This window comes from Chromobacterium sp. CV08 (genome assembly GCF_051129845.1).
Lineage (GTDB): Bacteria > Pseudomonadota > Gammaproteobacteria > Burkholderiales > Chromobacteriaceae > Chromobacterium.
Genome location: NZ_CP150453.1, coordinates 1 through 57,671 on the forward strand (window position 1 = coordinate 1; position 57,671 = coordinate 57,671).

45 protein-coding genes (1 of these 45 running past the window's edge) are annotated in these 57,671 nt (G+C 62.4%); 33 read left to right on the forward strand and 12 right to left on the reverse strand.

Features of this window, described 5'->3' with window-relative positions; genetic code table 11:
• From dnaA to WNM05_RS00100, 20 genes are all read left to right on the forward strand, one after another.
• Entirely contained in the window at positions 1 to 1,407 is a 1,407-nt protein-coding gene (gene dnaA, locus WNM05_RS00005) for a chromosomal replication initiator protein DnaA (RefSeq protein WP_434631268.1), read from the forward strand.
• Between the two features lie 42 nt (positions 1,408 to 1,449).
• Positions 1,450 to 2,559, forward strand: coding sequence for a DNA polymerase III subunit beta (gene dnaN, locus WNM05_RS00010; RefSeq protein WP_101709988.1), 1,110 nt, complete (start codon positions 1,450 to 1,452; stop codon positions 2,557 to 2,559).
• A gap of 133 nt (positions 2,560 to 2,692) precedes the next feature.
• Complete coding sequence (gyrB, locus tag WNM05_RS00015) at positions 2,693 to 5,083, forward strand: DNA topoisomerase (ATP-hydrolyzing) subunit B (protein WP_434631271.1); 2,391 nt, start codon at positions 2,693 to 2,695, stop codon at positions 5,081 to 5,083.
• A gap of 80 nt (positions 5,084 to 5,163) precedes the next feature.
• Positions 5,164 to 5,985 carry a DUF3800 domain-containing protein gene (locus WNM05_RS00020; protein ID WP_434631273.1) on the forward strand — a complete coding sequence of 274 codons (822 nt, stop codon included), beginning with the start codon at positions 5,164 to 5,166 and terminating at the stop codon, positions 5,983 to 5,985.
• A gap of 234 nt (positions 5,986 to 6,219) precedes the next feature.
• Positions 6,220 to 8,565, forward strand: a complete 2,346-nt coding sequence (locus WNM05_RS00025; protein ID WP_434631276.1) for a type I restriction-modification system subunit M — start codon at positions 6,220 to 6,222, stop codon at positions 8,563 to 8,565.
• Positions 8,562 to 9,878 carry a hypothetical protein gene (locus tag WNM05_RS00030; RefSeq protein ID WP_434631279.1) on the forward strand — a complete coding sequence of 439 codons (1,317 nt, stop codon included), beginning with the start codon at positions 8,562 to 8,564 and terminating at the stop codon, positions 9,876 to 9,878. The genes WNM05_RS00025 and WNM05_RS00030 overlap by 4 nt, the downstream gene beginning before the upstream one ends.
• Positions 9,879 to 9,969: 91 nt before the next feature.
• Complete coding sequence (locus WNM05_RS00035) at positions 9,970 to 13,209, forward strand: type I restriction endonuclease subunit R (RefSeq protein WP_434631281.1); 3,240 nt, start codon at positions 9,970 to 9,972, stop codon at positions 13,207 to 13,209.
• A 72-nt stretch (positions 13,210 to 13,281) separates the two neighbouring features.
• A complete protein-coding gene (locus tag WNM05_RS00040) occupies positions 13,282 to 14,208 on the forward strand; it encodes a COG2958 family protein (RefSeq protein WP_434631284.1) in 927 nt (308 codons plus the stop codon).
• Positions 14,209 to 14,483: 275 nt separating this feature from the next.
• The gene (locus WNM05_RS00045) at positions 14,484 to 14,897 is read left to right on the forward strand and encodes a DUF1484 family protein (RefSeq protein WP_434631286.1); all 414 of its coding nucleotides are present in this window, start codon (positions 14,484 to 14,486) and stop codon (positions 14,895 to 14,897) included.
• 74 nt (positions 14,898 to 14,971) lie between these two features.
• Positions 14,972 to 15,346 (forward strand): DUF1484 family protein, encoded by a 375-nt coding sequence (locus WNM05_RS00050; protein ID WP_434631289.1) that lies wholly within the window; start codon positions 14,972 to 14,974, stop codon positions 15,344 to 15,346.
• A 217-nt stretch (positions 15,347 to 15,563) separates the two neighbouring features.
• Positions 15,564 to 18,239: a type VI secretion system Vgr family protein gene (locus WNM05_RS00055; RefSeq protein ID WP_434631292.1), complete on the forward strand. Its 2,676-nt coding sequence runs from the start codon at positions 15,564 to 15,566 to the stop codon at positions 18,237 to 18,239.
• Between the two features lie 15 nt (positions 18,240 to 18,254).
• Complete coding sequence (locus WNM05_RS00060) at positions 18,255 to 19,121, forward strand: hypothetical protein (protein ID WP_434631295.1); 867 nt, start codon at positions 18,255 to 18,257, stop codon at positions 19,119 to 19,121.
• 21 nt (positions 19,122 to 19,142) lie between these two features.
• The gene (locus tag WNM05_RS00065; RefSeq protein WP_434631298.1) at positions 19,143 to 21,620 is read left to right on the forward strand and encodes a T6SS effector BTH_I2691 family protein; all 2,478 of its coding nucleotides are present in this window, start codon (positions 19,143 to 19,145) and stop codon (positions 21,618 to 21,620) included.
• The gene (locus tag WNM05_RS00070; protein ID WP_434631301.1) at positions 21,598 to 22,521 is read left to right on the forward strand and encodes a DUF6708 domain-containing protein; all 924 of its coding nucleotides are present in this window, start codon (positions 21,598 to 21,600) and stop codon (positions 22,519 to 22,521) included. The genes WNM05_RS00065 and WNM05_RS00070 overlap by 23 nt, the downstream gene beginning before the upstream one ends.
• 255 nt (positions 22,522 to 22,776) lie before the next feature.
• Entirely contained in the window at positions 22,777 to 23,514 is a 738-nt protein-coding gene (locus tag WNM05_RS00075; RefSeq protein WP_434631304.1) for a hypothetical protein, read from the forward strand.
• A 273-nt stretch (positions 23,515 to 23,787) separates the two neighbouring features.
• Positions 23,788 to 24,246 (forward strand): helix-turn-helix domain-containing protein, encoded by a 459-nt coding sequence (locus WNM05_RS00080; protein WP_434631307.1) that lies wholly within the window; start codon positions 23,788 to 23,790, stop codon positions 24,244 to 24,246.
• 639 nt (positions 24,247 to 24,885) lie between these two features.
• A complete protein-coding gene (locus WNM05_RS00085; RefSeq protein WP_424646183.1) occupies positions 24,886 to 26,097 on the forward strand; it encodes an aminotransferase class I/II-fold pyridoxal phosphate-dependent enzyme in 1,212 nt (403 codons plus the stop codon).
• Complete coding sequence (locus WNM05_RS00090; protein ID WP_434631309.1) at positions 26,090 to 27,307, forward strand: MFS transporter; 1,218 nt, start codon at positions 26,090 to 26,092, stop codon at positions 27,305 to 27,307. Before WNM05_RS00085 ends, WNM05_RS00090 begins: the two co-directional genes overlap by 8 nt.
• Positions 27,308 to 27,322: 15 nt before the next feature.
• Positions 27,323 to 28,927, forward strand: a complete 1,605-nt coding sequence (locus WNM05_RS00095) for a carboxyl transferase domain-containing protein (protein ID WP_434631311.1) — start codon at positions 27,323 to 27,325, stop codon at positions 28,925 to 28,927.
• A gap of 3 nt (positions 28,928 to 28,930) precedes the next feature.
• Complete coding sequence (locus WNM05_RS00100; RefSeq protein WP_434631313.1) at positions 28,931 to 30,895, forward strand: acetyl/propionyl/methylcrotonyl-CoA carboxylase subunit alpha; 1,965 nt, start codon at positions 28,931 to 28,933, stop codon at positions 30,893 to 30,895.
• A gap of 63 nt (positions 30,896 to 30,958) precedes the next feature.
• On the opposite strand, the gene WNM05_RS00105 is transcribed toward WNM05_RS00100, so the two are convergent.
• Positions 30,959 to 31,828: an MBL fold metallo-hydrolase gene (locus tag WNM05_RS00105; RefSeq protein ID WP_434631316.1), complete on the reverse strand. Its 870-nt coding sequence runs from the start codon at positions 31,826 to 31,828 to the stop codon at positions 30,959 to 30,961.
• Between the two features lie 132 nt (positions 31,829 to 31,960).
• Between WNM05_RS00105 and WNM05_RS00110 the strand changes: the two genes are divergently transcribed.
• Together WNM05_RS00110 and WNM05_RS00115 are read left to right on the forward strand one after the other, a co-directional pair.
• Positions 31,961 to 32,866, forward strand: a complete 906-nt coding sequence (locus WNM05_RS00110) for a LysR family transcriptional regulator (protein ID WP_434631319.1) — start codon at positions 31,961 to 31,963, stop codon at positions 32,864 to 32,866.
• Positions 32,867 to 32,977: 111 nt separating this feature from the next.
• Entirely contained in the window at positions 32,978 to 33,346 is a 369-nt protein-coding gene (locus tag WNM05_RS00115; RefSeq protein ID WP_434631322.1) for a hypothetical protein, read from the forward strand.
• On the opposite strand, the gene WNM05_RS00120 is transcribed toward WNM05_RS00115, so the two are convergent.
• Together WNM05_RS00120 and WNM05_RS00125 are read right to left on the reverse strand one after the other, a co-directional pair.
• Positions 33,336 to 35,318, reverse strand: coding sequence for a methyl-accepting chemotaxis protein (locus WNM05_RS00120; RefSeq protein WP_434631325.1), 1,983 nt, complete (start codon positions 35,316 to 35,318; stop codon positions 33,336 to 33,338). The genes WNM05_RS00115 and WNM05_RS00120 overlap by 11 nt on opposite strands.
• 285 nt (positions 35,319 to 35,603) lie before the next feature.
• Complete coding sequence (locus tag WNM05_RS00125; RefSeq protein ID WP_434631328.1) at positions 35,604 to 36,302, reverse strand: NUDIX hydrolase; 699 nt, start codon at positions 36,300 to 36,302, stop codon at positions 35,604 to 35,606.
• Between the two features lie 135 nt (positions 36,303 to 36,437).
• Here WNM05_RS00125 and WNM05_RS00130 point away from each other — a divergent pair, with 135 nt between their 5' ends.
• The 4 genes from WNM05_RS00130 to WNM05_RS00145 all read left to right on the forward strand — a co-directional run bounded on the left by WNM05_RS00130 (position 36,438) and on the right by WNM05_RS00145 (position 39,986).
• The gene (locus WNM05_RS00130) at positions 36,438 to 37,268 is read left to right on the forward strand and encodes a ribose-phosphate pyrophosphokinase-like domain-containing protein (RefSeq protein WP_434631331.1); all 831 of its coding nucleotides are present in this window, start codon (positions 36,438 to 36,440) and stop codon (positions 37,266 to 37,268) included.
• A gap of 45 nt (positions 37,269 to 37,313) precedes the next feature.
• Complete coding sequence (locus WNM05_RS00135) at positions 37,314 to 38,999, forward strand: nicotinate phosphoribosyltransferase (RefSeq protein WP_434631333.1); 1,686 nt, start codon at positions 37,314 to 37,316, stop codon at positions 38,997 to 38,999.
• A gap of 82 nt (positions 39,000 to 39,081) precedes the next feature.
• On the forward strand, positions 39,082 to 39,546 hold the full coding sequence (locus WNM05_RS00140; protein WP_434631336.1) for an antitoxin Xre/MbcA/ParS toxin-binding domain-containing protein: 465 nt from the start codon (positions 39,082 to 39,084) through the stop codon (positions 39,544 to 39,546).
• Positions 39,543 to 39,986 carry an RES family NAD+ phosphorylase gene (locus tag WNM05_RS00145; RefSeq protein WP_434631339.1) on the forward strand — a complete coding sequence of 148 codons (444 nt, stop codon included), beginning with the start codon at positions 39,543 to 39,545 and terminating at the stop codon, positions 39,984 to 39,986. Before WNM05_RS00140 ends, WNM05_RS00145 begins: the two co-directional genes overlap by 4 nt.
• A 58-nt stretch (positions 39,987 to 40,044) precedes the next feature.
• Here the strand turns inward: WNM05_RS00145 and WNM05_RS00150 are convergent, their stop codons facing one another.
• The 4 genes from WNM05_RS00150 to WNM05_RS00165 all read right to left on the reverse strand — a co-directional run bounded on the left by WNM05_RS00150 (position 40,045) and on the right by WNM05_RS00165 (position 46,809).
• On the reverse strand, positions 40,045 to 41,490 hold the full coding sequence (locus tag WNM05_RS00150) for a S8 family peptidase (RefSeq protein ID WP_434631342.1): 1,446 nt from the start codon (positions 41,488 to 41,490) through the stop codon (positions 40,045 to 40,047).
• Positions 41,491 to 41,519: 29 nt separating this feature from the next.
• Positions 41,520 to 43,181, reverse strand: coding sequence for a hypothetical protein (locus tag WNM05_RS00155; protein ID WP_434631344.1), 1,662 nt, complete (start codon positions 43,179 to 43,181; stop codon positions 41,520 to 41,522).
• A gap of 219 nt (positions 43,182 to 43,400) precedes the next feature.
• Entirely contained in the window at positions 43,401 to 45,557 is a 2,157-nt protein-coding gene (locus WNM05_RS00160) for a peptidase domain-containing ABC transporter (RefSeq protein ID WP_434631346.1), read from the reverse strand.
• Between the two features lies 1 nt (position 45,558).
• Positions 45,559 to 46,809, reverse strand: a complete 1,251-nt coding sequence (locus WNM05_RS00165; RefSeq protein ID WP_434631349.1) for an HlyD family secretion protein — start codon at positions 46,807 to 46,809, stop codon at positions 45,559 to 45,561.
• A 501-nt stretch (positions 46,810 to 47,310) separates the two neighbouring features.
• On the opposite strand from WNM05_RS00165, the gene WNM05_RS00170 reads away from it, so the two are divergent.
• The 7 genes from WNM05_RS00170 to WNM05_RS00200 all read left to right on the forward strand — a co-directional run bounded on the left by WNM05_RS00170 (position 47,311) and on the right by WNM05_RS00200 (position 53,614).
• Positions 47,311 to 47,472 (forward strand): hypothetical protein, encoded by a 162-nt coding sequence (locus WNM05_RS00170; protein WP_434631352.1) that lies wholly within the window; start codon positions 47,311 to 47,313, stop codon positions 47,470 to 47,472.
• A 72-nt stretch (positions 47,473 to 47,544) separates the two neighbouring features.
• Positions 47,545 to 48,822, forward strand: a complete 1,278-nt coding sequence (locus tag WNM05_RS00175; protein WP_434631354.1) for a hypothetical protein — start codon at positions 47,545 to 47,547, stop codon at positions 48,820 to 48,822.
• 28 nt (positions 48,823 to 48,850) lie between these two features.
• Positions 48,851 to 50,161, forward strand: coding sequence for a hypothetical protein (locus WNM05_RS00180; RefSeq protein ID WP_434631357.1), 1,311 nt, complete (start codon positions 48,851 to 48,853; stop codon positions 50,159 to 50,161).
• A gap of 85 nt (positions 50,162 to 50,246) precedes the next feature.
• On the forward strand, positions 50,247 to 50,420 hold the full coding sequence (locus WNM05_RS00185) for a hypothetical protein (protein ID WP_434631360.1): 174 nt from the start codon (positions 50,247 to 50,249) through the stop codon (positions 50,418 to 50,420).
• A gap of 69 nt (positions 50,421 to 50,489) precedes the next feature.
• Entirely contained in the window at positions 50,490 to 51,872 is a 1,383-nt protein-coding gene (locus WNM05_RS00190) for a radical SAM protein (protein ID WP_434631363.1), read from the forward strand.
• 866 nt (positions 51,873 to 52,738) lie between these two features.
• Positions 52,739 to 53,011 (forward strand): hypothetical protein, encoded by a 273-nt coding sequence (locus WNM05_RS00195; RefSeq protein ID WP_434631366.1) that lies wholly within the window; start codon positions 52,739 to 52,741, stop codon positions 53,009 to 53,011.
• 240 nt (positions 53,012 to 53,251) lie between these two features.
• Positions 53,252 to 53,614, forward strand: a complete 363-nt coding sequence (locus WNM05_RS00200; RefSeq protein ID WP_434631369.1) for a hypothetical protein — start codon at positions 53,252 to 53,254, stop codon at positions 53,612 to 53,614.
• 62 nt (positions 53,615 to 53,676) lie between these two features.
• Here WNM05_RS00200 and WNM05_RS00205 read toward each other — a convergent pair whose 3' ends face one another.
• The 5 genes from WNM05_RS00205 to WNM05_RS00225 form a co-directional block, all read right to left on the reverse strand.
• Positions 53,677 to 54,459: a hypothetical protein gene (locus tag WNM05_RS00205; protein WP_434631372.1), complete on the reverse strand. Its 783-nt coding sequence runs from the start codon at positions 54,457 to 54,459 to the stop codon at positions 53,677 to 53,679.
• A gap of 66 nt (positions 54,460 to 54,525) precedes the next feature.
• Positions 54,526 to 55,665, reverse strand: a complete 1,140-nt coding sequence (locus tag WNM05_RS00210) for a radical SAM protein (protein ID WP_434631374.1) — start codon at positions 55,663 to 55,665, stop codon at positions 54,526 to 54,528.
• A gap of 100 nt (positions 55,666 to 55,765) precedes the next feature.
• Positions 55,766 to 55,924, reverse strand: a complete 159-nt coding sequence (locus tag WNM05_RS00215) for a hypothetical protein (protein ID WP_434631377.1) — start codon at positions 55,922 to 55,924, stop codon at positions 55,766 to 55,768.
• Positions 55,925 to 56,130: 206 nt separating this feature from the next.
• The gene (locus WNM05_RS00220) at positions 56,131 to 57,450 is read right to left on the reverse strand and encodes a sigma-54-dependent transcriptional regulator (protein ID WP_434631380.1); all 1,320 of its coding nucleotides are present in this window, start codon (positions 57,448 to 57,450) and stop codon (positions 56,131 to 56,133) included.
• Positions 57,443 to 57,671, reverse strand: partial view of a two-component system sensor histidine kinase NtrB gene (locus WNM05_RS00225; RefSeq protein ID WP_434635188.1) — the final stretch only. It continues 1,328 nt past the right edge of the window; the window shows 229 of its 1,557 coding nt (coding positions 1,329-1,557); its start codon lies beyond the right edge, outside the window — the gene reads right to left on this strand; its stop codon occupies positions 57,443 to 57,445. The genes WNM05_RS00220 and WNM05_RS00225 overlap by 8 nt, the downstream gene beginning before the upstream one ends.

Here is a 57,671-nt window from a genome sequence, read left to right on the forward strand (position 1 = left end):
ATGACTGAACTGGATCAATTCTGGCCTGCTTGCCTCGCTCGCCTGGAGGCCGAACTGTCTTCGCAACAGTTCAACACCTGGATCAAGCCGCTCACAGCCGAAGCCGGCGACGAAGGCATTGCGCTTTTCGCGCCGAACCGCTTCATCATGCAGTTCATCAAGGACCGCTTCCTTGGCCGCATAGAAGAGCTGGCGGTGGAACTGGTGGGCGAGTGTCTGGTGGAGCTGCGTCTGGGCGCGCCGTCGACGAAGCCGCTGCAGCCGGCCGCCCCCGGCGGCCAGCCCAAGGCCCGCGAACCGGCCAAGGCCGCCGCCAGCAGCGCGCCGGCCGCGCCGTCCCCGGCCAAGCAGGCCGCGGTGAAGGCCATAGGCGGCAGCCACGAGAGCACGCGGCTGAACCCGTCGTTCACCTTCGACACCCTGGTGACCGGCAAGGGCAACCAGCTGGCGCGCGCCGCGGCGATGCAGATCGCCGAGAATCCGGGCGACCAGGCCTACAACCCGCTGTTCGTCTACGGCGGCGTGGGCCTCGGTAAGACCCACTTGATCCAGGCCATCGGCAACCACGTGTTCCAGAAGAACCCGCAGGCCAAGATCCGCTACATCCACGCCGAACGCTACGTGGCCGACATCATGCGCGCCTACCAGCACAAGGCCTTCGACGAGTTCAAGCGCTACTACCACTCGCTGGACCTGTTGCTGATTGACGACATCCAGTTCTTCGCCGGCAAGAACCGCACCCAGGAAGAATTCTTCTACGCCTTCAACGCGCTGATCGAGGGCGGCAAGCAGGTCATCATGACCTGCGACAGCTACCCCAAGCAGATAGAAGGCATGGAAGAGCGGCTGATCTCGCGCTTCTCCTGGGGCCTGACCGTGGAAATCCAGCCGCCGGAGCTGGAGATGCGCGTGGCCATTCTGATGAAGAAGGCCGAGGCCGACAGCATCAAGCTGGAGCACAACGTCGCCTTCTTCATCGCCCAGAACGTGCGCTCCAACGTGCGCGAACTGGAAGGCGCGCTGAAGCGCGTGGTGGCCTACGCCCGCTTCACCAACCAGAACATCACGCTGGAACTGGTGAAGGAGGCGCTGAAGGACATCCTGGCCGCCGGCAACCGCCAGGTGACGGTGGACGCCATCCAGAAGACGGTGGCCGAGTACTACAAGATCAAGCTGTCCGACATGCACAGCAAGAAGCGTTCGCGCGACATCGCCCGCCCCCGCCAGGTGGCGATGGCCCTGGCCAAGGAGCTGACGCAGCTGTCGCTGCCGAATATCGGCGACGCCTTCGGCGGCCGCGACCACACCACGGTGCTGCACGCCTGCAAGACCATCTCCGAGATGCGCGAGAACGATGCCGACATCGCTCACGATTACGAAGCGCTGCTTTCCATGCTGCGCAACTAACACCATGATCCGACTCTTCACCATTCATTGGGAGCCCGCCACATGCTGATCCTGCAAGCCGAACGCGATGCCCTGCTCAAGCCCCTGCTGGCAGTCACCGGCATTGTCGAGCGTCGTCACACCCTGCCCATCCTGTCCAACGTCCTGATCGAGAAGAAGGGCGGACAAGTGGGCTTCCTGGCCACCGACCTGGAAATCCAGATCACCACGGCCAGCAGCGACGAACTGCCGGGCGAGGATTTCCGCCTGACCACCTCGGCCAAGAAGCTGCAGGACATCCTGCGCGCCATCCCCGGCAACACCGCCGTCACGCTGGAACAGCTGGACGGCGGCCGCCTGGTCCTGAAGGCCGGCAAGAGCCGCTTCAACCTGCAGACGCTGCCGGCAGAAGATTTCCCGCTGCTGTCCGTCGGCAGCGCCGGCGAATCCAGCTTCACGCTGTCGCAGCGCGAGCTGAAGCGCCTGATCTCCCAGGTGCAGTACGCGATGGCCGTGCAGGACATCCGCTACTACCTGAACGGCCTGCTGATGCAGACCGACGGCAACCAGGTGCGCCTGGTGGCCACCGACGGCCACCGCCTGGCCTTCGCCAGCGCCGACGTCACCGCCACCCTGCCGAAGGCCGAGGTGATCCTGCCGCGCAAGACCATCATCGAGCTGTACAAGCTGCTGCAGGACAGCGACGACGAGATCAAGATCGAAGTGCTGGCCAACCAGGTGCGCTTCAGCTTCGGCGCCACCGTCATCATCAGCAAGGTGGTGGACGGCAAGTTCCCCGACTACAACCGCGTGATCCCGCTGGACAACGACAAGCTGTTCCTGATCGAGCGGCTGGAATTCCTGCACGCGCTGCAACGCGCCGCCATCCTGGCCAACGAGAAATTCCGCGGCGTGCGCCTGGTGCTGGCGCCGGGCAAGATGTCCATCCTGTGCACCAACAGCGAACAGGAAGAGGCCGAGGAAGAACTGGAAATCGCCTTCCAGGGCGGCACGCTGGAAATCGGTTTCAACATCAACTACCTGCTGGACGTGCTGACCAATCTGCCGGCCGACACGCTGCAACTGGCGTTTGGCGACTCCAACCGCAGCGCGCTGTTCACCATTCCGGACGTCAGCAACTTCAAGTACATCGTGATGCCGATGCGCATCTGACGCGGCAACGGAGCGGGCGGCCCCACCGTCGCCCACCGGGTAAAGAGCCGCCGCCCACCGGACGGGCGGCTCTCAAGAATGACCGGCGCGGCGCGCCTCGCGGCGCAGCCGCCGCCATTTGGAAGGTTTGAGTATGAGCGAACAAGAATACGGCGCGGACAGCATCAAGGTTCTCAAAGGCCTGGATGCCGTGCGCAAGCGCCCCGGCATGTACATTGGCGACACCCAGGACGGCACCGGCTTGCACCACATGGTGTTCGAGGTGCTGGACAACGCCATTGACGAGGCGCTGGCCGGCCATGCCGACACCATCAAGGTCACCATCAATCCGGACAACTCCGTCTCCGTCGAAGACAACGGCCGCGGCATCCCCACCGACATCCACCCGGAAGAAGGCCGGTCGGCTGCCGAAGTGATCATGACCATCCTGCACGCCGGCGGCAAATTCGACAGCAACAGCTACAAGATCTCCGGCGGCCTGCACGGCGTGGGCGTATCGGTGGTCAACGCGCTGTCCGACTGGCTGAAGCTGAAGATCTGGCGCGACGGCAAGGTCCATGAAATGGAATTCCGCCGCGGCGACGCCGTGGCCCCGCTGACCGTCACCGGCCATACCAGCCACCGCGGCACCGAAGTGACCTTCTTCGCCAGCGTGGAAACCTTCGGCCATATCGAATACCACTTCGACATCCTGGCCAAGCGCATCCGCGAACTGTCCTTCCTGAACCAGGGCGTGGGCATCCAGCTGATAGACAAGCGCAGCGGCAAGGAAGAAAACTTCGCCTTCTCCGGCGGCGTGTCCGGCTTCGTCGAATACATGAACCGCAACAAGACCGTGCTGCACCCGAAAGTCTTTTACGGCATCGGCGAAAAGGACGGCATGAGCGTGGAAGTGGCGATGCAGTGGAACGACTCCTACCAGGAGAGCGTCCAGTGCTTCACCAACAACATCCCGCAACGCGACGGCGGCACCCACATGACCGCGCTGCGCCAGGTGATGACCCGCACGCTGAACCAGTTCATCGAAGAATCCGAAGTGGCCAAGAAGGCCAAGGTGGACACCACCGGCGACGACATGCGCGAAGGCCTGACCTGCGTGCTGTCCGTCAAGCTGCCGGACCCCAAGTTCTCCAGCCAAACGAAAGATAAACTGGTCTCCAGCGAAATCGGCCCGGTGGTCAATGAAGTGATCAGCGAGGCGCTGAAGACCTATCTGCTGGAAAACCCCAACGACGCCAAGATCATCTGCGGCAAGATCGTCGAAGCCGCCCGCGCCCGCGAAGCCGCGCGCAAGGCCCGCGAAATCACCCGCCGCAAAGGCGTGATGGACGGCCTGGGCCTGCCGGGCAAGCTGGCCGACTGCCAGGAAAAAGACCCGTCGCTGTGCGAACTCTACCTGGTGGAGGGCGACTCCGCCGGCGGTTCCGCCAAGCAAGGCCGCGACCGCAAATTCCAGGCCATCCTGCCGCTGAAGGGCAAGATCCTCAACGTGGAACGCGCCCGCTTCGACAAGATGCTGCAAAGCCAGGAAGTGGCCACGCTGATCACCGCGATGGGCTGCGGCATCGGCAAGGACGAGTACAACCCGGACAAGCTGCGCTACCACCGCATCATCATCATGACCGATGCCGACGTGGACGGCGCCCACATCCGCACGCTGCTGCTGACCTTCTTCTACCGCCAGATGAGCGAGCTGGTGGAACGCGGCCACATCTACATCGCCCAGCCGCCGCTGTACAAGGCCAAGCACGGCAAACAGGAACGCTACCTGAAGGACGACTACGAGCTGAACCAGTACCTGCTGCAACTGGCGCTGGAAAAAGCCGAGCTGATCCCGGCCGAAGGCGCGGCCCCGCTGGCCGGCGACACGCTGGACGAAATCGCCCGCCAGTTCCTGCTGACCCGCGCCGTCATCGAACGCGAAAGCCGCGTCATCGACCCGCTGGTGCTGGAAGCGATGCTGAAGGCCCCGGCGCTGTCGCTGGAAAGCCAGCAGCAATCGGAACAGACCATCGCCAGCCTGTCCGCGCTGCTGCCGGCCGAAACCATAGAGCTGCAACTGCTGCGCGACGAAAAGAACGACGGCCACCTGGTGAAGATCATCCGCAAGCTGCACGGCAATGTGCTGGTGACAGTGCTGGACCAGAACTTCCTGGACAGCGGCGACTACGCCGAGCTGAAGAAGACCGGCAGCCTGCTGGGCGGCCTGCTGCGCGAAGGTGCCCACGTGAAGCGCGGCGAAACCGTGCGCCCGGTGGCGGAGTTCGGCGAGGCGCTGGACTGGCTGTTGGCCGAAGTGAAGAAGGGCATGAACATCCAGCGCTACAAAGGCCTGGGCGAGATGAACCCTGAACAGCTGTGGGAAACCACGATGGACCCGGCCGTGCGCCGCCTGCTGAAGGTGCGCATCGAAGACGTGATGGGCGCCGACGACGTGTTCACCACGCTGATGGGCGACGAGGTGGAGCCGAGACGTCAGTTCATTGAAGGCAATGCGCTGATTGCGCGGAATATCGACGTGTAACATGCAACAACCGGTCAGCCTCCCGCAAAGCGCTGACCGGTTTTTCCATCCCACTCTGTAAACTTACAGAAGGATTGATCATGAAACACGCCAAGGAAGCACCGCAACAATCCCCAGACTCAGCAGCACCCCTCCCCGCCCAAACCGAAAAATTCAGCAAATACATTGTCTACGTGGACGAAAGCGGCGACCACGGCATGCAAGCGCTGGATACACACTACCCCGTCTTTGTCCTGGCCTTCTGCGTTTTCCACAAGCAGTGTTACAACCGCTCTGTCATTCCGGCGCTCAACGAATTCAAGTTCAAACACTTCGGCCACAACCTGGTGGTGCTGCACGAACACGAAATCCGTAAAGAAAAAGGCGAATTCCGCTTCGCCAACCGCCCTCACAAACAGGCCTTCCTGGATGAGCTGACCACTATCATCGCAGACAGCCGCTTTATGCTGATCAGCTGCGTGATCGACAAAGCCAAGCTGAGGGACAAAGTCGCGGAAACCAGCAATCCCTACCACCTGGCGCTGGGCTTCTGCCTGGAAACCCTCTACGAGCTCTTGCAGGAAAAGAACCAGCATGAACTGCAGACGCACATCGTGGTGGAGTGTCGCGGCAAGAAAGAAGATCAGGACCTTGAGCTGGAATTCCGCCGCATCTGCGCCGGCAACAACCGACTACAGCACGGACTTCCATTCGAGATCATCTTTGCCGACAAGAAGAGCAACTCGGTTGGCTTGCAACTGGCAGACCTGGTTGCCAGGCCCATCGGCACCCACATCCTGAGGCCAGGGCAGCCAAACCGTGCCTTCGAGGTGCTGCGCCACAAATTCTATTGCAGCGGCGGCCGTAGCCAAACAGGGCAAGGCTACGAAGACTGGGGCCTGAAAGTGTATCCACGCCCCTGAAAAGCGAAAGGCCCCGATGAAACTCACCGAGGCCATGACGCCGACCGGGCACTCCCAGTCCACTTGCACCGAAATATACTCGAGTCGATCGCACTTGACAAGATGGAAAACTGTCAGAACATACACGCCACGTTAAGCTCGCACTCCTCCCTTACAACCCCAGACACCCCGCGCCCCGATGGTGAAATCCATTAAAATGGCGGCAGCCAGAATTTAGACAAGATTGCAGAACCCATGTCCCAAGCCAATAACAACAACCTCGCCGCTGACATCTGGTCGCTAGCCGACCTGCTGCGTGGCGACTTCAAGCAAAGCCAGTACGGCCGCATCATCCTGCCCTTCGCCCTGCTCAGACGGCTGGAGTGTGTATTAGCCGATACCAAGCAAGCCGTGCTGGCGGAACTACCCAAAGTGGAGGCGAAGAAGCTGCCGGAAGACGCCCAGGAACAACTGCTGCTGCGCGCGACCCGCACCGCAACCAATCCCAAAGGCCTGAGCTTCTGCAATACCTCGCCGATGGACCTGTCCCTGCTGGGCGAGAACAATATCAAGGCCAACCTGGAGCGCTACATCCTGTGCTTCAGCCGCGATGCGCGCGGGATTTTCGACTACTTCAAATTCAGCGACTTCATCGGCCTGCTGGACGATGCCAACCTGCTGTACAAGATCGTGCAAAAAGTGGCCACCATGGACCTCAGCCTAACCAGCGTGTCCAACCACGATATGGGTAAGGTGTTCGAGGAGCTGATCCGCAAGTTTGCCGAAAGCTCCAACGAAACCGCCGGTGAACACTTCACCCCGCGCGACATCGTCACCCTCACCACCGCCCTGCTGTTCTGCGAAGACGACGACGCACTGAGCAAGCCCGGCATCATCCGCACCATTTACGACCCCACCGCCGGCACCGGCGGCTTTCTGTCCGAAGGCATGGAATACCTGTACAAGCACAACCCGCAAGCGGTGATGCGCGCCTACGGCCAGGAACTGAACCCGGAAAGCTACGCCATCTGCAAGGGCGACATGCTGATCAAGGGCCAGGACATCAGCAATATCAAGCTGGGCAACACCCTCTCCAACGACCAGCTGCAAGACGAATCCTTCGACTACATGCTGTCCAACCCGCCGTTTGGCGTGGACTGGAAAAAGATAGAAGGCGAGATCAAGGCCGAACACGAAGTCAAAGGCCATGCTGGCCGTTTCGGCCCCGGCTTGCCACGCGTATCGGACGGCTCGCTGCTATTCCTGCTGCACCTGATCAGCAAGATGCGCCCAGTGGAACAAGGCGGAGCCCGCATCGGCATCATCCTCAACGGTTCGCCGCTGTTTACCGGCGGTGCCGGCTCCGGCGAATCGGAAATCCGCCGCCACATCCTGCAGAACGATCTGCTGGAAGCCATCGTCGCGTTGCCCACCGACATGTTCTACAACACCGGCATTGCTACCTATATCTGGCTGTTGACCAATCACAAGCCAGCCGAGCGCACCGGCCTGGTACAGCTGATAGACGCCAGTAATCTGTACGGCAAGATGCGTAAATCGTTGGGCAGCAAGCGCAACGAAATCAGCGATGAAGACATCGCCCGCATCGTTCGTACCTTTGGCGGCTTTGAAGTGGTGGAAACCCAGCTGCTGGACAAGACCGCCGACGTCAAAAGCAACCGCGGCCGTCCCGCCGCCAGCGCCAAGGCCGACACGCCCAAAACCTTTGCCAGCAAGATTTTCCCCACCCATGCCTTTGGCTACCGCCGCGTCACCATAGAACGGCCGCTGCGCCTGTCCTGGCAATTCAGCCAAGAGCGCCTGTCCACGCTGCGCTTTGACAGCGGTACGCTGAACAGCGCCATGCAATGGATCTATGCCGACTACGGCGCTGCATACTGGCAAGACAACCTAAGCTGCCCGGACTACGGCCAGCTGCATGATTACGAAGCCGAAATCCGCCGCCACCTGAAAAAGCACTTTGCCGACCTCAAGGAAAAGCAGATCAAGGACCTGCTGGACGCCAAGCTATGGCGCAGCCAGCTGGCCCTGCTGCTCAAGGCCCGTGCGCTGCAGCCGCATATCGGCGATGCCCAGCACGACGACTTCAACCGTTACGATGCTCAACTCAAGGCCGCCTGCAAAACCGCCGGCCTGACGCTGGACACCCGCGAGAAAAAACAACTGGCCGACGCCGTCAGCTGGAAAAACCCGCAAGCCGCCAAAGTCATCAAAAAGGTCCACAAAACCGCCGCCCGCCCGCTATACGGCCTGTTCGCCGAAGGTGGCGAGGTACGCGAATACCAGCCGGACACCGAGCTGCGCGACTACGAAAACATCGCGCTCGATCCCAGCCGCAGCGTCAACGAAGTCAACGAAGCCTATTTCCTGCGCGAAGTGCAGCCACATGTGCCGGAAGCCTGGATGGATGACAGCAAGCGCGATGCTCAGGATGGAGAAATCGGCATCGTCGGCTACGAAATCCCGTTCAATCGCCACTTCTACCAATACCAACCGCCACGGCCGTTGGAAGAGATCGATGCCGAGCTGGATGCGGTCAGCGCCGAAATTATGGCCTTACTGCAGGAGGTACATTCGTGAGTCGATACAAGACTTATCCCGAGTACAAAGACTCTGGAGTGGAATGGCTAGGGTATATTCCTCTCCATTGGGATGTAAAACGTTTTGGACAGTTCTTTGACGAAAGACGAGAAAAGGTCAGCGATGAAGACCACCCTGCATTGTCTGTCACAATGCAGGGCATTGTTCCTCAGTTAGAAACTGTCGCAAAAACTGACGCTGGCGACAATCGAAAACGTGTTTGCCAAAATGATTTTGTTATAAATAGTAGATCTGACAGGAAGGGCTCTGCAGGAATTTCCGTTCACGAAGGGTCGGTATCCTTAATCAGTATCGTAATGGCACCACGAGGAATCTATCCATTATATGCCCATCATCTATTGCGAAGCTATCCATTCCAAGAGGAATTCTATCGCAATGGCAAGGGAATTGTTGCCGACTTATGGAGCACAAACGCTTCGGAATTAAAGAATATTTTACTTCCGAGTCTTCCATTTGCAGAGCAAGAGGCAGTTGCTAACTTTCTTGACTATGAAACTTCAAAAATAAATGTGCTAATCGAGAAACAGCAAATTCTGATCGCCTTACTCAAAGAAAAGCGCCAGGCAGTCATCAGCCATGCCGTAACTAAGGGTTTGAATCCTGATGTCCCGATGAAGGATTCGGGTGTAGAGTGGTTGGGGATGGTGCCGGCGCATTGGATTGTACGACGCTTGAAGCATACAGCTGCGCTCCAATCCGGCATGCCAAAAGGTAAAGACTTGGCAGATCGACACACTATTTCCGTTCCCATGTTGAGAGTAGCAAATGTACAAGATGGTTACGTTGATCTATCAGATGTCCACCAAATCAAGATAGAACCCACAGATTTAGACCGATACACCTTGAAAAACGGTGATGTGCTAATGAATGAGGGCGGAGATAACGATAAACTAGGCCGTGGTGCAGTTTGGGATGGCAGCATCCAACCGTGCATTCACCAAAACCATGTTTTTGCCATTCGCCCTCAGGAAATTGAGCCTGAATGGCTAGATTTAGTAACGCGGGCGGACTATGCCAAGTTTCACTTTTTCCGTGTAGCCAAACAAAGCACTAATCTTGCATCAATTTCCTCAAGCAACATCAAGGAAACCCCTTTGCTCATTCCACCAGAGGTGGAACGCAGAAACATCATGAAATTTGTTGAAAGTAAACTTTCAAAATTTGATTTACTGGAAATGCAGGCCAATAAGCAAATTGAACTATTCCAAGAACGCCGCACCGCCCTGATCTCCGCCGCAGTCACCGGCAAGATAGACGTACGCGACTGGCAGCCACCTGAGGCAGTCGCATGACAGTGGGCAGTTCTGAGGCATAATAGAGGGCCGCATCCTATGCGGCCCTGTTCACGTTTGCACCGCCGCCGGGCGGCCCCAGGTATAGCGCATGAGCGATCTCGCCGCAGAAAAGCAGTTTCAAAACGACATCATTCAAGACTTGCTGGCCAGCGGCTGGAAGCTGGGTCAGCCCCAGCATTACCGCCGTGACCTGGCGCTATACGTGCCGGACCTGTTGGGTTTTGTGCAGGATACCCAGCCAGAGGAATGGCGGAAGTTCTGCGCCAATCACCCCAGCCATACCGAAGAGAAACTCCTGGAACGCGTGGCAGCACAGCTGGCCAAGGCCGATCCGCAGGCCACCGGCAAAGCGGCGCGCACCTTTGGCACGCTGGGGGTGCTGCGCCACCCACTGCGCGACCGCAACACCCGCTTCTTCCTGTGCCAGTTCCGCCCGGACCACGCGCTGAACCCGGACACCCTGGCCCACTACCAGAAAAACCGCCTCACCCTGGTGCCGGAGCTGGTTTACAGCCCCTGGGTCGGCACCTCGGTAGACCAGGCGCAGACCAAGGCCTGGCGCATCGACTTGGTGCTATTCGTCAACGGCTTGCCGGTAGCCACGCTGGAACTGAAGTCCGAGTTCAAGCAGGCGGTGGAACGCGCCGTACATCAATATAAAACCACCCGCCTGCCAGTAGACCCTGTGGCAAAAAAGCCGGAGCCGCTGCTCAGCTTCAAGCGCGGCGCGCTGGTTCACTTTGCCGTGAGCCAGTACGAAGTGCAGATGACGACCAAGCTGGCCGGCAACGACACCTTCTTCCTGCCATTCAACAAGGGTACTGCCGATGGCGGCGCCGGCAACGAGGTGCCGGCCGATATCCAGCGCTACGCCACCGACTATCTGTGGCGTGAGGTATTGCAGCCGGACAACCTGCTCACCATCCTGGGCCGCTATGTCCACCTGAAGATTGAAGAGAAAGAAGATTGGGAAGGCCGCAAGGTACGCAAGGAAAGCATGATCTTCCCGCGTTACCACCAATGGGACGTGGTCTGCCGGCTGCTAGAGGCCGCACAGCGTGAAGGCGTGGGACAAAAATATCTGGTACAGCACAGCGCCGGCTCCGGCAAATCCAACTCCATCGCCTGGAGCGCGCATCAGCTGTCCTCGCTATACCGGGCCGAGGGCAGCAAGCTGTTTCACTCGGTGATCGTGGTCACCGACCGTACCCTGCTGGATGCCCAGCTGCAGGACACCATTTACCAGTTTGAACATACCGATGGCGTGGTGGGCCGCATCAACCGCAAGGAAGGCGAAGGCAGCAAGGCGGAAAAACTGGCGGCTGCGCTGGAAATGGCGCAGCCCATCATCATCGTCACCATCCAGACCTTCCCCCATGTGTTGAAGGCGATAGAAAACAGTGCCGCGCTCAAGCAGCGCCGCTACGCCATCATTGCCGACGAGGCGCACTCCTCGCAAACCGGTGATACCGCCAAAGATTTGAAAAACGTGCTGCAAGGCGACGTGGCAGAGCAAGATAACGAGGACCAGGTCAGCGAAGCCGCCGCTGCCAGCCAGAGCAATAAGAACCTGAGCTTTTTCGCCTTTACCGCCACCCCTAAGCCGAAAACGCTGGAAACCTTTGGCCGACGCCCCAATCCGACCGAACCGCCCTCCAAAACCAATAAGCCGCAACCCTTCCACGTTTACAGCATGCGCCAGGCGATTGAAGAGGGCTTCATTCTGGATGTACTGAAGAACTACACCAGTTATCAAGTGGCCTACAAACTGGCGCTAAGGCTGCAAGAAGCGGACGACCAAGTAGACAGCAAACGCGCCAAAGTGCGGCTGAACCAGTGGGTTAAGCTGCACGATTACAATGTGGCGCAAAAAGTGCAGGTGATTGTCGAGCACTTCCGCACCCATGTGATGGGCCTGTTGGGCGGCCAAGCCAAAGCCATGGTGGTGACCGGCTCTCGCAAGGAGGCGGTACGGCTGAAAAAGAGCTTTGACGCTTACATTAGCGACTACGGCTACCAGAAACTGCGCGCCATGGTGGCTTTCTCCGGCGAAGTGGCCTTCAGCCAGCAAGACCCGAATCCGGAAGGCTTGCTGGGTGAAAAGTTTACCGAAAGTAATATGAACCCCGGCCTGAAAGGGCGGGACATGCGCAAGGCCTTTGATACCGACGATTACCAGATCATGATCGTCGCCAACAAATATCAAACCGGCTTTGACCAACCCAAGCTCTGCGCCATGTACGTGGACAAGAAGCTGGCTAGTGTGGAATGCGTTCAGACGCTGTCCAGGCTCAACCGCACCTATCCGGGCAAGGCGGAAAGCGGCACCTTTGTGCTGGACTTCTTCAACAAGCCGGAAGAAATCCTGGAAGCTTTCCAGCCCTATTACCAAACCGCCGAGCTGGCCGATGTCTCCGACCCCAACAAGGTGTTTGAGCTATCGGAAAAACTGAGGGCGGCGGATATCTTCCTGTGGCAAGAGGTGGAACAATTTGCGCAGGCCTTCTACAGCAAGAACAAGAGCAATGCGGCGCTGGCCAATATCTGCAAGCCGGCGCTGACGCGCTGGAGCCAGCGTTACCAATCCGCGGTAGCAGCATTCAAGGACGCCAAATCCATCTTTGACCGTACCAAGAAAACCGGCGATGCGGTATTGATTGCCAATGCCGAAACCACGCTCAAGGACTGCCAGCGGGAAAAGTCCGCGCTGGAAATCTTCAAGAAAGACCTGGGGTCTTTCGTGCGCTTTTACGTCTTCATGTCGCAGATTGTGGATTACGACGACGCCGACCTGGAGAAACTCAGCCTGTACGCGCGTCATCTGCGGCCCATGCTGCGTGAAACGCTGGATGGCGACGAGATAGACCTGAGCAATGTCACGCTCAGCCATTACCGCCTGTCCAAAATCCGCCAGCAAGACCTGGCGCTGAAAGAAGGCCAAGGCGACTATCTGCTGCAGCCCGGCAATGAAATGGGCAGCGCCAAGGCGAAGGACAAGAAAGAAGAGTTCCTGTCGCAAATCATTAGCCGCCTGAACGAGATTTTTGTCACCGACCAACTCTCAAACAAAGACATGGTGAGCTACGCCATGACCATCCGCGACAAGCTCAGTGAAAACGCTACCGTGATGCAGCAGATTGCCAATAACCCGCCGGAACGGGCAATTTTGGGAGATTTTGCTTCTGCCATCGATAGTGCCATCATCGACAGCGGCGACGCGCACCAGAACCAAATGATGCAGCTGCTGGCAAATCCAGACCGCAAGCAACAGTTTGCCCGCCTGATGTTTGACTTGCTGATGCATCCGCCGCAGCCGCCTCAAGCATAAGTACGCCGGGGACCCAGATAGTGGGTCCATCAACCTCTACCCTGTCCAAACCTTTGCTTGTAAAAGAATAAAATGAGTCGCCTGTCCCAATCCCAAAAAGTCGCCCAGTTGTTGCGCAGTCACCCCGGACAGCGTTTCACTGCCCGCCAGATTGCCAGCGCCATCGTGAATCAATACCCGGAAGACTACGCCGACAAGCGCAGCAATCCGCGCTTTGCCGATGACAAGGCATTTCTCTCCCAGGTGGTGGCGGAGATTGGCGCACAGAAAGATGCCATCATCGGCGCGGATAGCCGGATACGCTGGCAAGACAAGCCTCGGCCACGGGTGTACTGGTATGAAGCCACGGATGCGGCGGTGGAAACGGTAATTGAAGAAGACGAAGATGATAGCCCGGCAGCCGAACAGGCCGATCTAAGCGAACACCAGCTGTATCCACTGTTAATGCAGTATCTGCAAACCGAGTTGTCCCTGTTTAGCCTGCGCGTAGACGAAAAACGCTCTCGCAACCAGCGAGGCAGCGGCGGCAACCACTGGCTGCATCCGGACTTGGTGGCCATCCAACCAGTAGCCAAGAACTGGCATGAATTGGTTCGCAATTGCGTGCGGTACGGCAGCGGCCAGAGTGCACGGCTATGGGCGTTTGAAGTGAAAAAAGAGCTAAGCCGAGGCAATGTACGCAAATACTTCTTCCAGGCCGTCAGCAACTCCAGCTGGGCCAATGAAGGCTACCTGGTTTGCACCGGCATCGTCGGCAAGGATACCGAGGATGAATTGCGCATGCTGTCCGCGCTGCACGGCATAGGCGTCATCGTACTGGATAGCAGCAACCCCAGCGAGAGCGAAATCGTCGTTCCCGCCCGTGCCCGCCAGGATGTCGACTGGCAATCGGTCCACCGGCTGGTGGAAGAAAACGAAGACATGCGCGAATTCGTGGAACTGGTCTCCACCTACTACCAAACCGGCCTCCTGCGGCCACAAGACTGGAATAAGTATTAACCCCAGCCTTGCCAGCCTGACCCCCTCACCGGATAATTGACCTCGTGCCGTTCAATAGCGGCACCGGGATTGGCGTCCCGAAATCTCGGCGGACTGCGGCGCAAGCCACAGTCCTCGCACCATTGCTGCGCGCAAGTTATGGCGGGCCTTGGTGGGAGTGTCGCAAGACACGCCGGTTCCGAGATTCCGGTACGCCAATCCTGCCTTGCGCCTGCCACCCACCGATTGGCGTCGGAAACGCAGGCCAGCACGCTAAAATCTCGGAGGGTCTTGCCATGAGCAGCATTTCCCGCAGTGCGTCCCACATCGCCGTACTCCACAGTCCCTTGTTCCGCCAGCGCTGGCTGCTTTTCAGCGCCTTTTCCTCTGATTCCCAATCCAGCCTGCTGGCGATGAGCCGGCTGCACCAGGCGTTTGACGCGTTGCAGGCCCAGCTGCCGCCCAACGATCAGGCCTGGGTCAACGTGCAGGCCGATCATCTGGCCCGGCTGTGCCAGGACATAGAGGATGCGGTGGTGGAAACCATCGCCCACCTGTCCCACGCCCAACTGGGTCTGCAATCGGTACTCGGTCTGTTGGACTGCCTGGACGAAAGCGTACGCCTGCCGTCCAGCCGGCTGACGGAACTGCTGGCGCCACTGGACAAGCACATGGACCAGTCGCTCCGCCTGCTTACCCGCGTCCTGTAGACCGCCCCCTCTCAGCCGGGCCGGCCCGCGCCGGACCGGTGCCCATGCTATCCAGTTGCCCTGGAGGATGGACCATGCCCGACACTTTCCCGCTTGCACCGCCGGCATCCCGCCGCACTCTCGGCGCCGGCAGCTTCACCGCCACCGACGCGGTACTGACCGAGTTGCATCAGATCGTCGCGCTGTTGCAAACCCAGCTCACCCATCCCTGCCCGGCCGCGCTGTGCCTGTCGATAGAGCGGCTGACCGTACTCGGCGGCGATATCGAACAAGCGCTGGACACCGGCAGCCACACCCTGATCCGCGTCAGCGACAATATGCAGTCGCTGCTGGACCTGCTGAGTTTGACCGACAGGGCGCGGATTCCCGCCCGCCAGCTGTTCAGCCTGCTCACCCCGCTGCATCTGGAGCTGCTGCAGGCCCGCCACCTGCTGACGAGGACGGGATAGGCCCGCCCACCGGGTGGCGAGGCGTCTGGGCTTGGTGACAGGCAGGGCTTGGTCTGCCTATCGGCGGCGCTTCGCCCCAACCGGCACCTGTCCTTTAGTGCAAGTCTCGGGATTTCCCGGCTGGCCTAACTTGTTGATGTTCCGCTTACTTCATAGAATCCTTATCTTCCCGTTTCATGACCTACCCTCGCGAGAGGGTATTTTTGTTTGGGTTTCCATGGATTTGAATGCACTGTTGGCCAGCTTTGCCTCCGCCTTCATCCAGGACCGGCGGATACTGACCTTGCAGCTGGGCACCGGGCAGATCGCCGCGGAAACCTTGCTGCCGCAAAGCCTGCAGGCGGAAGAAGGCATTTCCCGGCCTTGCCGCTACACCGTGGCCTGCCTGTCGCCGGACACCGGCATCGCGCTGAAGTCCCTGCTGGAACAGCCGGCTCGGATAGGCATGGAGGATGCCGCCGGCGGCGAGTCCATCCGCTGCGGCGTGGTCAGCCAGGCCAGGCTGGCGGGGACAGACGGCGGCTTTGCCCGCTACGAGCTGACCGTGGAGCCGCCGTTCGCGCTGCTGCGCCACCGCCGCGCCTCCCGCGTATTCCAGGACATGACGGTGCCGGACATCGTCCGGCAGATCCTGACGGAACACCAGCAGGCCAACCCGGCCTTCGCCCGCGTGCAGACGCTGGACATCCAGGTGCAGCCGGCCCAGCCGCGCAGCTACACGCTGCAATACCGCGAGAGCGATTACGACTTCATCGTCCGCCTGCTGCACGAGGAAGGCTATGCCTGGCGCTTCGTCCACTTGGATGGCGCAGACGAGCAAGGCGGCGCGGCGGGCACTCACCCGCAGGTGCAGCTGGCGGTATTCGACGACGCCCACAGCCTGCCGGCCAGCCCCTTGCAGCGCGTGCGCTTTCATCGCAGCGACGCCACCGAGGAGGAAGACGGCCTGACCGGCTGGGACGCTGTCCGCCAGATCGTGCCCGGCGGCGTGGCGCTGACCAGTTACGACTACCAGCCGGTCTACTCCCAGCAGAGCCAGGACGGCAGCCGTATCGACCAGGGTCAGGCCGGCAATGCGCTGCAAAGCAGCCTGAGCCACTACGACGCGCCGGGCCTGTATTACGCCGGCGACGAGGAACAGCTGGGCCGTTACGCCGCGTTGCGGCAGCAGGCGCATGACCTGCAGGCCAAGCAATTCAGCGGCAGCGGCGCGGTGCGCGGCCTGCTGCCGGGCGAATGGTTCCGCCTGGACGATCACCCGGCGCATGAGGCCGACAGCCCGCAGGACCGGGAATTCGTCGTCACCGGCCAAAGCTTCCAGGTACGCAACAACCTGCCGGCGGACCTGGCCTCCTGCCTCTATGCGCTCCTCGCTGGGCAGGGAGAGAGGGAGCAAGCCGGCAGCGCCGACGCCCCGTTCGCCACCCGGATCCAGACCCAGCGCCGCGGCATCCCGCTGACGCCGGCCTTTGCCGGCACCGAACACGCCAAGCCGAAATCCCGCGGCATGCAGACCGCCACCGTGGTGGGACCGGCCGGCGAGGAAGTCCACACCGACGCGCAAGGCCGCATCAAGATCCAGTTTCACTGGCAGCGGCCGGACGAGCATCCGGCCACCGGCGCCAACCTGGATGACACCTCGTCGTGCTGGGTACGGGTGGCGATGCCGTCGGCCGGCGCCGGCTGGGGCCACCAGTTCATCCCGCGCGTGGGCCAGGAAGTGCTGGTGGATTTCATAGAGGGCGATATCGACCGCCCGGTGGTGCGCGGCGTGGTGTACAACGGCGGCCACCCGCCGCCGGACTTCAGCGGCGCAGGCGCTTTGCCTGCCAACAAGACGCTGTCCGGCATCAAGAGCAAGGAACACCAGGGCGGCGGCTACAACGAGCTGCTGTTTGACGACACGCCCGGCGAAGTGCGGGCCAAGCTGTCGAGCGAAGCCGGCAAGACCCAGCTGAACCAGGGCTTCCTGACCCATCCGCGCAGCAACGGCAAGGCTCAGCCGCGCGGCGACGGTTTCGAGCTGCGCACCGACCACCACGGCGCCATCCGCGCCGCCCACGGCCTCTTGCTGTCTACCGAGGCGCAGAACGGCGCCGCCGGCGCGCAGCTGGCGCGCGAGCACGCGCAAAGCCAGCTGCAGTCCGCCGTGGCGCTGAGCCAGGCGCTGGCGGAAACCGCCACCGGACAATTGGCGGACACGATGGAAACCGGGCCTGAGGAGATCGGCGACGACAATGCCAAGGGCGGCAAGCAAGCAGACGGCCATATACAGCATCATCTCGATGCCCTGAAAGCCTGGGAAGCCGGCAGCAACACCGACAAGGACGGCAAGACCGCCAAGGAGCAGACGGGCCAACAGCCCTTGCTCGTTCTATCGGGCCCCGCCGGCATTGCCAGCCTGACCGAACAAAGCCAGACACTGAGCGCCGGAGCCAACCTGAACCTGGTGACGCAGCGCGACGCCAATCAGGTGACGGGCAGGCGCTGGCTGCACAATGTCGGCCAGCACATCAGCCTGTTCGTCGCCGGCGTGAAGGATAAGATGGCGCTGAAGCTGATCGCGGCGAAAGGCAAAGTGCAGATCCAGGCGCAGAGCGACACAATGGAGATCACGGCGGACAAGGACGTCACCGTCACCTCGAGCAAGGGGCGCGTCGAGATCAAGGCCAAGCAGGAAATCCTGTTGACGGCCGGCGGCGGCTATATCCGCCTGGCGGACGGCAATGTCGAAGTGCACTGCCCGGGTACCGTCTCGGTCAAAGGCGCAAGCCATGCGCTGTCGGGCCCAACCAGTCTGAATGCGCCGATGCCGGACCTCAAAGTCAAGATGTGCGAGATGCGCGCCCGCGCGGCAGCGGCAGGCGGCGACGCCGTGGTCCAGGCATCGTAAACGGGGATGGATGTGATGAATCAGCATGACTGGCAGCCGTTGTCTGGCGAGTTCCTGACCAAAGGCCCAGGTGAGGCATTCAACTTTGCCATTGCCTCGGCTGAGCAGCGAGCGGAACTGCCGCCTGCATGGCCATGGACGCTCCTGACGCCAAAGGGATTTGAGGACAATGAAGGCCTGATGCCGTCCCTGTTGGACCTGTCGGCCTTATCCCCGGAGAACAGGCATGCCTTGTTCGCGCAGTTGGAAAACGCGCAGTTGGCGGAGGAGCCCGCGCCGCTCAGCGTGCTGCTGCACGCGGACTCCCCGCCGGCCGCTATGGCCAGACACTTATGCCACACCCAGCTGCTGGTCCGTCAAGGACAAAAGCTATGGTTGAGGATATTCGACGGCAGAGTCTGGTCTCAATTGCCGCGCGTTCTCAATAACCGAGCACTGATCGAGCTGTACGGCCCCATCCTCAGATGGGCCACCAATCTATATGGCCGTTGGGCCCTGACGACCCCACCCAAGCCCGGCAGCGGGACGCCACCGGCCGTGGCTTGGGACGGTTTGCTCAGAATCGGCGCGGTGAATCGCGCTTTCGCTCAGACCGACCGCTTGGCCTGGGAGGACGCCGTCAATCTGGCCGGACGCGTGGACGGCCTGGTTCAACGTGCGCAACATCTTTACCACCTTGCCCGGCTTGAGGATCAGGTGGCGTTTGCCTGCTATGGCATTCGCTACGGAGAGCATTTTGATACCTACCCGGAAGTCCAGCGCGAAATAGTGGGCTTTATGGCGCAAAGCCCGGAAGAGCGCGAAGACAGCACGGTCGTGGATTGCCTGGCCATGCTCACGGACGAGCAATGGGCGGCTACCCAGGCCGCTCCGATTCAATAATGCATGCCACGACGAGAAAACATGAGCACCAACCCCAGTTGCGAATACTGCGATAAGCGTGGCGTACCGATTTTCCCCGTGCGATATGCGATCGCCCTTCCCGGTGCCGGCGCGCCGGTGGTAGCCAACAAGCCCGCCATTGCCCTGCCGGAGGCCAGCGGACAATACACACTGAGGACGCTGCGCAGCGGCTACCTTTATGTCTACGACGAAGCCCGCAAGCGCTGGGACGACTATTTCGTCACTGAGGATGGCTATTTCTTCAAGACCAGCACGCAGGCCAAAGGCCAGCCGCTCGTCCTGCCGAAAAAACCGTTTAGCTGTCCGGACGAAGGGCATCGTGCCATCGCCAGCTGCATCACCATCCCCGATGCCAAGCGCGCCACCAAGGTATGGCTGGCATTTTCCGACGGCCAATGGACCGATGCCGTGCGCAAACGGCATGACAGCGCGGACTATCGCAAAAAACACATGCGCTGCGTAGACGTAAAAGCCTACACCGCCAGCGTGGACGCCAAACACTGTCTGCCGATCAAAAACGCGGGTAGCAAGATCGCCGAATACGCGCTGGATAAGGCCGCATTGAGCAAAGCGGTGGATTTCTCCCCCGTGCCGCTCGCCAGCAGAAAAGGGCATTCCGATAGATTGATCGCGGAAGCGGAGAAGCTGGCACCTGGCAAAGGCTTCATCGTGACGCTGAGCGACCCGGTGGGCATGGCGGCAGAACTGTCCGCCCTGATGATTCATCATGCCAGCGCCTTCGCCAACAAGAAGGAAAACAAGCACCCGTTGATGGCCAGCATGGCCATCAGCCAGCTGAAGGTGGCGGTGGAGGACCAGGGGCTTGAAGCAGAGCACCAGGCGGCGGAGAGGCTGGCAAACGACTATATATCCCAGCCCGACATATCGGTTCTCTTCTCTGAAAGCGCCAGGAAACGCAAAGCGGCTCAGTACGATGCCTTGCGCACCGTCACGCCGGCAGAAGCCAAACTCGCGCAAACGCACGCCTGGGACAAATATCGGGTCAAGTTCAACGAGACGGCCATGCAGAACTGGCAAACGGGCTTTGAAACCCAAAGCAAGCAATTCGACCAGGACACCATCCAGCCGCTGGCAAAGGCCTATCTCGGCTGGCTGGGTTGCCAGGACATCAAACAGTCCTTCCAGTGCAATTACGACGAAGACAGCCTGGATAGCGGCGAAGCCTATACCCGGGCGGTCAATCTGGCCGTTTCCGGCGCCCAGGACAAGAAGCTTTGCCTGGATTACATCTCGCAAATGCTGTCCGGCAGCTTCGATCCGGAGAATTTCCTGCTCAACGCCGCTGTGCTGAACCAAAAGTCGCTGAAAGACCAGGTAAACAAAGCCATCGGCTCCCCAAGCATTGATCCGCGCATCTTCCCGGCAGATGCCTATGTCGGCTTCCAAGGCAGTGTGGCCGAGAAGATCGCCCACGGCGATACCAGTCTGAATGTCTATCTACTGACAATCAGCGCACCATTGATCAAACTGTTCAATGTTATAGCCAACAAGGTGGCCCGCCCGCTCTGGGCCGCAATGGCGATGCACAGCCGCAAGGTCTTTGTGCAGGTTGAAGTCACCGGTAGTAAAAAGGCTTTCCGTACCCGGCTGATCAAGGAACTGCTCAAGCAAAGCGGCAAGGCGATGAATCCGCGCGAGATGGAACGCGCCGTCAGCGCCCAGCTGCGCAACCTGAAAGCCGCCGGCATTCCGCTGGAGGGGACGGAAAAGAAGATTTTCACCCTCATGCTGGACCCCAAGCAAATCAAGGGCATGCCCAGTGGGCTGACACCTCCCCAGCAGGCTAAATGGCTGGCGGACAGCCTCCGCACCTCCGCCCAGCTGGACAATATCGTCATGGGCGAATGGCGGGCGGCTCTTTCCAGTGCCAAGGGAGCGATTCCTTTTGTTGGCGGGCTGATGGCCGGCATTTGGCAATGGGAAGCCTTGGACAAGCTTGGACAGGACGAACAGGGCGCGATGAGCCACGAGGCGAAGGAAGCCAGTTGGCGCTTGCGCGCAGGCACCACGGCATTCTGGGGAACCGTCATCGATATGGCCGGCCAAGGATTGAAAAAATCGGCTGGCTGGGTACCGAAATTTTCAGCTGGCTTAAGCAAGATTGGAATTGGGCTTAGTTTTATAGGAAGATTAGGTGGTTTTTTTGCTGGGGCTGTCATGGCATTTTGGGATGGAAAGAATGCTTATCAAGCTGCCCAAAAAAGAGAGTGGGGAATGGCGATACTTTATGGCTCATCCGCTTTCCTTGGGCTTGCTGTTGCAGCACTAGCATTTGCAGGTGCTGTTCCTTTTATTGGCTGGATTGCCATTATTGCTTTGATTGGGATTACTCTGCTCATCGAGCTGTTCAAAGATAATAAAGTTCAAGCCTGGCTAGAGAATGGCTACTGGGGTAAGCGAGCTTATCAGACTCCAGAAGAGGAACAGAAACAACTTGAACTTGCTGTGGCGGGATGATATGGAATTTACTGGACAAATTACCTCCTACTCTGTCAATCGTCCACTTTCGGATGACGAGCGCGATCGTCAATTAAAACAAAAAGATAAAATAGAAACAGAGCTATATCATCAACTGTCCGTCATTGAAATCAACTCCAACTGGCTGGAAGTAGTAGATAAATATTTTTTTGACAAAGGAGCACTGACTTTTGTGTCTCTTTTTGTTATTTTGTGCTACGTACTGGGCTCAGCATGGCTTATAGCAGTGGCACTAACTGAGGTTTGGGGAGGCGATTCAGGAGCAGCCATATTAATCTTGCCCTTACTAATCACAATTCCCTTTGGTTACTTTTTTTGGACATGGATAAAAAAAGAAATTAACTACACCCACTATCCCATCCGTTTCAATAGAAAAACGCGCACGGTCCATGTTTTTCGTCAAGATGGAACAATATTAAGCGTCAAGTGGGATAAGGTTTTTTTCACTCAAATCCCAGTCACCTATGGGATGTGGGACATGGTCGGTCATGTTCTGGATGAGGATGGCATAACCGTGCGCGAAACATTTGGCTTGCCGGCATGCGCAATGGGCAGCTGGGGGCGGGAGAATGCAAAGGGATTCTGGGAATTCATCCGCCGTTATATGGAAGAGGGCCCAGCCAGTGTATCTGGCGTGATCAGCGGATGTTTGCCGATCAAGGACAAAAAAGAAACCTTCGCTTTCAGCTTTGAACGGATTGCGGCTGCGCTTGGCAGTTATTTCCATCCATTTATTTTGGCCTATTACCTAGTCTATCCTGGCCGGATGATCGCCATGCACTTCAGCAAAATCCCCCAATGGCCGGCAGAGATCGAAGCCCAATGCCCACGCCTGGAAGGAAGCGACCCTTTCTTCAGAGATGCCGGCATGAATGCATAGATCATACGATACACCCGGTGAGCACCACAGTTGAGCCGGCTGTCTATACCAGCCAAGTCATACGGCTCAAGAGCCGGAGCAGGCCGCCGGTATTGGATTCTGCATGTTCGATGGGAGCTGATGCCCCCATCGTCGTCAACGCAGCATATTGTCATAGGCAAACCGCCGCCGCGCAAAAACCGCGGAGCCCCTGGTCAATAGTGGGCCGCCCTAGACAAACGCTACCATTAAGCTTTTCGCTGATCCGCCGGCCCGATGCCAAACCAACAACAAGCCCGCACGCCCCACACCTCGCTCCCCCACACCCGCAAGCCTGAACCCAAGCCGGGCAGAGAGAGCGTGTTGGCCGTGGTGCAGATACTGGAATTCCTGCTCAAGATGGTGGGGCTGCTCGCTACACTGCTTGGCGCCTTCGCATGGATAGCAGGCAGCAGCTACCTGGACGGTTTCTGGTCGCCAATTGAAAACGCCGGCCCGCTCTCCCGGCCGTCATTACAGGATACCGCGCTGAAAGGGTTTGTCCTGCCCTATATCGCCTGGATAAAACTCGTTGCTTATCTAGTGGCTACCGGTCTGGTGACTCTTGTTTTAGGCATACGTTTAAAAAAGAAATCCGGCTCGACTCAACAAGGGAAAATACCCACGCAATTCTTATCGCGGTTTTCTTATGATAAGGATTTCCGCGGCATGACCTTTGTATTCCTTGGCACAGCGCTCTACTTATTCTGTCTGGTTTATTATTTAGCCTTGTGGATCAACAGTGCCCGGGATATCGGCAGGCAAAACTTCATCGCCACCGCCTGTGCCAAGCAAGCCGGGAAAACCGCCCCTTCCAGCATCACCCTGGACAACGGCAAGACCGTCAGCGGCTGGCTGTTGGACCGCTCCGATAAATTCCTGATGCTGGTCGACGGCGGGCGCGTCTACACCGTCGCCATCGGCGACAAGGTCCGGCTGATGGATACCACCGCGCTCGCGCTGGATTGCAAGTAGCCAAGCGCCTGAGTTTAAGCCCGGTCCACCGCCGGGTCGGCGTCATCAGATGCCCTGAGCGGGCTCAATCCAGATAACACCCCAGCCGGCATGCCCTCACGGTAGGGCCTGCGATATCCATAAACTCGACTCCCGCGCCAGCGATTCAAGCCGACTTTCCCCTCCGCGACAGCCGATGCGCCGTCCACTGGCATTTGGTGTTTCGTTTGATTCGGTTATTTCGAATATTTACACTGTGAACTCCAGTACCGCCTCATCCCCAAGGTTGTCCAAATGAATACCATCGCCAAGCCCGTCCTGCCCACGCCGGGGGAAGTGGAACTGGCCAGGGAAAGCGGCCGTCAGCTCGCGCAGTTCCTGGCGCTGCACCAAAACACGCAGGCGATCCACCTGCAGGGTGCATCCGGCGGACATGAAACCGTGCAGGTGCCCACCAAGGTGTTTCACTTATTGGTCGATATCCTGGCGGAAATGGCCCAGGGCAATGCGGTGAGCCTGATGCCGGTCCATGCCGAGTTGACCACTCAGGAGGCCGCGGACTTTCTGAATGTGTCGCGGCCCCACCTGATCAAGCTGTTGAACGCGCGCGCCATACCGTTCCATAAAGTGGGCACTCATCGCCGCGTGCGTTACCAGGACGTGTTGCGCTACAAACAACATCAGCAGCAAAAACGGCTGGCGGTGCTGGACGAACTGGCGGCCCAAGCGCAGGAACTGGACATGGGCTACTGAGCGTGGCGCGCTTTTGCCCAACACCGCCAATCGTTGAAGCGCCCGCCCAGAACCGTCGACGAATACCTGGATATCCTGCAGCGGCAAGGCTTGCCCGAAACCACTCGACAGCTCAGACAGTACGCCGCCGCGATCTAGTACCTTCCTGCCGCGCCTCTGGCAAGCCGTAGCTGGCTTAGCGTCGCGAACAAAACCCCTGATCCTGCGCTACGCCTCCTTGCCGTACTGCCTGTACTGTCTGCGTCGGCGCGCCTTGGCTCATGTGCTTGGCGAGGCTTTGTCCGCACTTAATCGCCGCGGCTTGCCGTATCGCGCGCCGCTCCTCACCCAGTCCGGTTAGTCTCCATTTTCCGCACGATAACCGCATCTTGCCGCCAGATAACAGGCCGTTCACCCCCTGTTGCCATCACGTCAACGACTTATGCCAAAAATCATACGTTCGCTTTAATTCCTGCTTACATACTGATACTATGCATTTAGGATAGTTCTATGAAGTAGATTATTTTATGTTCATATAAGAACTATTCATATACCACCCGACACCAGAACCGGGGGCAGGGCCTTTTCGCAGCCGCCGCGCAGAACGGCGGCACGGGAAGCGCGAATCGTTTGAATCAACACAAGACGGGGCTATACACGATGCATCAACACACCAATATCAAAAAGGCCATCCAGCTGAGCAACAGCTTCTGGGATGTCACCACCGCGGCCGGCATGGCCAATATCGTCACCCGCAATCTGGGCGACGGTCGTCACGAGGCGGTGGCCAATGGCCGACACTTCACCAATATGTCGTCCTACTCCTACCTGGGGCTGGACTCTCACCCGGCTATCTTGCGCGCCGCGGCGGACGCGGTGCTGAACACCGGCTCGCTGAACACCTCCATCTCGCGCATCCGGGTGCAGTTCGACATCCTGCAGCAGGCGGAAGAGGCGCTGGCCGGCCTGGTGGACGCGGAGACGCTGACGGTGCCGTCCTGCGCCGCCGCGGCCGCCGCCACGCTGCCCTTGCTGGCGTCCGGCGCGCTGACCGGCGACGTGGCGCCGCTGATGGTGTTCGACAAGAACGCCCACTTCTGCCTGAACATGATGAAGCCGATCTGCGCCGACGAGACGGAGATCCAGACCATACGCCACAACGATCTGAACGCGCTGGAGGACTTGTGCAAGACGCATCAGCGCGTCGCCTACGTCGCCGACGGCGTGTACAGCACCGGCGGCATGGCGCCGGTGAAGGAGTTGCTGGCCCTGCAGGACAAGTACGGCCTGTTCCTGTTCTTCGACGAGGCGCACGGTCTGTCCACGCTGGGCCATCAGGGCCGCGGCCTGGTGCTGGAGGAGATGGGCGCGATCAACGACCGCACGCTGATCGTCACCTCGCTGAACAAGGGCTTCGGCGCGTCCGGCGGCGCCATCTTCCTGGGTCCTCGCGGCGACGCCGAGCGCCGCAAGCTGGCCACCCGCTTCGGCGGCCCGGTCACCTGGTCGCAGCGCATCAATACCGCCGGTCTGGGCGCCATCATCGAATCGGTGGCCGTGCACAAGTCGGCCGAGCTGCCGGTATTGCAGCAGAAGCTGCAGGACAATATCCGCTTGTTCGACCAGCATGTGGAATCGGAAAACAGCGGCGAGCCGCTGCCGATCCGCTTCGTCTCCATCGGCTCGGAAGAGCGCACCATCCTGTACGCCAAGAGCCTGCTGGAGGACGGCTATTACACCTCGCCCATCTTCTTCCCGGTGATCGCCAAGGGCCGCGCCGGCCTGCGCATCATGATCCGCGCCAATATGACGGCGGCGGAGATCGAGCGTTTCGGTGCCTGCCTGAAGCAGCTGCGAGCCAACCATGAGTAAGGCGTCCGCGCAGACCGCCGCCGCCCCGCTGGAGGCGGCGCGTCCGGCCGCGCGGCTGATGGTGCTGTCCTGCCTGATCGTGTTCATGGCGCAGATGGCCACCACCGTCTACCTGCCGTCGCTGCCGGCAGTGATGCGCGAGCTGGCGATGAGCCAGAGCCTGGTGGAGATGTCGATCTCCGGTTTCGTCGTCGGCGCCGCGCTGCCGGTGCTGTTCTGGGGATCGGCCGCCGACCGCTGGGGCCGCCGCGCCCCGCTGCTGGCTTCGCTGGCGCTGTTCGTGCTGTGCAGCGCGCTGCTGGCCGCCGTCGGCAGCGCCGCCGAGCTGCTGGCGCTGCGGGTGCTGCAGGGCATCGCCGCCGGCGGCGCGGCCATCATCGCCCGCATCATCGTCCGCGACAACTGGAGCGGCGACGAGCTGGCGCGCCGGCTGTCGGTGCTGTCCATCGCCTTCATCACGGCGCTGGGCGGCGGCCAGTTCATCGGCGGGCTGATAGGCGAGTACAGCCACTGGCAGGCCGGCTTCGTGCTGATGGCCGTCACCGGCTGCCTGGCCGCGCTGCTGAGCCTGAGCGTGCCGCTGCAGGGAGGCCGGCCGGCGGCCGCTCGCCACGGCGGCAGCCCCTACTGGCAGATCCTGCGCCGGCCCGGCTTTGTGCTGCCGGCCTGCGCCGGCGGCCTGGGCTTCGCCACCACGGTGACGCTGCAGGAAGTCAGCCCCTTCGTGTTCCAGGAGCATTTCGGCCTGGCGGTGGCCAGCTTCGGCAATGTCGGCCTGCTGATCGGCCTGGCCTATTTCAGCGGCGCGATGCTGGTCAACCGCGCGGTCGCCAAGCTGGGCGGCAAGAAGCTGATGCGGACCGGCGCGCTGCTGATGGCCGCGGCCACCGTCGCCATGCTGCTGTGCTGGCACCTGGGCGTGCTGGAGGCCAGGCCCGGCCTGCTGCTGTTCATCGGCCTGTATTGCCTGACCATTTTCGGCCAGGCGGTGCTGTTCCCCAACAGCATGGCCACGGCGGTCAGCGACGCCAAGGACCACGGCGCCCACGCGATGGCGCTGTGCGGCTTCCTGCAGCAAGGCCTGGCCGGCATCGCCGCCACCGCCTCGGTGCTGCTGCACCACAACGGCGCCTGGACGCTGGCGGTGGCCGCGCTCGGCCTGATCACTCTTCTGCAAGTTCTGTTCCAGGCACGCCTCAGCGCGGCCTGACGCAAGGAATCGGATATGTCTCGAATCGAATCGCGCCTCCCGGCCAGCGGCGAGGCCTATGAGCGCAATATGGCGGCCTACGGCCTGCTGCGCGGGCAGATCGCCGCCGCCCGCGACGCCGCCTTGCAAGGCGGCGGCGCCGAGGCCCGCGCCAAGCAGGCGGCCAAGGGCAAGCTGTCCCCGCGCGAGCGGCTGTCGCTGTTGCTGGACCCCGGCACGCCCTTTCTGGAAATCGGCCAGCTGGCCGGCCACGAGGTCTACGACCACCCGGTGCCCTGCGCCGGCATCGTCACCGGCATAGGCATCGTCTCCGGCCACGCGGTGGCGGTGTTCGCCAACGACGCCTCGGTCAAGGGCGGCACCTACTACCCGCTGACGCTGCGCAAGCATCTGCGCACCCAGGACATCGCCCGCGAACTGGGCCTGCCCTGCCTCTACCTGGTGGACTCCGGCGGCGTCTACCTGCCGCTGCAGGAGGAGATCTTCCCGGACGAGCACCATTTCGGCCGCATCTTCCGCAATATCGCCGAAATGTCGGCGCTGGGCCTGCCGCAGATCTCGGCCGTGCTCGGCTCTTGCACCGCCGGCGGCGCCTACATCCCGGCGATGAGCGACGAAACCATCATCGTGCGCGGCAACGGCTCCATCTTCCTGGGCGGTCCGCAGCTGGTGCGCGCGGCCACCGGCGTCATCGTCGACGCCGAGACGCTGGGCGGCGCCGACGTCCACACCCGCGACAGCGGCGTGGCCGACCATTACGCGCTCAGCGACGAGCACGCCATCCAGCTGCTGCGCGACATCGTCGCCCGCCGCGGCGTCGGCAGGCAGTACGCGCCGCCGCAGGCGCCGCTGCCGCCGCGCCACGATCCGGCCGAGCTGCCCGGCATCATCAGCGCCAATCCGCGCGAGCACATTCCGGCGCGCGAAATCCTGGCCCGGCTGCTGGACGACTCGGCCTTCGCCGAGTACCGCGCCCGCTTCGGCACCAGCATCCTGTGCGGCACCGGCCATATCGGCGGCTACCCGGTGGGCGTGCTGATCAACGACGGGGTGCTGTTTTCGGAAAGCGCGCAAAAAGCGGCCAACTTCATCGAAATCTGCTCCCAGCGCGGTATTCCGCTGCTGTTCCTGCACAATATCAACGGCTTCATGGTGGGCGCGGAGTACGAGGCCGGCGGCATCGCCAAGCACGGCGCCAAGATGGTCAACGCCGCCTCCTGCGCCCGCGTGCCCAAGTTCAGCATCCTGATAGGCGGCAGCTACGGCGCCGGCAACCTGGCGATGTGCGGCCGTTCCATCGGCCCGCAGCTGATGGCGATGTGGCCCAACGCCAAGACCACGGTGGTCGGCGGCGAGCAGGCAGCCACCGTGCTGGCGCTGATCCGCGCCGAGCAGTTGGAAAAGCAGGGCAAGAGCTGGACGGCGGAAGAGGAGGAGGCCTTCAAGCGGCCGATACGCGAGGCCTACGAACGGCAGGGCCAGGCGCTGTACGTCGCCTCCCGGCTGTGGGTGGACGCCATCGTCGACCCCGCCCAAACCCGGGAGTGGCTGGCTCTCAGCCTGGCGCTGGCCGCCGCCGCCCCCGTCCGGGAAACCCGCTTTGGCGTCTTCAGGATGTAGACCATGTTCAAACGAATTTTGATCGCCAACCGCGGCGAGATCGCCCGCCGCATCGCCCGCAGCTGCCAGCGGCTGGGCATAGAGTTTGTCGCCGTCCACTCCAGCGCCGACGCCGGGGCGGACCATCTGCAGGGCGCCGTCGCGCGCGAATGGATAGGCGAGACTCCGGCCAGCGCCAGCTATCTGAACGGCCAGGCCATCATAGACGCCGCGCTGCGCAGCGGCAGCGAGGCCATCCATCCCGGCTACGGTTTCCTGTCGGAGAACGCCGGCTTCGCCCGCGCGGTGGCCGAGGCCGGCCTGGTCTTCATCGGCCCGGACGCGGACACCATCGTCCAGATGGGCGACAAGGCCCGCGCGCGCCAACTGATGGAGGCCGCCGGCGTGCCGGTGCTGCCCGGCTCGCCCGAGGCCACCGAGTCCTACGGCCTGATCCTGGAGACCTGCACCGAGATCGGCTATCCGGTGATCCTCAAGCCGTCCGCCGGCGGCGGCGGCAAGGGCATGCAGGTGGTGTGGAGCGAGGCGGAACTGCGCGAGGCGGTGGACGCCGCCGTGCGCATCGGCCGTTCCAGCTTCGGCGACGGCCGGCTGCTGGTGGAGCGCTACGTCTCGCAGCCGCGCCACCTGGAGGTGCAGGTCTTCGGCGACGGCCTCGGCGCGGCGGTGCACCTGTTCGAGCGGGAATGCTCGCTGCAGCGCCGCCACCAGAAGATCGTCGAGGAGGCCCCCGCCTTCGGCCTGCCGGCCGATACCCGCGAGGCCCTGCTGGCGGCCGCCGTGCGCGGCGCCCAGGCGATAGGCTATCGCAACGCCGGCACCTTCGAGTTCATCCTGGCGCCGGACGGCCGCTTCTACTTCCTGGAGGTGAACACCCGGCTGCAGGTGGAGCACCCGGTGACCGAGGCCATCACCGGCCTGGACCTGGTGGAGTGGCAGCTGCGCGTCGCCGCCGGCGAGGGCCTGCCGCTGGCCCAGGCCGACATCCGCGCCGACGGCCACGCCATCGAGTGCCGCGTCTACGCCGAGGACCCGCTGCGCGAATTCGCGCCGATGCCCGGCGCCGCGCTGCACGCGCGCTGGCCGGCGCAGCTGCGCGTGGACGCCGCCTTTGACCGCGGCGGCGCGGTGCCGGCCTTCTACGACCCGATGCTTGCCAAGCTGATCGCCCACGGCTCCGGCCGCGCGGCGGCGCTGGCGCAGTTGCAGACCGGCCTGCGCGACACCGAGCTCCTGGGCCTGACCAGCAATCTGGGCTTCCTGCAGCGGCTGCTGCGCGAGCCGCGGGTGCAGGCCGGCCAGCTGCACACTCATCTGGTGGACGAGCTGGCGGCGGCGCCGGAAGCCAACCGCCTCACCGCCGCCGTGGCCTGCGCCGCCACCATCCGCCAGGCGCGGGCCTGCGCCGAATCGGCCTCGCCCTGGCAGGGCGGCGTCGGCGCCTACGACCGCGCCGCGCTGGACCCGGACGCGCCGCTGGGCCGGGTCGCCTACCGCGGCGGCGCCGAGCGCTGGCAGGCCTGGCTGCTGGACCGCGACGGCGAACAGACCCTGGTGCAGGTGGACGGGCGGCGCCATGCGGTCAGCCTGGCCGGCGCCGGCGATCACTGGCACGGCGAGGTGGACGGCTGGCGCTGGTACGCGCTGCTGCGCGGCGACGATGTCGAGCTGAGCGTCGGCGGCCAGCGCGTCGCGCTGCGCGCCGAGCAGGCGGAACAGGCCGAGCAGGAGGCCGGCGGCGGCCTGCAGGTACGCACGCCGATGCCCGGCACCGTGGTGGCCCTGCCGCTGGCGGCGGGCACCCGGGTGGAGGCCCAGCAGGTGGTGGCCATCGTCGAGGCGATGAAGATGGAGAACCGCCTGTACGCGCCCTGCGCCGGCATCGTGGCCGAGCTGCATTGCCAGGTCGGCGACATCGTCAACGCCGACGCGCTGCTGGTCAGCCTCAGTCCGGAAGAGGCCGAGTAGGCAGCCGGCCCCTGCAAGGCCCGTTCCGTCGCAAGGCGGAACGGGCCTTATTCAATGCGCGACCTAGAGGAACTGCCAGCCGTAAGCGTCGCCGTCGCGGCTGACCACGCCGGCCGACGAGGCGCCGAAATGGGCGGTGAACACCGTGGCGCGGCGTTCGCAGGCATAGTCCAGCAGCCAGCGGCGGGACGCGCGCGCGCCGTCCTGTTCGCGACAGAAGGCCGAGTTCCACTCCGGACGGTAGACCTGCACCGGCGAATGCATGGCGTCGCCGGTGAAGAGGGCGGTCTCGCCGGCCGAATGCAGCGAAATCGACATATGGCCGGCGCAGTGTCCCGGCGTCGGATGGAAATGGAAGACGCCGGCGTAATCGGCCCCGGCCGCGTCCACGCCCAGCCCCTGGCCGCTGGCCAGCACCGGCGCCACGCTGTCGTCGAACACGATGCGCCGCTTGTCGGCCTCCGGCGTCGCGAAGAAATCCAGCTCGCCCTGCGGCATCGCGTAGACGGCGCGCGGGAAAGTCGGCACCCAGCGGCCGTCGACCAGGCGGGTGTTCCAGCCGACATGGTCGGCGTGCAGATGGGTCAGCAGCACGTGGTCCACATCCTCCGGCCGGATGCCCAGCGCGGCCAGACGCGCCAGAAACGGCGTGCGCAGCCGGTGGAACATCGCGCTGAACGGCCGCTCCTTGTCGTTGCCCAGGCCGGTGTCTATCAGGTAAACCTTGCCGTCCAGCTCCACCACCCAGGTGTGCACGCTGAGGATGATGTGCTCGCCGCCGTCGTCCAACAGCGCGCGCAGCTGCGGCTGCTCGGCCAGCACCGCCTCGTTCCAGTCGGCGTAAAGATAGGCCGGGGTGATGCCGGTGAGCAGGGTGTCGGTCACGCGCGTCACGCGCGCATGGCCGATGCGGTAGGTCTGAGTGTCCATCATGATTCTCTGTTCGGTTGGCGGCTCGGCGAAGCCGGGCTTGGACCTACTATCGCGGAAATCACTCATGCCTTCCAATGCCGATTTATGAGACCGTGATAAATTTAAAGCATCGCAATAATCGGGAACAGAGAGATGGAGCTGCGGCATCTGCGCTATTTCGCGGCGGTGGCCGAACATGCCAGCATGCGCGCCGCGTCCGAGCGGCTGCACATCACCCAGCCCGCCATCACGCGCCAGATCCAGGACCTGGAGGCGGAACTGGGCTTCGCGCTGTTCACGCGCTCGCCGCGCGGCTTGCGGCTGACGCCGGCCGGCGACTGCTATCTGCGCGACACGCGCCGGATACTGGCGGCGCTGGACGCCGCGGCGACGGCCGCGCGCCGTGTCGCCGACGGCGTGGCCGGACAGCTGCGGCTGGGCTATGTCGAGAACGCCGGCTGGGACGGCGTGGTGCCTCAGGCTTTGCACCGTTTCCAGGCGGAGGCGCCGGACGTCGCGATGGCGCTGTCCACGCTGAACAGCCCGAAGCAGCTCGCCGCGATCGCGCAGGATGCGCTGGACGGCGGCTTCATCTACCGTTTCGATCCGCTGCCGGACGAGCTGGCCGCGCTGCCGCTGCTGCGCCACGACGTCGTGCTGGCGCTGCCGCGCGCGTGGCAGATCGCACACGACGAGACGCAGCCGTTCAATCTGCACGCACTGGCCGGACGGCCGTTCATCAGCTTCCCGCGCGCCGTCTACCCGGCCTACCACGACCGGCTGTCCAGCGCCTGCCAGCAGGCCGGCATCCGTCTGAACATCGTGCAGGAGCAGCCGACCGAGGCGGCGATGCTGTCGCTGGTCTGTTCCGGCATCGGCGCCGCCATCGTCAACGCCGCCAATCTGGCCCGCCCACCGGCGCAGGTACGCTTCTACCGGCTGCAGAACCTGTCGGTGCCGCTGCCGCTGTGCTTTGTCTGGAAGCGCGAGGCCGGCAATCCGGCGCTGGCGCGCTTCGTCGAGACCTTGCGGGAGACCATCAGAATCGCCGAGGCCTGAGCGCCTGCTCGATCAGCCTGCGCACCGCGGCCCAAACTGCACCATCAGACAGTACATCTGACGCCGAACACACGGTACAACCGGGCTTTCACGCCGCCAAGGAGGCTAGCGATGCGCATCGTCCCGTTTTGCCGCTCCGGCCCGGACCAGGCCGCCGCGACCATCGACCCCACCCGCATCAGCGAGCAGGAATGCCTGGACCTGTCCGGCGAACTGATGCGCGCCGGCGCCATCACGCTGGGCCAGCGCGCGGCGCTGCTGCTGCCGGCCGCCAGCCATCTGTTCGACATCCTGCATGGCGAGGCCCGCGGCGAGCGTTTCGATCTGCTGGCCGGCATGCGCGCCGCCATCGCCCGCTACCGGGCGCAGGGCCGGGACGAGCAGGCAGGCGAGGCGGAGCAGGCGCTGGCCGCGCTGCTGCGGCACTGGGACGCGTCGGCGGAACCGCTTGCCGCCGACGGCGTGCCGCTTACAGCTTGAAGCGGCCGATCAGGCTTTCCAGCTCCTCGCCCAGCCGCGCCAGCGCCACCGTGGCCTGTTGCGCCTGATGGATGGAGTCGTCGGTCTGCAGCAGCATGCCGTGGATGTTTTCGATGTGGCGGGCGATCTCCTGGCTGGCGCTGGACTGCTCGGCGGTGGAGACGGCGATGTCGCCCACCGCGTGCACCACCTGCTGCGCCTGGCCGCTGATCTGCTGGATCGATTGCGACGATTCGCCGGCCAGCCTCACGCCCTGTTCCACCTGTTCCAGCGCGCCGTTCATGCTGTCGGACGCGTGGGCGGTGTCTTTCTGCATGGTCTGGATCACATCGGAGATTTCCAGCGTGGCCTTAGCGGTGCGTTCGGCCAGCTTGCGCACCTCGTCGGCCACCACCGCGAAGCCGCGGCCCTGCTCACCGGCGCGGGCGGCCTCGATCGCCGCGTTCAGGGCCAGCAGATTGGTCTGGTCGGCGATGTCGCGGATCACCGAGACGATGCCGGAAATGCGGTCGGAGCGCTGCTGCATGCCGCCCAGCACCTCGGCCAGCTGGCGCACGGTGCCGGCGATGCGGCCGATCTCCGCCGCGGTGGCGTCCACATTGGCGGCGGCCTGGCTGGACAGGGTGTCCGCCTCGCGGGCGCGCTGCTCGGCCACCCGCGCCGATTCGGCGATGTGGGTGACGCTGACCGACAGCTGCTCGACGCTGGCCGCGGTGGCGTTGGCCGCCTGGGACTGGCGGGCCGAACTGTCGCGGATCTGGTTGACGTCGCCGGACAGCTGGCGCACCGAGCCCAGCATGTCGCCGGCGTGGCGGCGCACGTCCAGCATCATCCTGCGCAGCGAGCCGGTGAAGGTATTGAAGGCGCCGGCGGCCTGGCCGATCTCGTCGCGGCTGGCGATGGACAGTTCGCGGGTCAGGTCGCCGCTGCCCGAGGCCAGCTCGGTCATCGCGCCCTGCAGCCGGCCCAACGGGCGCAGCAGCTGGTTCAGCGTGGCGCCCAGGAGCAGCAGGATCAGCACCAGGATGCCCAGGCTGATCAAGGCCGACTGCCAGCTGGCCGCGCGCACCGGGGCGAAGGCCTCGTCCTCGGGAATGGAGATGCGCACCGCCCACGGCGTGCCGGCCTCGCCGACAACGATGGGCATGATGAAGTGGCGGAAGCCGTCGTCGCTGCGGTACTCGGCCGGGCGGCCGTCCTTGATCGCCGCCTTGGCCTCGGCCGGCAGGTCCGGCGCGGCCTTGCCGTTCAAGCCGGGCTGACGGCCGGCCAGCTGCACGCCGCCGTTGGAGTACAGGCTCATGAAGCCCGCGCCGTAGGGCTGCACCTTGGCCGCCATTTCCTGCAGGTGTCCCAGCGCGATGTCGCAGCCTGCCACGCCCAGCACCTTGCCGCCGATATTGAGCGGGAAGGAGATGGTGCCCATCAGGATCTTCACGTCAGGGTCGACGTAGGGTTCGGTCAGCATAGGCTTGCCGGTCTTGCGCGGCTCGGTGTAGTAGGCGCTTTCGTCCACGCCGTCGCTGCCCCACACCACGTCCACCTTGCCGGCTTTGCGGAACCAGTACACGCCGTAGCGGCCGGTGTGGTCGTTTTCCGGCTTGCCGGCCAGCTCGGCGTCGCGGCCGTCGAAGGCATTCGGCTCCCAGTCCACCCAGTAGCCGACCGCGTCCGGGTTGTTGGGCAACTGGCGCTTCACCACCTCGGACAGCAGCGAACGTCCGTTGGCCGGCAGCGCGGCCTTCACGCCGGCCGCCGCCTCGGCCATCGCCTGCGCGGAATCATAGGTTTTGCCCAGCATGCGCTGCACGCGGCCGGCCTCGCTGTCCGCCAGCAGGCGCGCATGCTCCAGCACCGCGTCTTCCGCGTTGCGGTAGCTGTTGTAGATATTGGCCCCCGCCAACACGGTAAAGCCGATCAGGATCAGCAGGCCGGAACCGGCCAGTATCTTGCCCTTGATGGTTGCAATCATGATTCACCTCTTGCCGGATGGCGCGCCGCCCGATGCCGGCCCGTCCGATTGTCTGCTATTCATCGCGGAGAGAGTCGATAGTCGCCGATGGCGCTCGCTCCCCAGTCTCGAAGGTAACGTAGGAAACGCTCTAGCACAAAGGAATGATTACCGATGCCGCATAAGTGCCTGTTCAAAGTCTTTTGCGAGCGTCCCGGGACCATTTCCGCTGGCCGTCTCCGCTGGGAACGTTGAACAGGCGGAGGGGGGCGATGATACGCCGCGCCCCGCCGGCCGGCCACCCGGCTACCAGCGGGCGCGGCGGAACAGGCTGAGCTGGTTGACCCGGAACAGGCGGGCCGGACGCTGGCTGCCGCCCTGGAACTGGTCGGTGGCGATCAGGATATCGGCCTGGTCGGCCGATTCGCCCGGACGCATGTCGCCGACCTTGATGCCCAGGCGGGAGCGGAAGGTGCCGCGCGACACCGTCTCGCCGAAGATCTGCTCGTAGGTGCGTTGCAGCTGGGTCAGCGTGAAGCGCTCCGGCAGCAGCCAGCACGGCAGCGTCGAATAGCTGGCCTTGTTGCGCACCCGCTCCACCGCCGCGCGGATCTGTTCGGCGTGGTCGAAGGCCAGCTCGGGCAGCTGGTCGACATCGTAGAAGTGGAAGACCTCGGCGCCGGCCTGGCTCAAAGCCTCGTGCGGCATCAGCGCGACGTGCGAGATGGCCACCGACCAGCCGCGCGGATCGCGCGCCGGACCGGCGAAGGTGCACAACTGCTCCAGATAGCGCGGCGCCACGCCGGTTTTCTCGCGCAGCACGCGAAGCGCGGTGGCTTCGGCCGAGCCGTCCTCTTCCGGATGCACATAGCCGCCGGGCAGGGCCAGGCTGCCCTGGAACGGCTGGCGGTCGCGCCGGTGCAGCGCCGCCTGCAGCTTGCCCTGGTGCAGGGTGAGGAGGACGACGTCCACGCTGACGATGGGGGTGGGTCGGGAAGTGTGCATGGCCTGTCCGTTCAATCTTGTCTGTTTTGGTATTTTCGCCAACTTAGTTGCAAATTTCAACTAAGAAAGATATGCTGCGTCAAGTTAGTTGAAAAAAACGACTAAGAAAGGCCGCCCAGCCGCGCGGCTTCGCCCATGCAAAGGACCCACGCGATGATCACCGTCAGCTACCACTCTCAAAACGGCCAGCAAGCAGCGCTGAAGCTGGACGTCTTCACCTTCCCCGGCGGCGAAGTGCACGCGACGGTGGAAACCGGCGCGCCGGCCGCCTCGCTCTGCATCCGCGCCGACTTGCGCGACGCCGGCGAGACGATGGCGCTGCTGATGGCGACCGACGCGCTGCGCCGCGCCTATCCCGGCCTGCCGATTGCGCTCCGCCTGCCCTATGTGCCCTACGCCCGCCAGGACCGGGTGGCCAATCCGGGCGAGGCGCTGTCGGCCAAGGTGTTCTGCGGCCTGATCAACCAGCAGGGCTACAGCCGGGTGGTGATCCAGGACCCGCACAGCGATGTGGTGATCGCGCTGCTGGACCGGGTGGAGGTGGACGATCCGCTGCCGGCGCTGCGCCGCGCGCTGGAGGCCGTCGGCCCGGCCACGCTGGTGGCGCCTGACGCCGGCGCCCGCAAGCGGGTGCTGAAGCTGGCGCAACAGCTGGGCTGCGGCGCCATCTGCGCCGACAAGGTGCGCGACACCGCCACCGGCAAGATCAGCGGCATCGAGTTGCACGGCGCGCTGCCGGACGGCCCGCTGCTGGTGGTCGACGACATCTGCGACGGCGGCGGCACCTTCGTCGGCCTGGCCGAGGCCATCGCCGCGCGCCAGGCGACGGAAGGCAGGACCGCGCCGCTGTACCTGTACGTGACCCACGGCATCTTCAGCCGCGGCCTGGACCGGCTGCTGGAACGCTTCGACGCCGTGTTCGCCCGCAACGACTGGAGCGGCGACGCCCGCTGCCGTCTTGTTTAAGCGATACGCCCAATCCTGGAAAGACAGATCTTGAGGAGAACCATGATGACCGCCCCGAAAACCGCCGAAAACAAGAAGCAGCCTGTCCCGTTCAATCTGGCCGACTTCTACAAGACCGGCCACCCGGCGATGTACCCGCGCGAAACCACCCGGCTGGTGGCCAACTTCACGCCGCGCTCGGCCAAGTACGCGCCGGTGCTGCCGCAGCTGTTCGACGACAAGGTGGTGTGGTTCGGCCTGCAGGGCTTCATCGAGGAATACCTGATAGACCTGTTCGAGCGCGAATTCTTCCGGCGACCGAAGGCGGACGCGGTGCGCCGCTATCAGCGCCGGATGGACACGGCGCTAGGCGCCGGCGCGGTGGACGGCGGCCGGCTGGAGGCGCTGCACGCGCTGGGCTATCTGCCGCTGGAGATCCGCTCGCTGCCGGAAGGCGCGCGGGTGGACATCAAGGTGCCGCCGGTCACCTTCGCCAACACCCATCCGGACTTCCCCTGGGTGGCCACCTATTTTGAGACGCTGTTCAGCTGCGAGAGCTGGAAGCCGTCCACCGTGGCCACCATCGCCTTCGAATTCCGCAAGCTGCTGACTTACTTCGCCGGTCTGACCGGCGCGCCGCAGGACTTCGTCGACTGGCAGGGCCACGATTTCTCGATGCGCGGCATGAGCGGCGTCCACGACGCGATGCGCTGCGGCGCCGGCCACTTGCTGTCCTTCACCGGCACCGACACCATCCCGGCGCTGGACTATCTGGAGGATTATTACGGCGCCGACGCCGAGGGCGAGCTGGTCGGCGGCTCCATCCCGGCGTCCGAGCACAGCGTGATGGCGCTGCGCATCCTGCTGACGCAGCAGCGGCTGGCGCGGATGCCGGCGCACGGCGGCCTCGACGACAAGGCGCTGCGCCGGTTGGCCGAACGCGAGGTGGTGCGCGAATTCGTCAACCGCGACTACCCGTCGGGCATGGTGTCCATCGTGTCCGACACCTTCGACTTCTGGAACGTGGTCACCGTGATCGCCCGTGAACTGAAGGACGACATCCTGGCCCGCCGTCCGGACGCGCTGGGCAACGCCAAGGTGGTGTTCCGCCCGGACTCCGGCGACCCGGTGAAGATCCTCACCGGCTACCGCGACGACGAGCTGCTGTTCGACGCGGCCGGCAACTGCACCGCGCGCGACGACGGTCGCCCCATCGGCGAAGCCGAGCGCAAGGGCGCGGTGGAGTGTCTGTGGGACATCTTCGGCGGTACCGTGACCGAGCGCGGCTACCGCGTGCTGGACAGCCATGTCGGCCTGATCTACGGCGATTCGATCACGCTGCCGCGCGCGCGCGACATCCTGCTGCGGCTGGCCGACAAGGGCTTCGCCTCCTGCAATGTGGTGTTCGGCATCGGCAGCTTCGTCTACGGCATGAATTCCCGCGACACCTTCGGCTACGCGCTGAAGGCGATCTACGCCGAGGTGGACGGCGAGGCCGTCGACATCTACAAGGACCCGGCCACCGACGACGGCACCAAGAAATCGGCGCGCGGCCTGCTGCGGGTGGAGGAAGAGGACGGCCGCTACGTGCTGTACCAGCAGCAGACGCCGGCCGAGGCCGAAGGCGGCGCGCTGCGTCCGGTGTTCCGCGACGGCGAGCTGCTGATCAGGCAATCGCTGGCCGAAATCCGCCAGCGCCTGCAGGCCTCGTGGACCTGCCCGGCGCCGGGCAGTCTGGACTGGACCCTCTGACAAAGCCGCCCGCCGCCGGGTGGGCTTGTTCCATCCGGGCAAAATGCCGATACTGAACAGGCAAACGCCGATGGAGGCCCCCATGTCCCAAGCCACATTCAAACCCGACGCCGGCCCGCTGCCGGAACAACCGCGCGCGCTGGCGCTGCGCTTCGCCCGGCTGTCGCGGCTGATCGGCCAACCGGTGCATTCCGACCTGGAGCTGGCGCGCTATGTGGCCAATGGCGCCAATCCCGACCTGATCGAATGCCTGATCATCGAGGGCCTGACCCGCAAGGAGCTGGAATTCGTGATCCCGGCGCGCACGTTGTCCCACCGGATCAAGAAACAGGAAAGGCTGAGCCGCGACGAGTCCGAGCGCGGCGTGCGGGTGGCCAGCCTGCTGGCACTGGCGCAGCAGGTGCTGGGCGAGGAGGCCACAGGCTGGCTGAGGCAACCGCTGCGCCGCTTCGACGGCGAAAGCCCGCTGACGCTGGCGCAGACCGAGCAGGGCGCGCGGCTGGTGGAAAACCTGCTGACCCAGATCGACGAGGGCTACGTCGCGTGATCGGCTGGCGCATCAGCAACTACGCCGATCTGAACGGCCTGGGCGGGCTGCGCGCCGACGGCCGCTGGCACCACGCCGGCCGCCCCGTCGTCTACCTGGCCGACCACGCCGCCAGCGCGATGCTGGAGATGCTGGTCCACAGCGAGTTGCGCGCGCTGCCGGCCCGCTTCCAGTTGCTGAAGGTGGAACTGCCGGACGAGGCCATCCTGGATCTGGACCCGGCCGCCTTGCCGGACGACTGGCGCGCGCGCCAGCAGGAGACCCGCCGGATCGGCGACGCCTGGCTGGCCCGGGCGCCCAGCGCGCTGCTCCGGGTGCCCAGCGCGCTGGCGGTGGACGGCTGGAATCTGCTGTTGAACCCCCAGCACCCGGACGCCGCGCGCTGCCGCATCGCCGACGTGATCGCCGCGCCGCTGGACGGCCGGCTGCGTCCGGCCTGAATCCTCCGCCGACATGAAAAAACCGGCCTAGAAAGGCCGGTTCGCGCGCGCGTTCCGCTCAGCGGTAGTTCTGCGCCGCCTTCACCGCCGCGGCGGCGTCCACCAGGCCGGCCGAGCAGCCTTCGCAGTCGGTCGCCGGCGGCCGCGACGTCTGGATCAGCAGCTTGCGGACGGCCTTCCAGTCCAGCGACGGATTGACCGACAGCATCAGCGCCACCAGGCCGGCGACATGCGGCGTGGCCATCGAGGTGCCGCGGTCCCCTGCATAGCTGTCGTTGCCCGGCGCGGTCTTGCCGTCGTTCAGCGTCGAGATGATGCCCGGATCGTTGCCGATGAAGTCGCCGCCCGGCGCCGTCACCGCCACCATCGCCCCGTAGTTGGAGTAGGAGGCGATGCCGCCGTTCATGCCGTTGGCCGCCACGGTGATCACGCCCGGGCAGCTGGCCGGGGCGAAGTCGCGGGTGTTGCGCATCGCATTGCCGGCCGCCACCACCACGATGCCGTTGCGCGCGGCCACCTGCTGTATCACTTCGCGGTAGGTCCGCGTGCACGGCTGGCTGCCGCCCAGCGACATGCTGATGATGCGCGCCGGCGTCGTATTGGCCGGCAGGCCGGGCACGGTGCCGCCGACCGCCCACAGCATCGCGTCGGCGATGTCGGCGTCGTTGCCGCCGCAGCGGCCCAGCACCCGCAGCGGCAGCAGCTTGGCCTGCGGCGCCACGCCGGTCAGGCCCTGGCCGCCGCCGCCGGCCGCAGCGATGGTGCCGGCCACGTGCGTGCCGTGCCAGCTGCTGTCGGAGGCCGGCGAGCCGGCGCGGCAATCGCCGGCCGCCGCCCAGTCGCCCTGGTCCTGCGCATTGGCCTGGCGCGCGGTCTTGCCGTCCGGTCCCACCACCAGGCGGGCCGAGGCCGGGTCGGACACGAAGTTGTAGCCCGGCTGCAGCAGATTGGCCACCAGGTCCTTGTGCGGGCGGTAGCCGGTGTCCAGCACCGCCACCGTCACGCCCTGGCCCTGGGTGATGTCCCAGGCCGCCGGCAGATTCAACGAGCCGGGCTGGACGGCCTTGTCCTGCATATCCCATTGCTGGGCGGCGAACATCGGGCTGGACGGCGTGAAATTGGCCTGCTTGATGAAGTTGGGCTCGGCGTACTCCACCGTCGGGTCCTGCTGCTGGATGCGGCGCGACAGCGTCCGCGCCTCTGCCGGCGTCAGCGGCTGGCCGCTGTTGAACACATAGGCGCCGGTGCCCATCTGGTGATGGAATTGCAGCGGCAGGCCGGTGATCTGCTGCAACTGGCGGGCGCGCAGCGCGAAATCGCCGGGACGGGCCGGCAGCGCCTGCCCGCGCGGCAGGCTGGCGGCCTGGCGGGCCAGCTGGCCCTGCGAGTTCTGCTTGTACTTGACGATGATGCCGGCCACCTCGGGCCCGCCCGGGGCCGCTTGCGCCGCGCCCGCGCCCAGGCCCGCCAACAGCAGGCCCGAAATCAGATGATGAATCTTCACGAAAAACTCCTTTTGCTCGCGACGCGCGCTCAGCTCTTCAGATACGGGATGACGGTCAGGCCGGCCGGGACCGCGCCGCCGCCTGCGGACGGACTGCCCCAGTTGACGAAGCTGCCGTCCTTGGCCACCGCCAGGAAGCCGCCGAGCGCGGTGGCGTAGATCGCGCGGATGTTCCGCAGCCTGGGCTGCGCCGCCGAGCTGTCGCCGCCGTGGGCCGCGGCGCCCCAGCTGACCACGGTGCCGTCCCGCTTCAGCGCGGCGAAGGCATAGTCGTTGGAGAACAGCGCCACCACATTGTTCAGCTGCGGCTGCACGGCCGAACTGTCGCCGCCGCGGGTCTCGTCGCCCCAGCTGACCACGGTGCCGTCGCGCCTCAGCGCGGCGAAGGCGGTCTCGGTGCTGGCCACGGTCAGCACATTGCTCAGCTGCGCCTGCACGCTGGCCACATTGTTGCGCTGGGCATCGCCCCAGCTGACCACGGTGCCGTCGCGCCTCAGCGCGGCGAAGGCGGTCTTGCTGGCGAACACCTTGGCGACATTGTTCAGCCCGCCGGCGAAGCCGCTGAGATCGGCGCCGCGGTCGAACATGACGCCGCCTATCGCCGACACCACGCCGCTCTGGCTCAGCGCGGCGATCACGTTGCGGTTGCTGATCAGCGACAGATTGGCCTGCGGCATCGTCTGGGCGCCGGTGTAGAGATCGTCGCTGTCCCAGTCCAGACCCCAGCTCACCAGGCTGCCGTCCTTGCGCAGCGCGGTGAAGCTGTAGTCGGTGGAATAGATTTTCACGACGTCGTGCAGCTGGGCCGCCACCGGCGTAACGTCGCCGCCGGAAACCTCGTCGCCCCAGGCGAACACAGTGCCGTCGCGCTTCAGCGCCGCCGCCGCGCCTTCGGAATAGCTGACGTCGACCACATCGCTGAACTGCGCAAGCGTCGTCGGCGTGAAATACGACGCCACCGAGGCGCTGCCGCCGTTGCCGTCGAAAGTCTTCTCCAGATTGCCCCAGGCGGTGGCGCTGCCGTCGCCGTTCAATGCGACGAAGCCGCGTTTGAGCGCCCAGATATTGCGCACCTTGCTCAGCGGTGCCACCGGCGCCGTGCTGTCGGCGCTGCCGGCGCCCGGCGTGCCGGCATAGCTGCCGCCGGAGCCCGCGCGGCCCCAGGTCACCACGGTGCCGTCGGCCTGCAGCGCGGCCCAGGCGCGCTCGCTGCCGACCACCTTGACCACATTGCGCGGCTGCGTCCGCAGGACCGAGGTGTCGCCGCCCAGCCGGCTGCTGCCCCATACCGCCAGCGAGCCGTCGGACTTGGCGACGGCGAACACCGACGGCGCGGCGAACACGTTCTGCGCGGCCAGCGTCACCATGGTGCTGAGATTGCCGCAGCTGGCGCTGACGGTCAGCGGGGTGGTCGGATCCGGGTCGTCTATGCTGGCGCCGCGCAGCGGACCGACCCGCCCCGGGCTGCTCCAGCCGACGGCCAGATTGTTCGGGCAGTTGCTGCTGACCGCGGTCAGCGTGCCGCCGCGGGCGCCGTACACGTCCAGCGCCAGGGAGGCGCCGGCGAAATTGCTGGCGCTGGCGTTGTCACTGGAGGAGCCGCCGCCTCCTCCGCATCCGGCGAGCGCGCCCGCCAGCCCCAGGCTCAGCGCCAGTGCGCCGGCATGCCGGGGCGAGTACTTCCTGATCATCACGATTCCTTTTCTCTCTTGTAGCACCGCTGTTGTTTATGTTTGTTATTCATGCACTCAGCATGAAAACAAAATTTAACAGTGCAGAAACAAAAGAGAAAAAGATTTAACGCAAATTCATGACATTTATGTATTTTTGCAACATTTTGCCGACTATTTGCCGCCATTCTCCGAAATCGGAAACGGCACGATATTGCAGATCGGCCGCCATTTTACGGCTCATGTTTTCGTCATCCACGATTCCTGGCGCTCATTGACGCCGATTCCGGCCTGATCCTGCACGATCCTGCCCTGTTCCAGCACCACCACCCGTTCCGCCATCGCGATGGTTTCCGGCCGGTGCGCCACCAGGATGCGCGTCATTTCGATGTCGCGCACCGCGGCGTTGACCAGCTTCTCGTTCCACACGTCCAGATGGCTGGTGGCCTCGTCCAGCACCAGCAGCCTGGGCTGCTTGTACAGCGCCCGCGCCAGCAGCACGCGCTGCTTCTGGCCGCCGGACAGGCCGGAGCCGATGTCGCCGACCAGGGTGTTGTAGTTCATCGGCATCGCCATGATTTCGTCGTGGATGGCCGCCAGCTTGGCGCACTCCTGCACGCGCGCCGAATCCGGCTGCGGATCGAAGAAGCAGATATTGTCGGAAATGGAGCCGGAGAACAGGTGGTCGTCCTGCATCACCGTTCCCAGCAACCTGCGGTAATTGCTCAGCCCCAGTTGCCGCAGCGGCACGCCGCCGACCAGGATCTCGCCCTCGGTCGGCTCCATCAGGCCCAGGATCAGCTTCAGCAGCGTGGTCTTGCCGCAGCCGGACGTGCCGGTGACGGCCAGGCACTGGCCGGCCGGAATCGCCAGATTCAGATCCTTCAGCACATAGGGCTCGCCGTCGGAGTAGCGGAAGGACAGATGGCGCACCTCGATCGCCGGCTGGATATGGGCCGGGTCGATCTCGACGTCGCTGAGCTCCGGCTCCGGCGCGGTCAGCACGATGTCGGCCACCCGCTCGCCGTGCAGTCTCAACATCCTCAGTTCGAACAACTTGTCTATCAGCGCGGCGATGCGCTGGCTGAACTGGTCCTTGTAGCTGAGGAACGCGAAAAGCATGCCGACCGAGAAGCGGTTGTCCATCACCGCCAGCGCCGCCAGCCACACGACGATCACCCGCTCGGCGCCGAACAGCAGCGTGTTGGCGGTCTGGAACGACAGGTTCAGCCGGGCGATGCGCAGGTCGGCGTTGAACTGCTCGGCCAGCGCGTTCATCCAGCCTATGCGCCGCTCCTCCTGCCGGCCGAACAGCCGCACGCTCTGCGCGCCGCGCGCCGACTCGATGAAGTGGGTGTTCTGCCGCGAGGCGTGGATGATCTGCTCGGCCGTCGCCTCGCGCAGCGAGCGGAACACGCTCCAGCGCAGCATCGCGTACAAGGCCACCGCCACCAGGCTGACCGCCGCCAGCGACGGGCTGTACAGCAGCATCACCGCCAGCGTGGCGATCACCAGCAGGCCGTCTATCACCCCCTCGACGAACTGGGTGGTCAGGCTCTTCTGCATGGTCTGGATGGAGCCGAAGCGCGACACGATGTCGCCGAGGTGGCGCTTCTCGAACCATGGCAGCGGCAGGCGCATCAAATGGGCGAAGGCATTGCCCAGCCACTGGAAATTCAGGCTGGTGGCCAGCGCCGTCGTCGCCCAGGAGCGCACCGCGCCTATCAGCGTCTGCAGCAAGACCAGCAGCAGGAAACCGATGCCCAGCACGGTGATCAGGTTGCGGTCGGCCGCCACCAGCGCCTCGTCGACCACCCATTGCAGATAGAACGGCGCCGCCAGCGCGCACACCTGCAGCGCGATGCCCAGCAGCAGCAACTGCCCCAGCCCGTTGCCCAGGCCCTCCACCCGCCCCATCAACGACAACAGGCTGAACTCCAGCTTCTCCTTGGCCTGCTGGAAGGACGCGTCCGGCGACAGCTCCAGCGCCACGCCGGTGAAATGTTTGGACGCCTCGTCCATCGTCAAGCGGCGCTCGCCTATGGCCGGATCGTGGATGATGATGTGGCGGGCGGCGACCTGCCGCAACACGACGAAATGGTTCATGTCCCAGTGCAGCACGCAGGGCAGCTTCAACTGCGGCAGATGCTGCAGGTCCAGCTTCAGCGGCCGGGACGCCAGGCCCAGGCCCTGGGCCATCGCGATCAGGCTCTTCAGCGTCGAGCCTTTCAGCGATACCGAGAAGCGGCGGCGCATATTGGCCAGATCGATGTGATGGCCCCAGTAGCCGGCCACCATCGCCAGGCTGGCCAGGCCGCATTCGGCGGCCTCGGTCTGCAGCAGCAGCGGCAGCCTGCGGCGGCCCCAGAATTGCAGCATCGGTTGCTGATGGCTCATGTCATGCCTTTCCGCTGATGCTGTAGAGCGGCTCCAGCACCCATTCGTACAATTTGCGTTTTTCCAGCAGCACGCTGGCGTCCAGCGCCATGCCGGCCTTCAACGGCTGCGCCTGGCCGTAGGTGGTGACGTTCTGGCGCTCCAGCCTCACCCTGACCCGGTACATCTGCTCGCCGGAGCCCCCCAGGCCTCCGGGCAGATACAGCTCCTCCGGCCGCAGCGCCGTGCGCGACACCTCGCGCACCGTGCCCTTGAACTGGCCGAACTTCTGATACGGATAGGCCTGATAGCGGATCAACACCGCCATGCCCGGCTTGACGAAGCCGGCGGCGCGCGACGGCGCGTACAGCTCCGCCTCCAGCGGCGAGCCCGCCGGCGACAGATTGGCCAGCGTCTGCCCGGACGACACGGTCTGGCCGGCCTGGGCGACGATGCCGCTGACCATGCCGGCCTGGGACGCCCTGACCAGCAGCTTGCGCTTGGCCTCGTTCTCGGTCAGGTCCTGCTCCAGCTCCGCCATGCCGCGCTGCGCGGCCGCCTCGTCGCGCTTGGCCTGCAGTTGCAGGTCGCCGAGCTCGGACAGCGCCGCGTCGTGGTCGCTCTGCACCGCCGCGCGGTTGCGCTGCAGATCGGCCAGCTTGGTCTGCTGGTCTATCACCTCGGCCTGCTTGTCCTGCAGCGCGGCGGCGGAGATGAACTGCGACTCCAGCAGCTTGCGGTTGCGCTGCAGCGTGTCCTCGGCCAGCGCCACGCGCCGCCGCTGCAGTCCGATCTGCTCGTTCATCCGCTGCAGCTCGGCCGCCAGATCGTCGGCCTTGCGCCGCAGCGTCTCCTGTTTCTGCCTGGCCTGCATCCGCAGCATCGCCTGATCGCCGGCCAGGCTGTCGCGCCGCGACTGCAGCAAGGCGGTGATCTCGCGGCCGGCGTCGCCGCGGGTGGCGCTCTCGCGCTCGTTGCCGAGCACGAACAGCACGTCGCCGGCCCGCACCTGCTGCCCTTCCCACACCTTGACCTCGGCCACCACGCCGGATTGCGACGGCTGCACCCGGATCAGCCCCTGGCTGGGCAGCAGCACGCCCGACACCTGGGCCTTGCGGGTATAGCTGGCCAGCGCGAAGAACAGGACGATGGCCACGGCGATCAGCGCGAAAACGCCGGTCAGCCAGGCGAGGCTGGCCGGACGCAGCAGCACGATGCGGCCGTAGCGCCGGTCGGAGACGTGGCTCAGGGCGGCGGAGCGAAAAAGTGACACGGATAGGGCGCCTTCAGTGGACACGCCGCGCAAGCGCATGCGGATGATTCATCACCGCCGACAAATGCCGAAAGCATTTTTCGGACGCAAAACCGGGACGATAGCACTAATCGGAACCACGGTGGAGGCTGCCGGCCTCATGCCGGCGGACAAGATGCGGCAGGCCCGTCCTTTCTTTAAATTCTCATTACCCGTTCCATGCTCGCCACACTGTCCATTAGGACAGATCGACCGCCGTCATTTCGGATGGATTTCCGCCCTCCTCGACACCGCCGTCAAGCCACGCAAGGTTTTCCGCATTGTTGCGGGATGCCGACAATCCCGGCGGCGCCCCCCGCCCGGGCCGATGCGTAATTGCCCTAGTTGTTCGCCTGTTGACGTCGTCCAATAGTGCAACGTCGCCAATGGAATTGTCCGCGTCCCGCCATTCGTGCGCGGACCGCGCCAAGTCCTCCCCGGCGACACCGCCTTCTACCCACCGTCAACTCAGGAGCGCACAACATGCAAACCGAAAAGACAATCGACCAAGTCGAACAGGATCAGGATCAGGACATCGCCGACATCCTCGGCATCACCGTACTGTCCCCGCTGGAAGAAACCGCCGTTTCCGGCGGCCAAGCGGTAGAGCCCGGACACCACGACCACGATCACGCCGCATCGTAAGCGACGCCTCCTCGCGCCCGGCGCCGTCAGGCAGCCGGGCGCGCCCGCACCGCCCTCCGGAGAACAGACGCGATGAAAGAACAGGCCTCTCGTTTCGACGAAGCATGGTGGGAAGGCTTTCTGAGCGAATCCAGACAACTGAGCCGCCCGATCGTGTTCAAGAACGCGCTCGACGCCGACCGGATCGCCGCATTCCGGCGCGCGGTGCTGGACATCCTCGCCACGCTGGCGCGGCTGCGCACCCGCCGCTACGGCTTTCGCGTATACACGGCCGGCCGCCTGCTCGACGACGACGAGATGAACCTCGTCTACGACCATCCCCCGCAGGCCGAGGAAAGCGTGGAGGCATGGAGCCGGCGGGTCTTCGCCGACGTCCCGTTCGGCATCATCCTCAATTCCGGCGAGAAGTTTCACCACGAGCTGTCGCGCGAGATCGCGCGGATGCTGGCGCCGCTGTTCGACAAGATCGGCCTGCCCCGGGAGGGCATACAGTTCAGCATCTTCATCGGCGACTACGACAAGACCCCGCTCGGCATCCACCAGGACAAGCGCGGGGAAAACGTCATCCACTTCCATGTCGGCCCCGGCGCCAAGACCATGTATCTGTGGGAGCCGGAGCAATACGCCAGGCTGACAGCGGAGGGGGGCCTCAGCAAACGCGACTTCGCCGCGCTGAAGCCGCACGCCAGGACCTTCCATTTCGAGGCCGGCGACCTGTTCTTCATGCCGGAGGGCACCTACCACATCGGCGCGCAGGACGAGCTGTCGATCGGCGTCACCGTCTGGCAATACACCCACACCAACCGGGCGCTCGCCGACAATCTGCACGCCTTCCTGCTGAAGCAGCTGGACGGCGAGCCGGACGAGGCCATCGTCCACGACCCGTCGCCGCCGGACGACGCCGGCGCGCTGGACCCCATCCTCGCCCGGCGCCGGCTGCCCGAGGAGTACCGCGGGCTGGACTACGAGCAGACGCTGCGCCTGGCATACCGGGACTGGCGCCATTGCCTGGCCAGTAACGCCGGCTACCGCAACTCGCCTTTTCCCCTCGAAGCGCCGGCCGGCCTGACAGCCGCCGACTGGGTGCAGGCGGAGGCGCCGTACCGCATCCTGACGCGCGAGACGACGCCGGGCCGGATGGCCGTCTACGTGCGCGGCAACAAGCTGGAAATGAAGCGCCACGCCGGCCTGATCGCGATGCTGGACCGGCTGAACCAGGGCCGGGCCTGCGCCGTGACCGAACTGCTGGGCCTGCTGGACCCGCGCTGGCCGGCCAAGGTGGGCCTGCACCTGCTGAACGAGCTGTTCCGCTGGCGCGGCGTCCTCAGGACGGACCCGCCATCGGACTGAGCGCCTTCGCCAATCCAGGGAGCACAATATGTACCATCCCCGCGAGAACGACGCGATAGAGAACCCCCTCGCCCCGGCCCGCCTGCGGCGGCAGTTCGACGCCGACTGGTGGACCGGCTTCCTGGACCGCAGCGAACAGATGAGCCGGCCCTGCGTCTTCGCCGACGCGCTGGACGCCGGCCAGGCGCGCCTGATGCGCCGCCAGGTGCTGGACATCCTGGCCGAGCTCGGCCAGACCCACAAGGCGAAATACGGCTACCGGCTGTGGCTGGACGGCCGGAAGGTCGACGAGCTCGAGGAGCTCGACGAGCACTTCGCCCTGCATCCGCTGCCGCACGAGGATATCGAGGACTGGGTGGACCGCGCCTTCGGCAAGCGCAAGTTCGGCATCATCCTGAACCGCGGCGAGAAGTTCAGCCCCGGCCTGTCCCAGGCGATCGCGCACATACTGGAGCCGGCGCTGAAGATGATAGGCATGCCGACCGAAGGCATCCTGTGCACGGTGTTCATCGGCAATTACGACATGACGCCGCTGGGCATACACAAGGACACCCTCGGCAAGAGCGTGATCCATTTCCATCTCGGGCCGGGGCCGAAGACCATGTATACCTGGCGCGACGACGACTACGTCACCGCGCCCGGCGCGAAGCGCTACAACAACCGGGACATCGCGCCCCATCTGCCCAGCGCCACGCGCCACACCTTCGGCGAGGGCCAGCTTTACTTCATGCCGGAAAACCTGTTCCACCTGGGTACGCAGGACGAGCTGTCGATCGGCATCGCCTGCTGGTTCTACAACCGCTCGGACCAGGATTTCGCCGGCGAGCTGCTGCGTCGCGTCCAGGAGGCCCATCTGCGGCCGTCCGGGATCATGCTGAAGGCCGACCGGCGGCCGGTGGACGACATCGCGACCGTCGAGTCCGCGCTGTCGCTGCTGGCGCTGCCCGGCGACGGCGATCTGCGCGCGCTGATGCGCGAGGTCTACCGCGACCTGCGCTACTCGCTGTTCAGCAACGCCGGCTACCGCAACAGCCCGATTCCGCGCGAGGACAAGCCGGCGATACGGCCGGACAGCCGCGTCGCCGTCGAAGCGCCGTACCGGATGCTGTGCCGCCCGGCCGACGAAGCCGGCCGGCTGGAGCTCTATGTGCGCGGCACCAAGATCGCGCTCGGCAATTTCCCCGGCCTTGAGGCCATGGTCGACAGGCTGAACGGCGGCGGCAAATTCGCCGTCGAGGACATCGTCGCCATGGTCGACGACCCGCTGGCGGAAAAGAAGGTCCACTATCTGCTGGGCATGCTGCACCGTTACCGCGGCATCGCCGTCACGCCGCACTGAACGGCGCGCCGGGCGATCCGGATACGACCGAAGCCGGGCTTGATGTCGTCAAAACTAGCAGCCCGCCACACCAGGGAGAACCGTTATGAAGAACCCGTCTTTGCAAACGATGCTGGACGAACTGCGCGACGACCCCGCCGATGCCATCGACGAAGTCGCCGACCAGGACCTGGAGTCCATTTCCGGCGGCATGCACGCCGACGTGGTGGTCGGGTGTCAGTCCGGCTATGTCAGCTGCAGTAGCGGCTACACCTCCTGAAACGAGCAGGCACCGGTCGCGGCGTTTGCTCGCCGCGACCGGCCGATCGCCTTGCTCCGGGAGATCAAAATGCGCGACGAATACATTCTGTCCCGTTACCTGATCGCCTCCGAAATCGTCAGCCCCGGCGACCATCCCGACCCCTCTCGCCTGTTGTTCGCCAGCCGGACCGGCAAGTCGCTGCTGATCAAGGAAAGAATCTACCGGCAGCTGCTGGCCGGCGAGTTCGACCGCATCGATGCGCAAACGCTGCAACAGCTGCGGACCGACGAGGTGCTGGTGCCCCGCTGCGACGACGAATTCCTCGACATGCTGGAACGGAACCGGCGAGAAGTGGCCGCGACCGACACGCTGAATCTGACGCTGCAGCCCACCGCCAATTGCCAGCTGGGCTGCGTGTACTGCGGCCAGCACCACGTCAAGCAGAACCTGGACGAGGACATCGGCGCCCTGATCGTCGACCACATCGCCGACACGCTGCGGCGCAAGGGCTACCGGCAGCTGGCGCTGAACTGGTACGGCGGCGAACCGATACTGGCGCTGAAGCAGATAGAAGACATCAGCGCCCGACTGCTGCCGCTGTGCGAACAGGCCGGCGTCCGCTACTTCGCCTCGATGGTGACCAACGGCCTCAGCTTCAAGCCCGACGTCTACCTGCGGCTGCATCGCTGCCACGTCAACAGCTTCCAGATCACGCTGGACGGCATCGGCCAGACCCACGATCTGATGCGGCCGCTGAAGGCCGGCGGCGGCAGTTTCGACATCATCCTGCAGAATCTGGTCGATGTGACCGGCCTGCCGGCATTCGACGCGAATCGCAGCGGCATCACGATACGGATCAACATCAACAGCCGGAACCACGACAAGGTGACGACGCTGGTCGACCTGCTGGCCGCCAAGGGACTGGCGCGGCGCGGCGTGATGCTGGATTTCCGTCCGGTGGTGGACTGGGGCGGCAACCGGGCCGACCGCGACAGCCTGGCGGCGGCCGATTTCGCCGCGCAGGAGATAGACTGGCTGCAGCACGCCATCCGCAGCGGCTTCGAATGCCATCCGGTGCTGCCGGCCCGCACCGCCGCGCCCTGCATGGTGGTGATGCCGGACGCCGAAGTCTACGACGCCTACGGCAATGTCTATCCGTGCTACGAGTTTCCGTACACGCCCAAGTACGACGCGCCCAAATACAAGATCGGCCATATCCGCGACCTGAGCCGGGTCCGCAACGACAAGGCCGTCACCCGGGAATGGTATGCCGACATCCTGACCGGCATCTCGCCCTGTCCGCGCTGTCCGCTGTTCCCGGTGTGCGGCGGCGGCTGCTCCAAACACTGGTACAACGGCGAAACCGGCTGCCCGTCGTTCAAGCTCAATCTGCCGGAACGGCTGGTGCTGGACTACTGGATGCGCAGGCGCAAGCGCGCCGCACAGTTAGATCCAACGACAATGAGCTAACCGCAGGACAAGGCTCGGCTTTACTCCACCGCCCCTGTCTCGTCATGCAATCGCTCCCAATCGTAGGAATAAGGCGGATATCCGACCTCACGCTACTGCGAGTCGCCTTGGCATCTCCACGTGGTTAAGAAAAATATAATATCCATTTACCCAGCCTAATGACCCGCTCTATCAAACATTGATCACCATATGAAATTGGACAGATTCGGGACATCCCACGACAACAGGTCGCTCCTCTACGTCTTACAGATGTAATTGAATGGGCTGCACGATAGGCGATACGGGGCAGCAGTCAACATCACAGACAGCGTTCGAAACGATTAAGCACTCCCAGCTCAAATTGAGGCATGAATTACCAGAACCTCTCTAAATATAACAACATTTCCGCATTGACAATTCGCAACATGACATGCGACTATCTCGTGTAGTACCTCATCATTTTTACCACATGTTAGATTGCCTTTTTAAGGTAATTTATACAGAGCCATCTTAAAATAACAGCCTAGCTGTGCTCAATATTGAGCGCGCAAACCTAAAACTAAATATTAGCATTTATAAATGTAACTGCAACTGATTTTATGTTAAGCTTAAATTATAAAAAGGGTGTCATGACTTATAAAATTTTCCTCAGCGTGTCGATTGCTACAGCCCTAGCAATCTTATTCAATTTTATACTTTTTCACTCAATCGAACCTGCAGCACTCGTCAAATCTGCCATATTTTTCGGTCTCGCACTGGCCATTATTACTTATTTAAAAAAATAATATTAGCTTGCACAGATAAATTATTCACTTCGCTCTGAAAAAGCAACATCTCTCACCATGATCTACATTATTTTTCAAACACCCTGCCTAAGGAATTAGCAAGTGATAGTATTAGATACTGTTGAAATTGAAAATGTAAGCGGTGCTTATGGAATTCAAGCCGGAAGCTGCACCCTTAGCAATGGTGGCAACAATGCAAATACTTGGTATCAAACGGGTGTTTGGGCTACAGCGGGTGCTGTTGGGGGAGGAATCACGGGTGTTGGTGCCGGATTTGGAGCTATTGGTGGTGCGATAGGTGGCTTTGCCGGATCATTCACATTGTCCTGCGGCGGTGGCGCTCCGCATATAAACTTCGTCCATTTTCTAGACTAAACACCTATCATATATCGTTCAGACGAAGCTCTTTACTTGAAATAATATATGAATCCAGTCACTCATATTAAAAATGGGTGACTACCAAAAATATGAATTAACTATATTACCTTAGCCTTCATTGGTATAATTTGAGTTCTTAATATTCACAGAGACGACACCTGCGGCCTGGACGACATCGTCAGGAAATACGCCGTCACCGACGAATGCAAAAACCTGAATTACGGCGATCTGCTCAGGGTGGCCTACCAGGACTGGCGCTACGGCATACACAGCAACGGCGGCTACCGCAACAAGCCGATGCCGCGCGCCGACGGCGACAAGGCCGATTTCCAGCCCGGCGACCGGCTACGGCTGGTGGCCCCGTACCGGATACTGATACGCGAGTCCATCGCCACCGAGAAGATGTATCTGTACGTCCGTTGCGAAAAGATCGAATTCCGCTACTTCGCCTGCCTGATTCCGTTCATAGCCCGCATCAACAGCGGCGAAGCCGTCGGCGTCGACGCGCTGCTGGCGCTGCTGAACCCGAGCTGTACCGCTGCCGGGGCGTGGCCAAAGCTAAAAACCTTCAAATTTAACCCCATGCCCAAGAAACGCTAACAAAACCCTGACCATTTCTTTTGATCAATTACTAATTCATATCGACCATTAGCATCACGGGATCAGCCAAGCAATTTTAAATTGGCCATAATGGATATTGATGCATTTTTGTGTCTGCCAGGCACAAACCCGTCATGACACAAATACTCTGTAGATGCAATATAACCTTGCCCAGGCTTATTTTTAAAAGCAAGAATTGGTGTATCGGGATAATGCAAGAAAAAATAAGCACAGATGTTTGTCGGATTTTCCAATTCACTTTCACTTAATTTCATTTTCTTTGCCACATGCTCTCTCATTTCGACAATAGGTATCAATGAGAATAGAAAATACCTATCTCCCGCCCCTATGTTTAAGCATAATCTATTTTCAGAATTAGCTCTTTCTGAGATTGGTCTATCATACCAACAATCAACATGTAGCCCTGTTCTAATACCTTTATTATCCCATGTTATTGTCGGGGATGAGTCCCTTGTCGTCTCGACTCCAAGATATCTAGTTTCTCCCTGTATACTTACAACACCATTCAAAGCTTGAAAGAAAAGTTTCTCTGCCTCAAGGCACTGGCTTTCTATTGGACTCGGAGATGCCGACTTACTTAATAGCATATTTAAAGGCTTATTTTCAAGCTCAAATATTGCCACTTCGAATTTATTCATACCATCTACCAAGTCAACCATTTGGCTTAGTTTTATTTTGTCAATTTGATTCCAATTGCCATCTGGTATGAATGCATGGTTCAAATATGTGTCTTTATAGAGAGTTTCCCTTGCCAATACCACACCATGGCTCATCATAATATTTCCACCATCAGCATATCCCGCAGGCACAGCACATCGAATCATTATAAATTCCTTTCAATAATTTATAAAAACAGGTGCCCATCAGACATTTCAATTATACGCAAATGACTATTGCAGATTTTTCTCAATCCTCTCCCAACCGATCCCTCTGCCATATAAGTACTTACACAACTCCACATATAGCGCCTTATAAACCTCACAATATACGCTCTTGTTATTTAACCCATTCCTAGTTGAAAACCTATTTTCTGGCTGACCAAATACCTGCCCTCCCCGACAGACATTAACAAATGCACAATCCTTGCATGCCTCAGGTATTGAACTCAATTCCCCATACAATATAGAAATATCTTCCCTCTCAATAAAATCATTTACACTATTTGTTTTGACATTAAAATCAGAGTGAAACAAGCTAGGAAAAACATTGCGTAAATCATCTGGCGGATTAATAGCCCCATCTGATCGGACAGTAAACCCTATGTACTCATATATAGCGTTCCTTTTCCTCATCAACTTACCCAGAGCAGTTTCAAACATTTGTACTTTGACTTTGCCTATCCCATCATTTAGCCAAGCATGCAATGTCTCAATAATAAACTTTTCTATATTTTTCACCTGATTCGCCACAACCACATCATGATTACATTCCGGCAATAAATAATGAATATACTTGACGCCCAACTCTTTCACAAAATGATTATAAATCTTTTCGCCATCAAAATTTCCATTTACCACACAGATTATGCCATTCGGTAAGATCCGACCTGCCAAACTGGCTCGCTGCAACCGCCCTAATCCAGCAATTGCTGCATGGTATGATCCCTTGCCTTTTTTATCCAATCTAAACTTATCATGTTCATCAGCACTACCATCCAAACTAATAGAAACGCAAACGTTATGTTTAGAGAAAACATCAATCCAATCGTCATCGATCAAAACACCATTTGTTTGTAACGCAACTTTCAACTCAGTAGATGCATCAATAGTCTTTTTCACATCACCAAGAAAATCATCCAATAAATTTTTGCTCATCAAAAGTGGTTCACCACCATGTATATCCAACTGAAGAATTTTTATCTTTCTCTCAATCGACTCTCTAGCAAGAAATAAAGACAATTCTGATAGAGTACTTTTTCCAATAAGCTTTTTTTTCTCCTGAAAATCATTGTTAGTTGAATTGAAATAATAACAATAAGTGCAATTCAAATTGCATGTCTCTGCAACCTTAACAATCACCTCCATATACATGAAAAGTAGCTCCACCAAGTTAAGTCCAGCAAAAGTAGATTGAGCCTCGTATAAAATACGAGGCTCAATTTAGCACTACTTAAAAACAAAATAATATCAATCAAAAAGGGATTGATATTATTGCATTAGCAAATCGGCTATCAGTTTCAGCCCCTCCAGATACTTCTACTAAACTTTCCAGATCAACCACTTCCTGTATTGCATTTTCACCTTGATCGGCATGATCAATTACATCTTTTTTTAATTCTGCAATATTCATCTCATATCCCCGCAACAATTATAACAATGTCATATGACCGCGCAAGTTTACCCTCATGGGAAGACCTAGGCAATGTAAAAATTGACACTTAAATAGAAGTGTCAAGCAGCTAAAAGAGATTATCCGAATATAAATTAACGTGAATATTATTATTCTCAGATGCAATGGTTATCTGGCTTGACTGAATGACACTCTTTGATGAAGTTTTACTTCACCCCCAGCCGCTCCATCCGGTAACGCAGCGAGCGGAAGGTCAGGCCCAGCCGTTTGGCCGCCTGGGTGCGGTTGTAGCGGGTGGCGTCCAGCGCCTTGACGATGGCCTCGCGCTCGACGCGGTCCAGATAGTCCTGCAGCGGCTCGGCGCTGCCGGGCTCCGGCGCATGCTCGGCCGGGGGCGTCAGTTGCAGATCGTCGCGGCCCAGGGTCGGAGCGGCGGCCAGGGCCACCGCCCGCTCCAGTATGTTCTCCAGTTCGCGGAAATTGCCGGGATAGGCGTAGTCCTGCAGCGCCCTCAGCGCATCGGCCGTCAGCTGCGGCGCGCCGTCGTCGCCGGCATAGCGTTGCAGCAGCCGCTGGGCGAACAGCGGGATGTCGTCGCGCAGCTCGCGCAGCGGCGGCATTTTCAGCGGCAGCACATTGAGGCGGTAGTACAGGTCCTGGCGGAAGGCGCCGGCCTCGACCCCGGCCGCCAGATCCCGATGGGTGGCGCAGATGATGCGGGCGTCCACCGCCTCCTCCTGGCTGGCGCCGAGCCGGCGCACGGCCTTTTCCTGGATCGCGCGCAGCAGCTTGACCTGCATGGCCAACGGCAGCTCGGCCACCTCGTCCAGAAACAGCGTGCCGCCCTGGGTCTGCTGGAAAAAGCCGTCGCGGTCGGCGTCGGCGCCGGTGAAAGCCCCTTTGCGGCAGCCGAAGAACTCGCTCTCCATCAGGCTTTCCGGAATCGCGCCGCAGTTGACGGCGACGAAGGGCCGGCCGGCGCGCGGCCCCAGCTCGTGGATCAGCCGCGCCGCCTGTTCCTTGCCGGTGCCGGATTCGCCGCTGATATAGACCGCCGCCTGGCTGCGCGCCAGCTTCTCCACCAACCGCAGCACCTCCTGTATCGCCGGCGACTCGCCCAGCAGCCGCGGCTGCGGCGCCGGCCGTGACGGCGACTCCACCCGCAGCGCCGATTTCACCAGGCTGCGCAGCTGCGCCAGGCTGACCGGTTTTTGCAGATAGTCGAAGGCGCCGGCCTTCATCGCCCGCACCGCGTTGTCGGCGCTGCCGTAGGCGGTCAGCACCGCGATGGGCACGTCCAGGCCGGCCTCGCCGATATGGCGCACCACTTCCAGCCCCTCGCCGTCGGGCAGGCGCATATCGGTCAGCGCCAGGTCGAAGGGGCCGGCCATCAGCGCGCTGCGCGCCTCGGCCACGCTGCCGGCGCACACCGGCGCCAGACCCATCTTGGCCAGCGTCAGCTCCAGCAGCTCTCGGATGTCGGGTTCGTCGTCGACGACCAGTACGCGCAACGGTGTCTTAGTCATAAGCCAGGTGACCGATCAGCCGGAACACGCCGCCGGGCGGGCTGTAATCGAGCCGCGCGTCGTTGGCCTCGGCCAGCTCGCGCGCGATGTACAGGCCCAGGCCGCTGCCGGCGCTGTCCGTGGTGAAGAAAGGTTCGAACAAATGCGATTGGTCGGCCTCGGCCACGCCGGGGCCGTCGTCGATCACACGCAGGATCAGGCAGTCCTCGGCCACGCCGGCC

What these genes read in the sequence shown, in the direction of transcription:
- WNM05_RS00060 (WP_434631295.1), top strand. Translation starts at nt 18,255, where the DNA reads ATGAATCAGCATGACTGGCAGCCGTTGTCTGGCGAGTTCCTGACCAAA.
- WNM05_RS00125 (WP_434631328.1), bottom strand. Translation starts at nt 36,302, where the DNA reads ATGCACACTTCCCGACCCACCCCCATCGTCAGCGTGGACGTCGTCCTC.
- WNM05_RS00050 (WP_434631289.1), top strand. Translation starts at nt 14,972, where the DNA reads ATGCCCGACACTTTCCCGCTTGCACCGCCGGCATCCCGCCGCACTCTC.
- WNM05_RS00055 (WP_434631292.1), top strand. Translation starts at nt 15,564, where the DNA reads ATGGATTTGAATGCACTGTTGGCCAGCTTTGCCTCCGCCTTCATCCAG.
- dnaA (WP_434631268.1), top strand. Translation starts at nt 1, where the DNA reads ATGACTGAACTGGATCAATTCTGGCCTGCTTGCCTCGCTCGCCTGGAG.
- WNM05_RS00155 (WP_434631344.1), bottom strand. Translation starts at nt 43,181, where the DNA reads ATGATCAGGAAGTACTCGCCCCGGCATGCCGGCGCACTGGCGCTGAGC.
- WNM05_RS00175 (WP_434631354.1), top strand. Translation starts at nt 47,545, where the DNA reads ATGAAAGAACAGGCCTCTCGTTTCGACGAAGCATGGTGGGAAGGCTTT.
- WNM05_RS00170 (WP_434631352.1), top strand. Translation starts at nt 47,311, where the DNA reads ATGCAAACCGAAAAGACAATCGACCAAGTCGAACAGGATCAGGATCAG.
- WNM05_RS00040 (WP_434631284.1), top strand. Translation starts at nt 13,282, where the DNA reads ATGAGTCGCCTGTCCCAATCCCAAAAAGTCGCCCAGTTGTTGCGCAGT.
- WNM05_RS00085 (WP_424646183.1), top strand. Translation starts at nt 24,886, where the DNA reads ATGCATCAACACACCAATATCAAAAAGGCCATCCAGCTGAGCAACAGC.
- WNM05_RS00045 (WP_434631286.1), top strand. Translation starts at nt 14,484, where the DNA reads ATGAGCAGCATTTCCCGCAGTGCGTCCCACATCGCCGTACTCCACAGT.
- WNM05_RS00215 (WP_434631377.1), bottom strand. Translation starts at nt 55,924, where the DNA reads ATGAATATTGCAGAATTAAAAAAAGATGTAATTGATCATGCCGATCAA.
- WNM05_RS00130 (WP_434631331.1), top strand. Translation starts at nt 36,438, where the DNA reads ATGCAAAGGACCCACGCGATGATCACCGTCAGCTACCACTCTCAAAAC.
- WNM05_RS00090 (WP_434631309.1), top strand. Translation starts at nt 26,090, where the DNA reads ATGAGTAAGGCGTCCGCGCAGACCGCCGCCGCCCCGCTGGAGGCGGCG.
- WNM05_RS00140 (WP_434631336.1), top strand. Translation starts at nt 39,082, where the DNA reads ATGTCCCAAGCCACATTCAAACCCGACGCCGGCCCGCTGCCGGAACAA.
- WNM05_RS00080 (WP_434631307.1), top strand. Translation starts at nt 23,788, where the DNA reads ATGAATACCATCGCCAAGCCCGTCCTGCCCACGCCGGGGGAAGTGGAA.
- WNM05_RS00105 (WP_434631316.1), bottom strand. Translation starts at nt 31,828, where the DNA reads ATGATGGACACTCAGACCTACCGCATCGGCCATGCGCGCGTGACGCGC.
- WNM05_RS00095 (WP_434631311.1), top strand. Translation starts at nt 27,323, where the DNA reads ATGTCTCGAATCGAATCGCGCCTCCCGGCCAGCGGCGAGGCCTATGAG.
- WNM05_RS00110 (WP_434631319.1), top strand. Translation starts at nt 31,961, where the DNA reads ATGGAGCTGCGGCATCTGCGCTATTTCGCGGCGGTGGCCGAACATGCC.
- WNM05_RS00100 (WP_434631313.1), top strand. Translation starts at nt 28,931, where the DNA reads ATGTTCAAACGAATTTTGATCGCCAACCGCGGCGAGATCGCCCGCCGC.
- WNM05_RS00160 (WP_434631346.1), bottom strand. Translation starts at nt 45,557, where the DNA reads ATGAGCCATCAGCAACCGATGCTGCAATTCTGGGGCCGCCGCAGGCTG.
- WNM05_RS00035 (WP_434631281.1), top strand. Translation starts at nt 9,970, where the DNA reads ATGAGCGATCTCGCCGCAGAAAAGCAGTTTCAAAACGACATCATTCAA.
- WNM05_RS00025 (WP_434631276.1), top strand. Translation starts at nt 6,220, where the DNA reads ATGTCCCAAGCCAATAACAACAACCTCGCCGCTGACATCTGGTCGCTA.
- gyrB (WP_434631271.1), top strand. Translation starts at nt 2,693, where the DNA reads ATGAGCGAACAAGAATACGGCGCGGACAGCATCAAGGTTCTCAAAGGC.
- WNM05_RS00020 (WP_434631273.1), top strand. Translation starts at nt 5,164, where the DNA reads ATGAAACACGCCAAGGAAGCACCGCAACAATCCCCAGACTCAGCAGCA.
- WNM05_RS00180 (WP_434631357.1), top strand. Translation starts at nt 48,851, where the DNA reads ATGTACCATCCCCGCGAGAACGACGCGATAGAGAACCCCCTCGCCCCG.
- WNM05_RS00135 (WP_434631333.1), top strand. Translation starts at nt 37,314, where the DNA reads ATGACCGCCCCGAAAACCGCCGAAAACAAGAAGCAGCCTGTCCCGTTC.
- WNM05_RS00220 (WP_434631380.1), bottom strand. Translation starts at nt 57,450, where the DNA reads ATGACTAAGACACCGTTGCGCGTACTGGTCGTCGACGACGAACCCGAC.
- WNM05_RS00205 (WP_434631372.1), bottom strand. Translation starts at nt 54,459, where the DNA reads ATGATTCGATGTGCTGTGCCTGCGGGATATGCTGATGGTGGAAATATT.
- WNM05_RS00190 (WP_434631363.1), top strand. Translation starts at nt 50,490, where the DNA reads ATGCGCGACGAATACATTCTGTCCCGTTACCTGATCGCCTCCGAAATC.
- WNM05_RS00185 (WP_434631360.1), top strand. Translation starts at nt 50,247, where the DNA reads ATGAAGAACCCGTCTTTGCAAACGATGCTGGACGAACTGCGCGACGAC.
- WNM05_RS00065 (WP_434631298.1), top strand. Translation starts at nt 19,143, where the DNA reads ATGAGCACCAACCCCAGTTGCGAATACTGCGATAAGCGTGGCGTACCG.
- WNM05_RS00210 (WP_434631374.1), bottom strand. Translation starts at nt 55,665, where the DNA reads ATGTATATGGAGGTGATTGTTAAGGTTGCAGAGACATGCAATTTGAAT.
- dnaN (WP_101709988.1), top strand. Translation starts at nt 1,450, where the DNA reads ATGCTGATCCTGCAAGCCGAACGCGATGCCCTGCTCAAGCCCCTGCTG.
- WNM05_RS00115 (WP_434631322.1), top strand. Translation starts at nt 32,978, where the DNA reads ATGCGCATCGTCCCGTTTTGCCGCTCCGGCCCGGACCAGGCCGCCGCG.
- WNM05_RS00075 (WP_434631304.1), top strand. Translation starts at nt 22,777, where the DNA reads ATGCCAAACCAACAACAAGCCCGCACGCCCCACACCTCGCTCCCCCAC.
- WNM05_RS00120 (WP_434631325.1), bottom strand. Translation starts at nt 35,318, where the DNA reads ATGATTGCAACCATCAAGGGCAAGATACTGGCCGGTTCCGGCCTGCTG.